Origin of the sequence: Hypnocyclicus thermotrophus, assembly GCF_004365575.1 — a bacterium.
Taxonomy (GTDB): Bacteria; Fusobacteriota; Fusobacteriia; order Fusobacteriales; family Fusobacteriaceae; genus Hypnocyclicus; species Hypnocyclicus thermotrophus.
In genome coordinates this window covers 173,014-230,684 of record NZ_SOBG01000004.1, presented here as the reverse complement: position 1 = coordinate 230,684, position 57,671 = coordinate 173,014, and the positions used below count along the sequence as shown (strand labels likewise).

General features: G+C 25.2%; 56 protein-coding genes, 3 tRNA genes and 1 pseudogene (2 of these 60 only partly in view). 55 read left to right on the top strand and 5 right to left on the bottom strand.

Translation table 11 applies throughout. The features are described from left to right. The 34 genes from EV215_RS05895 to EV215_RS05735 all read left to right on the top strand — a co-directional run. Positions 1–334 carry the 3' end of a 5'-nucleotidase C-terminal domain-containing protein gene (locus EV215_RS05895; protein ID WP_134113074.1) on the top strand. It extends 3,248 nt beyond the left edge of the window, so 334 of the gene's 3,582 nt are visible here — the last part of the coding sequence; its start codon lies beyond the left edge, outside the window; its stop codon occupies positions 332–334. 467 nt (positions 335–801) lie between these two features. Continuing rightward, positions 802–1,524, top strand: coding sequence for an amino acid ABC transporter permease (locus tag EV215_RS05890; protein ID WP_134113073.1), 723 nt, complete (start codon positions 802–804; stop codon positions 1,522–1,524). Next, positions 1,517–2,248, top strand: coding sequence for an amino acid ABC transporter ATP-binding protein (locus tag EV215_RS05885; protein WP_134113072.1), 732 nt, complete (start codon positions 1,517–1,519; stop codon positions 2,246–2,248). Before EV215_RS05890 ends, EV215_RS05885 begins: the two co-directional genes overlap by 8 nt. Positions 2,249–2,312: 64 nt before the next feature. Next, positions 2,313–3,038, top strand: a complete 726-nt coding sequence (locus tag EV215_RS05880; RefSeq protein ID WP_134113071.1) for a basic amino acid ABC transporter substrate-binding protein — start codon at positions 2,313–2,315, stop codon at positions 3,036–3,038. A 179-nt stretch (positions 3,039–3,217) separates the two neighbouring features. Beyond that, positions 3,218–4,591 carry an argininosuccinate lyase gene (gene argH, locus EV215_RS05875; protein WP_134113070.1) on the top strand — a complete coding sequence of 458 codons (1,374 nt, stop codon included), beginning with the start codon at positions 3,218–3,220 and terminating at the stop codon, positions 4,589–4,591. A 27-nt stretch (positions 4,592–4,618) separates the two neighbouring features. Next, on the top strand, positions 4,619–5,827 hold the full coding sequence (locus EV215_RS05870) for an argininosuccinate synthase (RefSeq protein WP_134113069.1): 1,209 nt from the start codon (positions 4,619–4,621) through the stop codon (positions 5,825–5,827). Between the two features lie 124 nt (positions 5,828–5,951). Continuing rightward, positions 5,952–6,992, top strand: a complete 1,041-nt coding sequence (gene argC / locus EV215_RS05865) for an N-acetyl-gamma-glutamyl-phosphate reductase (protein WP_134113068.1) — start codon at positions 5,952–5,954, stop codon at positions 6,990–6,992. 12 nt (positions 6,993–7,004) lie between these two features. Beyond that, positions 7,005–7,439, top strand: a complete 435-nt coding sequence (locus tag EV215_RS05860; protein ID WP_134113067.1) for a GNAT family N-acetyltransferase — start codon at positions 7,005–7,007, stop codon at positions 7,437–7,439. Positions 7,440–7,455: 16 nt separating this feature from the next. Then, a complete protein-coding gene (argJ, locus tag EV215_RS05855; RefSeq protein ID WP_134113066.1) occupies positions 7,456–8,673 on the top strand; it encodes a bifunctional glutamate N-acetyltransferase/amino-acid acetyltransferase ArgJ in 1,218 nt (405 codons plus the stop codon). Between the two features lie 63 nt (positions 8,674–8,736). Continuing rightward, positions 8,737–9,807 (top strand): glutamine-hydrolyzing carbamoyl-phosphate synthase small subunit, encoded by a 1,071-nt coding sequence (gene carA / locus EV215_RS05850; protein ID WP_243832400.1) that lies wholly within the window; start codon positions 8,737–8,739, stop codon positions 9,805–9,807. A 3-nt stretch (positions 9,808–9,810) separates the two neighbouring features. Then, entirely contained in the window at positions 9,811–12,972 is a 3,162-nt protein-coding gene (gene carB, locus EV215_RS05845) for a carbamoyl-phosphate synthase (glutamine-hydrolyzing) large subunit (protein ID WP_134113064.1), read from the top strand. A gap of 56 nt (positions 12,973–13,028) precedes the next feature. Then, entirely contained in the window at positions 13,029–13,901 is an 873-nt protein-coding gene (gene argB, locus EV215_RS05840; protein ID WP_134113063.1) for an acetylglutamate kinase, read from the top strand. Between the two features lie 99 nt (positions 13,902–14,000). After that, positions 14,001–14,732 (top strand): tRNA pseudouridine(38-40) synthase TruA, encoded by a 732-nt coding sequence (truA, locus tag EV215_RS05835; RefSeq protein WP_134113062.1) that lies wholly within the window; start codon positions 14,001–14,003, stop codon positions 14,730–14,732. A gap of 9 nt (positions 14,733–14,741) precedes the next feature. Further along, the gene (locus tag EV215_RS05830; protein WP_134113061.1) at positions 14,742–15,194 is read left to right on the top strand and encodes a GNAT family N-acetyltransferase; all 453 of its coding nucleotides are present in this window, start codon (positions 14,742–14,744) and stop codon (positions 15,192–15,194) included. Positions 15,195–15,279: 85 nt separating this feature from the next. Next, positions 15,280–17,856, top strand: coding sequence for a protein kinase family protein (locus EV215_RS05825; protein WP_134113060.1), 2,577 nt, complete (start codon positions 15,280–15,282; stop codon positions 17,854–17,856). A 27-nt stretch (positions 17,857–17,883) separates the two neighbouring features. Further along, the gene (locus tag EV215_RS05820; protein ID WP_134113059.1) at positions 17,884–18,993 is read left to right on the top strand and encodes a two-component system sensor histidine kinase NtrB; all 1,110 of its coding nucleotides are present in this window, start codon (positions 17,884–17,886) and stop codon (positions 18,991–18,993) included. 80 nt (positions 18,994–19,073) lie between these two features. Beyond that, positions 19,074–19,493 (top strand): Fur family transcriptional regulator, encoded by a 420-nt coding sequence (locus EV215_RS05815; RefSeq protein WP_134113058.1) that lies wholly within the window; start codon positions 19,074–19,076, stop codon positions 19,491–19,493. Positions 19,494–19,573: 80 nt separating this feature from the next. Next, positions 19,574–19,963 (top strand): desulfoferrodoxin, encoded by a 390-nt coding sequence (locus tag EV215_RS05810; protein ID WP_134113057.1) that lies wholly within the window; start codon positions 19,574–19,576, stop codon positions 19,961–19,963. Between the two features lie 17 nt (positions 19,964–19,980). Further along, the gene (locus EV215_RS05805; protein ID WP_134113056.1) at positions 19,981–20,508 is read left to right on the top strand and encodes a ferritin; all 528 of its coding nucleotides are present in this window, start codon (positions 19,981–19,983) and stop codon (positions 20,506–20,508) included. A 24-nt stretch (positions 20,509–20,532) separates the two neighbouring features. Next, positions 20,533–21,108 carry a rubrerythrin gene (gene rbr / locus EV215_RS05800; protein ID WP_134113055.1) on the top strand — a complete coding sequence of 192 codons (576 nt, stop codon included), beginning with the start codon at positions 20,533–20,535 and terminating at the stop codon, positions 21,106–21,108. Positions 21,109–21,152: 44 nt separating this feature from the next. Continuing rightward, positions 21,153–21,311: a rubredoxin gene (gene rd / locus EV215_RS05795; protein ID WP_134113054.1), complete on the top strand. Its 159-nt coding sequence runs from the start codon at positions 21,153–21,155 to the stop codon at positions 21,309–21,311. A 73-nt stretch (positions 21,312–21,384) separates the two neighbouring features. After that, a complete protein-coding gene (locus tag EV215_RS05790; protein WP_134113053.1) occupies positions 21,385–22,125 on the top strand; it encodes a lytic transglycosylase domain-containing protein in 741 nt (246 codons plus the stop codon). 63 nt (positions 22,126–22,188) lie between these two features. Beyond that, positions 22,189–22,276, top strand: a tRNA-Leu gene (locus EV215_RS05785). Positions 22,277–22,280: 4 nt separating this feature from the next. Continuing rightward, positions 22,281–22,357: transfer RNA gene (locus tag EV215_RS05780), tRNA-Met, on the top strand. A gap of 150 nt (positions 22,358–22,507) precedes the next feature. Next, the gene (locus EV215_RS05775; RefSeq protein WP_134113052.1) at positions 22,508–24,247 is read left to right on the top strand and encodes an ABC transporter ATP-binding protein; all 1,740 of its coding nucleotides are present in this window, start codon (positions 22,508–22,510) and stop codon (positions 24,245–24,247) included. Then, positions 24,247–24,999, top strand: coding sequence for a glycosyltransferase family 2 protein (locus EV215_RS05770; RefSeq protein WP_134113051.1), 753 nt, complete (start codon positions 24,247–24,249; stop codon positions 24,997–24,999). Before EV215_RS05775 ends, EV215_RS05770 begins: the two co-directional genes overlap by 1 nt. Before the next feature lie 2 nt (positions 25,000–25,001). After that, positions 25,002–26,096: a glycosyltransferase gene (locus tag EV215_RS05765; protein WP_134113050.1), complete on the top strand. Its 1,095-nt coding sequence runs from the start codon at positions 25,002–25,004 to the stop codon at positions 26,094–26,096. Between the two features lie 8 nt (positions 26,097–26,104). Next, complete coding sequence (locus tag EV215_RS10680; protein WP_306767452.1) at positions 26,105–26,230, top strand: hypothetical protein; 126 nt, start codon at positions 26,105–26,107, stop codon at positions 26,228–26,230. Between the two features lie 27 nt (positions 26,231–26,257). Continuing rightward, a complete protein-coding gene (locus tag EV215_RS05760) occupies positions 26,258–28,240 on the top strand; it encodes an O-antigen ligase family protein (protein ID WP_134113049.1) in 1,983 nt (660 codons plus the stop codon). A gap of 14 nt (positions 28,241–28,254) precedes the next feature. Then, a complete protein-coding gene (locus EV215_RS05755) occupies positions 28,255–29,211 on the top strand; it encodes a glycosyltransferase family protein (RefSeq protein ID WP_134113048.1) in 957 nt (318 codons plus the stop codon). A gap of 13 nt (positions 29,212–29,224) precedes the next feature. Continuing rightward, positions 29,225–29,926 carry a protein kinase family protein gene (locus tag EV215_RS05750; protein ID WP_134113047.1) on the top strand — a complete coding sequence of 234 codons (702 nt, stop codon included), beginning with the start codon at positions 29,225–29,227 and terminating at the stop codon, positions 29,924–29,926. Between the two features lie 10 nt (positions 29,927–29,936). After that, positions 29,937–30,722 carry a phosphatase PAP2 family protein gene (locus tag EV215_RS05745; RefSeq protein ID WP_134113046.1) on the top strand — a complete coding sequence of 262 codons (786 nt, stop codon included), beginning with the start codon at positions 29,937–29,939 and terminating at the stop codon, positions 30,720–30,722. Between the two features lie 84 nt (positions 30,723–30,806). After that, positions 30,807–31,826 (top strand): lipopolysaccharide heptosyltransferase II, encoded by a 1,020-nt coding sequence (gene waaF / locus EV215_RS05740; RefSeq protein ID WP_134113045.1) that lies wholly within the window; start codon positions 30,807–30,809, stop codon positions 31,824–31,826. Beyond that, positions 31,816–32,829 (top strand): glycosyltransferase family 9 protein, encoded by a 1,014-nt coding sequence (locus tag EV215_RS05735; RefSeq protein WP_134113120.1) that lies wholly within the window; start codon positions 31,816–31,818, stop codon positions 32,827–32,829. The genes waaF and EV215_RS05735 overlap by 11 nt, the downstream gene beginning before the upstream one ends. Positions 32,830–32,874: 45 nt before the next feature. Here the strand turns inward: EV215_RS05735 and galE are convergent, their stop codons facing one another. Both galE and rpmB read right to left on the bottom strand, forming a co-directional pair. Beyond that, the gene (galE, locus tag EV215_RS05730) at positions 32,875–33,885 is read right to left on the bottom strand and encodes a UDP-glucose 4-epimerase GalE (protein ID WP_134113044.1); all 1,011 of its coding nucleotides are present in this window, start codon (positions 33,883–33,885) and stop codon (positions 32,875–32,877) included. Between the two features lie 170 nt (positions 33,886–34,055). Then, positions 34,056–34,310 (bottom strand): 50S ribosomal protein L28, encoded by a 255-nt coding sequence (gene rpmB / locus EV215_RS05725; protein WP_134113043.1) that lies wholly within the window; start codon positions 34,308–34,310, stop codon positions 34,056–34,058. A 191-nt stretch (positions 34,311–34,501) separates the two neighbouring features. On the opposite strand from rpmB, the gene EV215_RS05720 reads away from it, so the two are divergent. The 15 genes and pseudogenes from EV215_RS05720 (at position 34,502) to nifU (ending at position 50,463) form a co-directional block, all read left to right on the top strand. Then, complete coding sequence (locus EV215_RS05720; RefSeq protein WP_134113042.1) at positions 34,502–36,844, top strand: endonuclease MutS2; 2,343 nt, start codon at positions 34,502–34,504, stop codon at positions 36,842–36,844. A 16-nt stretch (positions 36,845–36,860) separates the two neighbouring features. Continuing rightward, positions 36,861–38,975 (top strand): cell division protein FtsA, encoded by a 2,115-nt coding sequence (locus EV215_RS05715; RefSeq protein WP_134113041.1) that lies wholly within the window; start codon positions 36,861–36,863, stop codon positions 38,973–38,975. Positions 38,976–39,154: 179 nt separating this feature from the next. Continuing rightward, complete coding sequence (locus EV215_RS05710) at positions 39,155–39,934, top strand: PIN/TRAM domain-containing protein (protein ID WP_134113040.1); 780 nt, start codon at positions 39,155–39,157, stop codon at positions 39,932–39,934. After that, positions 39,931–40,608, top strand: coding sequence for a 2-C-methyl-D-erythritol 4-phosphate cytidylyltransferase (gene ispD / locus EV215_RS05705; RefSeq protein ID WP_134113039.1), 678 nt, complete (start codon positions 39,931–39,933; stop codon positions 40,606–40,608). Before EV215_RS05710 ends, ispD begins: the two co-directional genes overlap by 4 nt. An 8-nt stretch (positions 40,609–40,616) precedes the next feature. Next, positions 40,617–42,194, top strand: coding sequence for a citramalate synthase (gene cimA / locus EV215_RS05700; RefSeq protein ID WP_134113038.1), 1,578 nt, complete (start codon positions 40,617–40,619; stop codon positions 42,192–42,194). A gap of 12 nt (positions 42,195–42,206) precedes the next feature. After that, positions 42,207–43,055, top strand: coding sequence for a nitrilase-related carbon-nitrogen hydrolase (locus EV215_RS05695; RefSeq protein ID WP_134113037.1), 849 nt, complete (start codon positions 42,207–42,209; stop codon positions 43,053–43,055). A 10-nt stretch (positions 43,056–43,065) separates the two neighbouring features. Further along, positions 43,066–43,557, top strand: a pseudogene (cysE, locus tag EV215_RS05690) (serine O-acetyltransferase); the annotation flags it as partial. Positions 43,558–43,744: 187 nt separating this feature from the next. Further along, positions 43,745–45,175, top strand: coding sequence for a cysteine--tRNA ligase (gene cysS / locus EV215_RS05685; protein WP_134113035.1), 1,431 nt, complete (start codon positions 43,745–43,747; stop codon positions 45,173–45,175). Then, positions 45,157–45,555 (top strand): ribonuclease III domain-containing protein, encoded by a 399-nt coding sequence (locus EV215_RS05680; RefSeq protein ID WP_134113034.1) that lies wholly within the window; start codon positions 45,157–45,159, stop codon positions 45,553–45,555. Before cysS ends, EV215_RS05680 begins: the two co-directional genes overlap by 19 nt. After that, positions 45,542–46,585 (top strand): rod shape-determining protein, encoded by a 1,044-nt coding sequence (locus tag EV215_RS05675; protein ID WP_306767449.1) that lies wholly within the window; start codon positions 45,542–45,544, stop codon positions 46,583–46,585. Before EV215_RS05680 ends, EV215_RS05675 begins: the two co-directional genes overlap by 14 nt. After that, positions 46,585–47,508, top strand: coding sequence for a DNA polymerase III subunit (locus tag EV215_RS05670; protein WP_134113032.1), 924 nt, complete (start codon positions 46,585–46,587; stop codon positions 47,506–47,508). Before EV215_RS05675 ends, EV215_RS05670 begins: the two co-directional genes overlap by 1 nt. Before the next feature lie 76 nt (positions 47,509–47,584). Beyond that, entirely contained in the window at positions 47,585–48,214 is a 630-nt protein-coding gene (gene nth / locus EV215_RS05665) for an endonuclease III (protein ID WP_134113031.1), read from the top strand. 86 nt (positions 48,215–48,300) lie between these two features. Continuing rightward, a complete protein-coding gene (locus EV215_RS05660; protein ID WP_134113030.1) occupies positions 48,301–48,798 on the top strand; it encodes a YaaR family protein in 498 nt (165 codons plus the stop codon). Between the two features lie 104 nt (positions 48,799–48,902). Then, positions 48,903–50,072 (top strand): cysteine desulfurase family protein, encoded by a 1,170-nt coding sequence (locus tag EV215_RS05655; protein ID WP_134113029.1) that lies wholly within the window; start codon positions 48,903–48,905, stop codon positions 50,070–50,072. Positions 50,073–50,088: 16 nt separating this feature from the next. Further along, entirely contained in the window at positions 50,089–50,463 is a 375-nt protein-coding gene (gene nifU, locus EV215_RS05650; RefSeq protein ID WP_134113028.1) for a Fe-S cluster assembly scaffold protein NifU, read from the top strand. A gap of 36 nt (positions 50,464–50,499) precedes the next feature. Here the strand turns inward: nifU and EV215_RS05645 are convergent, their stop codons facing one another. From EV215_RS05645 to EV215_RS05635, 3 genes are all read right to left on the bottom strand, one after another. Continuing rightward, the gene (locus EV215_RS05645) at positions 50,500–51,216 is read right to left on the bottom strand and encodes an ABC transporter ATP-binding protein (RefSeq protein ID WP_134113027.1); all 717 of its coding nucleotides are present in this window, start codon (positions 51,214–51,216) and stop codon (positions 50,500–50,502) included. Position 51,217: 1 nt separating this feature from the next. After that, complete coding sequence (locus EV215_RS05640; RefSeq protein WP_166667362.1) at positions 51,218–52,633, bottom strand: ABC transporter permease; 1,416 nt, start codon at positions 52,631–52,633, stop codon at positions 51,218–51,220. A 158-nt stretch (positions 52,634–52,791) separates the two neighbouring features. Then, positions 52,792–53,802 (bottom strand): Fe(3+) ABC transporter substrate-binding protein, encoded by a 1,011-nt coding sequence (locus EV215_RS05635; protein ID WP_166667361.1) that lies wholly within the window; start codon positions 53,800–53,802, stop codon positions 52,792–52,794. Positions 53,803–54,064: 262 nt separating this feature from the next. Here EV215_RS05635 and EV215_RS05630 point away from each other — a divergent pair. The 6 genes from EV215_RS05630 to acpS form a co-directional block, all read left to right on the top strand. Further along, positions 54,065–54,151: transfer RNA gene (locus EV215_RS05630), tRNA-Leu, on the top strand. A 50-nt stretch (positions 54,152–54,201) separates the two neighbouring features. Further along, positions 54,202–55,098: an Hsp33 family molecular chaperone HslO gene (hslO, locus tag EV215_RS05625; protein WP_134113024.1), complete on the top strand. Its 897-nt coding sequence runs from the start codon at positions 54,202–54,204 to the stop codon at positions 55,096–55,098. A gap of 113 nt (positions 55,099–55,211) precedes the next feature. Next, positions 55,212–55,712, top strand: a complete 501-nt coding sequence (locus tag EV215_RS05620; protein ID WP_134113023.1) for an STAS domain-containing protein — start codon at positions 55,212–55,214, stop codon at positions 55,710–55,712. A gap of 124 nt (positions 55,713–55,836) precedes the next feature. Next, positions 55,837–56,601, top strand: a complete 765-nt coding sequence (locus EV215_RS05615) for a TatD family hydrolase (RefSeq protein ID WP_134113022.1) — start codon at positions 55,837–55,839, stop codon at positions 56,599–56,601. A 1-nt stretch (position 56,602) separates the two neighbouring features. Then, entirely contained in the window at positions 56,603–57,424 is an 822-nt protein-coding gene (locus tag EV215_RS05610) for a putative RNA methyltransferase (protein WP_134113021.1), read from the top strand. After that, positions 57,421–57,671, top strand: the 5' portion of a protein-coding gene (gene acpS, locus EV215_RS05605) for a holo-ACP synthase (RefSeq protein WP_134113020.1). Its footprint extends 118 nt past the window's final position; the window shows 251 of its 369 coding nt (coding positions 1–251); the start codon lies at positions 57,421–57,423; its stop codon lies off the right edge, out of view. Before EV215_RS05610 ends, acpS begins: the two co-directional genes overlap by 4 nt.

Genomic DNA, 57,671 nt, shown 5'->3' with positions numbered 1-57,671 from the left:
AAATGATTTTATATTAGGTGGAGGAGATAAATACAACTTTAAAGGAGCAAAAGAAGTAGTAGATACATATGTTCAAATAAGAGATGTATTAGAAGAAGCAATAGAAAAAGAAAAAGAGGTAAAAGTACCAAATATAGAAGGAATAATGATACCAGTAACAGAATATAAAGCAGAACCAGGAGATTGTTTATGGAATATAATTAAAGCTGCAGACAATACTTTAAGTGATAAAGAAATTTTGAGTATTGTAAAAGATTTAGCGCTAATAAACAGATTAGAAAATCCTGATTTAATTTACATTGATCAAACATTAAGATTACCATTAGATAATTAATTAAAAAAAAGCATATATAGAATTTCTATATATGCTTTTTTATTAATAAAAACAGTTATTTATATAAAATATATATTCAAAACATAAAAAATATATAAAAAATTATTGACAATCTTTTGATTGTTTGTTACAATTAGCTAAATTAAAATTGTGCAAAGATCAGGAGAAAGAATTTCTCTTGTGAGTATAACTTACCCTTGGTAGTATACCTTTATGGGGAGAAAATAATAAATATAACTTTCTCCAATAAAGGGGTATTAACAGGGGTATTTTTTATTTATAAATTATTCGAGGTGAATTAAAATGAAAAATTTAAGGAATTTTAGGAATGAAAAAAATATTATAAAACTAAATAAAATTTATTAATAGGAATAGTCTATAGATTTTGTATAATTTTAAATCTCTATAGCCTATTATAGGCTTTTTTTATTACAAAAAAATATTTATATATAAATACAGGAGGTAGAATGAGTTATTTAGAAACATTAAAAAATATCTTTATTAATGATGGAAGATATATGTATATTATAAAAGGATTGGGTTTTTCAGTAGGAGTTACGATTTTTGCAGCTTTTATTGGACTTGTAGTAGGTATAATACTTGCATTATTTAGACTTTCTCGTTTTTATCCTTTAAAAAAATTTGAACATTTAAATGAAGAAATAAAAAAATTTAATCCTTTAGAATTGTTTGCATTACTTTATGTAGATTTAGTTAGAGGAACTCCAGCAGTCGTACAATTGATGATATTAGCTAATATTGTATTTGTAGGAGCGCTTAGAGATACACCTGTTTTTATAGTAGCTGGTCTTGCTTTTGGACTTAATAGTGCAGCTTATGTAGCTGAAATAATAAGAGCAGGAATTCAAGGATTAGATAAAGGGCAAATGGAAGCAGCAAAAGCTTTAGGTATGCCTTATAGATTAGCAATGAAAGAAATTATCATTCCGCAAGCAATAAAAAAAATATTACCAACACTTGTAAGTGAATTTATAACACTTCTTAAAGAAACATCTATAGTAGGATTTATTGGAGGAGTTGATTTACTTAGATCGGCTAATATTATTACAAGTCAAACTTATAGAGGGGTAGAGCCATTATTAGCAGTTGGATTTATATATTTGGTACTTACTAGTTTATTTACTAAATTTATGAGAGTTGTAGAGAAGGGAATGAGAAAAAGTGATTAAAATTGTTGATTTACATAAATATTATGGAGAATTAGAAGTATTAAAAGGAATAAATAAAGAAATAAAAAAGGGAGAAGTTGTAGCAATAATTGGACCTTCTGGAAGTGGGAAATCAACATTTTTAAGATGCTTAAATCTTTTAGAAGAACCAACAAATGGTCATATTTATATTGATGGAATAGATATTTTAGATAAAAAGACAGATATAAATAAAGTAAGAGAAGAAAAAATAGGAATGGTTTTTCAACATTTTAATTTGTTTCCGCATAAAACAGTGCTTGAAAATCTTACATTAGGGCCTATAAAAATTAAAAATTTTACACAAAAAGAAGCAGAAATAATAGCATTTGAACTTCTTGAAAAAGTAGGATTAAAAGAAAAAGCGTATGTTTATCCTAATAGTTTATCAGGGGGGCAAAAACAAAGGATAGCTATAGCTAGAGCACTTGCAATGAAACCAAGTATATTATTATTTGATGAACCTACAAGCGCACTTGATCCTGAAGTAGTAAATGAAGTACTTGAAGTAATGAAAACTTTAGTAAAAGAGGGAATGACAATGCTAGTTGTGACTCATGAAATGGGATTTGCTAAAAATGTAGCTAGTAGAGTATTTTTTATGGATAGAGGGAATATACTAGAAGATGATGAACCTAAAAAAATATTTGAAAATCCTAGTCACGAAAGAACAAAAGAGTTTTTATCAAAAGTTTTAAACCATTAGAAAATTAATGAATATAAAAAATATTAATATTTTAAAATAAATAAAAAATAAGGAGGAATATTTTATGAAGAAAATTTTAACTTTAGTAATATTAGCAACAATATTTTTAGTGGGATGTGGAGGAAATAAAGAAAAAACTTATGTAGTAGGAACGAATGCGGAATTTCCACCATTTGAATATCGAGAAGGAGATAAAATAATTGGATTTGATATAGAACTAATTGAATTATTAACAAAAGAAGCAGGAATTAAATATGAAGTAAAAGATATGAGTTTCGATGGATTATTACCAGCATTACAAACCAAAAAAATAGATTTAGTAGTATCTGGAATGACAGCTACAGAAGAAAGAAAAAAATCTGTAAATTTTACAAAAAGTTATTATTCTACAAGTCAAGTAATAATAGTTAGAGAAAATCAAAATAATATAAAATCATTTGATGATTTAGTAGGTAAAAAAGTAGGAGCAATGATTGGAACTACAGGAGATTTAATAGTAAGTGATATAAAAGATGTAAATGTAAAAAAATATAATGCTTCTTATGCTGCTATACTAGATTTAAAAGCGGATAAAATAGATGCTGTAGTACTTGATTCAGAACCAGCAAAAAATTATGTGAAACAAAATAAAGGGATAAAAGTAATTGAAGGAGTATCTGTAACAGAAGAATATGCAATAGCTTTAAGAAAAGAAGATAAAGAATTATTAGAAAAATTAAATAAAGCATTTGAAACAATAAAAGCAAATGGAGAATATAAAAAACTTTATGATAAATATTTTAGTAAATAATTAAAATGTTTTGAAAGGAAAAAAGATGAGGTCTAGGTATAATTTAAAAGAAGGAAAAAATAAATAGACTTTGAAAATAAAAAATAGTGACAAAAAATATGCACTGTTTTTTACAGTGTATATTTTTAAGCCAAACAAAAAAGTCCTATAATAAAAAAGGAAAACTGAAAGGGGAAAATATGAAGCTTTGGGGAGGAAGATTTAATAAAGAAAGTTCAAAATTACTAGAAAAATTTAATGCATCAATAACTTTTGATATAAGAATGTATAAAGAAGATATTATGGGAAGCATAGCGCATTCAAAAATGCTTGCTAAGCAAAATATTATATCTAAAGAAGAGCAAGAAAAAATAGAAAAAGCATTAAAAGAAATAGAGTTAGAAATAGATAATGATGAATTAGAATTTTCATTAGCTGATGAAGATATACATATGGCAATAGAAAAAAGACTTATACAAAAAATAGGTGATACAGGGAAAAAATTGCATACAGCTAGAAGTAGAAATGATCAAGTTGCTCTTGATATAAGACTTTATTTAAAAAAAGAAATAAAAAATATAAAAGAAATAATAATTGATTTATTAAAAGTAATAAAAGAAGTTGCAAAAAATAATAAAGAAGTTATATTACCTGGATATACCCATCTTCAAAGAGCACAACCTATACTTTTTGCACATCATTTATTAGCATATTTTGAAATGTTAAAAAGAGATTATGATAGATTAAACGATCTTTATAAAAGAGTAGATGTAATGCCACTTGGAGCATCGGCACTTGCAGGAACTACATATAATATAGATAGACATTTTGTTGCAAAAGAGCTTGGATTTGGTAAAGTAACAAATAATAGTTTAGACAGTGTAAGTGATAGAGATTTTATTGCAGAAACAAATTTTGTAATAGCTATGATAGCTATGCATATGTCAAGATTTTCAGAAGAAATTATACTTTGGGCTACTAGTGAATTTGGATTTATAAATCTTGATGATGCGTATTCTACAGGTTCATCTATTATGCCACAAAAGAAAAATCCAGATATAGCTGAACTTGTAAGAGGAAAAACAGGTAGAATTTATGGAAATCTTATCTCTATACTTACTGTAATGAAAGGATTGCCATTAGCATATAATAAAGATACACAAGAAGATAAAGAAGGAGTATTTGATTCAATAGATAATATAAAAATATCATTAGAAATTTTTAAAGAGATGCTTGCAACAATAAAAGTAAATAAAGAAAATATGATAAAAGATATTTATAAAGGATTTATAAATGCAACAGATATAGCTGATTATTTAGCAAAAAAAGGAATACCTTTTAGAGAGGCGCATGAAGTTGTAGGAAAACTTGTAGCTTACTGTGAAGAAAATAATAAATACTTGAACGAACTTACTTTTGATGAATATAAAAAATTTAATGAAAAATTTGAAGAAGATATTATAGAAAAAGCAAAAATAGAAACTTGTATAAAAGATAGAAATTCTTATGGTGGTACATCGTATAGTGAAGTCGAAAGACAATTAAAAGAGGCAGAAAAATTTTTAAAAAATTAAAATAAAGATTTATAGGAGGGATTATTTATGAAGAAAGATAAAGTTGTATTAGCATATTCAGGAGGATTAGATACATCGATTACTATACCATGGTTAAAAGAAAACTACGATTTAGAGGTAATTGCTTGTTGTGTAGATGTAGGACAAGATGATGATATGGAACAAGTAAAAATAAAAGCAATAGAATCTGGTGCATCAAAAGTATATGTAGAAGACTGTAAAGAGGAATTTTTAACAGAATATGCATTTAAAGCTTTAAAAGCCGGAGCTGTATATGAGCATAAATATTTATTAGGAACGTCTCATGCAAGACCATTAATAGCAAAAAAACTTGTAGAAGTAGCTCATAAAGAGGGAGCAAAATATATATGTCATGGGTGTACAGGAAAAGGAAATGACCAAGTTAGATTTGAAACTGGGATAGCGGCTATTGACCAAAGTATTAAAATAATTGCACCTTGGAGAATATGGGATATAAAATCAAGAGAAGATGCAATAGATTATGCTAATGCTCATGGAATAAAATTAACTGTAACAAAAGAAAAAATATATTCAAGAGACCAAAATTTATGGCATATAAGTCATGAGGGAGGAGATATTGAATTTTTAGAAAATGAACATAAAGATGAAATATATATGATGGTAAAACCTTTAGAACAAGCAAAAGATACAGCAGAATATGTAGAAATTGAGTTTAAAAAGGGAGTTCCAGTAGCTGTAAATAATGAAAAATTAGATGCAGTATCTTTAGTTACAAAATTAAATAAAATAGCTGGAGAACACGGAATTGGAGTTATTGATATTATTGAAAATAGAATTGTAGGAATGAAATCAAGAGGAATATATGAAACACCAGGAGGAACATTGCTTTATGCAGCTCTTCAAGAATTAGAATCAATTTGTCTTGATAAAGATACAATGTCATTCAAAAAAACAGTAGCTCAAAAATATGGTGATTTAACTTATAGTGGATTATGGTTTACTCCATTAAAAGATGGATTAGATGCTTTTATTGATAGCATAATGGAAAATGTAAGTGGAAAAGTAAAATTAAAATTATATAAAGGAAATATAAAACCAGCAGCAAGAATATCTAAATATGCATTATATGACGAAGGAATATCATCATTTGGAGCTAGTGATATGTATGATCATAAAGATGCAGAAGGATTTATAAAATTATTTTCATTACCAACAAAAGTACAGAGTTTAATTAAAAGTAAAAATTCAAAATAAACAAATTAGAAAGTATGGGAAAATATTTTTAAGGGAACCGTGGAATTAATAAAAAATTTAATGTGTATTCTGTGGTTTCAAAATAAATCTAAAAAGTATTTTAAAAAATTAATAAGGGGGAAAAATGATAAAAGCAGGAGTAATAGGAGCAACTGGATATGCAGGACAACAACTTGTCTATCTATTAAAATATCATAAAGAAGTAGAGATAATATTTTTAAGTTCGAATTCATATAGTGGTAAAAAATATTCTGATGTATATACTAATTATTATGGAATAATAGATAACGTTTTAGTGTCTACTGAAGAAGCATTAGAAAAATATGATGAAATAGATGTATTATTTTTAGCATTACCACATGGTAAATCAATAGAACTCGTAAAAAAAGCAGTTGATAAAGGGGTTAAAGTAATAGATCTTGGAGCTGATTATAGACTTGATAGCAAAGAAGAATTTGAGAAGTGGTATCAAATAGAGCATCCATATGAATCCCTTTTAAAAGAATCTGAATATGCATTAGTAGAATTAAAAGATAAAGAAAGTATAAAAAATAGTAAAGTAATAGCAAATCCTGGATGTTATCCAACAGCTACACTATTAGGAATAGCTCCACTTTTAAAAAAGAAATTTATTGATACAAAAAATATAATAGTAGATGCAAAATCTGGAATATCTGGAGCGGGTAGAGGAATTGACATTTATAAGCTTTACTGTGAAGCAACAGAAAATGTAAAAGCTTATAAAGTAGCTTCTCATAGACATACTGCAGAAATAGAACAAGAAATGTCGAAATTAGCAAATAAAGATATAAAAATTACATTTACTCCAACACTTATTCCAATGAGTAGAGGAATTCTTTCGACTATTTATGCAAATTTAAAGATTAATAAAACTAAACAAGAGTTACTAGAGATATATAAAGAGTTTTATAAAGAAAATAAATTTGTTAGAATAAGAGAAATAGATGTGCAAACAAAAGATGTTAAAAGAACAAATTATTGTGATATAACTATAAATATAGATAATAGAACAAATAGAGTGATTATTACTTCAGTAATAGATAATATAGTTAAAGGTGCAGCAGGACAAGCAATACAAAATATGAATGTATTATTTGATTTAGAAGAGAATATGGGGATTGAAAATATATCTATATATATTTAATGGAGGATAAATATGCAAAAGTACTATGAAGTAAAGAAAGATAATTTTTTAGTAACAACAGATCCAAATAAAATAAATATTCAATCAGTGTATGATCATCTTTCGAATGCACACTGGGCAAATAAAAGAAGTAAAGAGTTAATAGAAAAATCATTTAAAAATTCTTTATGTTTTTCTTTGTTAGATAACGATAAACATATTGGAATAGCTAGAGTTGTGACAGACTATGCTACTTTTGCATATTTATGTGATGTATATATAGATGAAGCTTATAGAGGACAAAAATTAGGTGAATTTTTAATAAAATCAGTAGTAGAATATAAAGAATTAAAAAATCTGAGAAGATTTTTATTATATACAACTAATGCGAAAGAATTTTATAAAAAATTTGGTTTTCATGAGCTCATAAATAAAAATAATTTTTTAGAAATATTTAATGATGTCTAAAAATTGGGGGAATATCATGATAAAAAAAGATATAACAATAAATGATGTAGAAGGTTTTAAATCTATTGGAATAGATGCTAAACTTCGAAAAGAGAAAAGAGAAAATTTAGCTTTAATATATGCTAAAAATGGTGCAATAGCTTCTGGAGTTTTTACACAAAATGTTATAAAAGCTGCTCCTGTTATATATAATATGAAAAATATAGAAAATGAAAATATAAAAGCTGTTATAATAAATAGTGGAAATGCAAATGCATGCACAGGAGAAGTTGGCTATCAAAATACAGAAATTATAGCTAAAAATATAGCAAAACATTTAGAGATAGAAAGTGAAGAAGTGCTTGTGAATTCGACGGGGATAATAGGAGTACAACTTCCTATGGATAAAATATTAAGTGGAATTGAAAAAATATGTACTGAAGTTCAAAATCATAATGATAAACATAGTATAGCAAGAGCTATAATGACAACAGATACAAAGCCTAAAGAAATAGGTGTAGAATTAGAATTAGATGGTAAAAAAGTAAAAATAGCTGGAATAGCTAAAGGCTCTGGAATGATACATCCAAATATGGCTACAATGCTTGGATTTATAGTTACAGATATAAATATAACAAAAGATATGTTAGAAAAAGCATTTAAGCCTACAATAGATAAATCTTTTAATATGATATCTGTTGACGGAGATACAAGTACAAATGATACTTGTATAATTTTGTCAAGTAGAAAAGCTAAGAATAAACTTATTGATAAAGAAGATAAAAATTTTAATAAATTTAAAGAAGCTCTTGAATATGTAAATATAGAGCTTGCTAAAATGATAGCTGCAGATGGTGAAGGTGCAACTAAATTATTAGAAGTGAATGTAGTAAATTATAAAAATGAAGAAGAAGCCAAAATTTTAGCTAAAAGTATAATTACTTCTAATTTAACAAAAGCAGCATTTTTTGGAGCAGATGCAAATTGGGGAAGAATATTATGTGCTATGGGATACTCAGGAGTACAATTTACTCCCAATACTTTAGATTTGTATTTCAAATCAGGAAAAGGTGAAATAAAAGTATTTGAAAATGGATTGCCTATTATTTTTAATGAAGACAAAGTAAAAGAGATACTTTTAGAAAAAGAAGTAATAGTAATAGCTGATTTTAAAACTGGAGAGCATTCAGCAACTGCTTGGGGATGTGATCTTACTTATGATTATGTAAAAATAAATGGCTCTTATAGAAGTTAAAAATCATAATGATTTAAAACTTTTTTAAAATATAGTTTAAAGACTATAATGGGGGGAAGAATATTGAAAAAAGGATATTTATATCTATCAGACGGTAGTTATTATGAAGGAAATTTGTACGGTGAAGAAAATATAAAATATGGAGAGTTAGTTTTTAATACATCTATGACAGGCTATCAAGAAATTTTAACAGATCCGTCATATGCAAAACAAATAGTTATACTTACCTATCCATTTATTGGAAATTATGGAACAAATGATATGTATAATGAATCACAAGATGTTTATGCTTCTGGTCTAATAGTAAAAAATTTAGAAAAAACACCTAGCAATTTTATGAACAAAGATTCTTTAGAAGAGTTTGCAAAACAGAAAAATCTTACAATTTTAGGTAATATTGATACTAGGTCACTTACAATAAAAATAAGAGATATAGGAGTTATGAATTCAATTATTTCTCCGAAAAAATTAGATGAAAAAGAGTTAAAAGAATTATTTTCTAAACCTTTAAATATAGAAAGTAGTATGACAGAAGTAGGAGTAAAAGAGATAATAGAAATAAAAGGAAATAAAGAGACAATAGGAGTACTTGATTTAGGATTAAAAAATAATATTTTAGATAATTTAAAGAAAAGAGATATTAATATAAAGATTTTTCCATATGGAACAAAAGCAGAAGAAATTTTAGCACATAAAGTAGATGGACTATTAGTTAGTAATGGACCAGGAGATCCCAAATATGCTATAAAAGCAATAGCGTGCATTAAAAATTTATTTGATAAACTTCCAATTTTTGGGATTTGTATGGGAAACCAAATAATATCTTTAGCTGCTGGAGCAGATACATATAAAATGAAATTTGGACATCGTGGTGGAAATCACGGTGTAATTGATTATAAAAAAAATAGATCTTTTATAACTTCTCAAAACCATGGATATGCAGTAGATGAAAAAAGTTTAGAAAATACTGGATTTGAAGTAGCTTTTAGAAATCTTAATGATGATACAGTAGAAGGAATTCGTCATAAAGATTATCCAATATTTTCTGTTCAATTTCATCCAGAGGCATGTCCTGGACCTCATGATACAGAATATTTATTTGATGAATTTTTAACATTAGTGAGAGGGGAGTAAGTTATGATAAAAAAAGTAATATTAATTGGTTCTGGGCCTATTATAATAGGACAAGCAGCAGAATTTGATTATTCTGGGACGCAAGCATGTAAAGCAATAAAAGAAGAAGGGATAGAAGTAATACTTATAAATAGTAATCCTGCAACAATAATGACAGATGAAAATATAGCAGATAAAGTATATATAGAACCATTAACGACAGATGTAATAGAGAAAATAATAATAAAAGAAAAACCAGATGGTATTTTAGCTGGTTTTGGAGGGCAAACAGCTCTTACGTTAGCAATGAAATTATATGACAAAGGAATACTTGATAAATATGGAGTAGAATTATTAGGAATAAATATAGAAGCTATAAAAAAAGCAGAAGATAGAGAAGAATTTAAAGAGCTTTTAGAAAAAATAGGAGAACCTATAGCTAAAAGTAAAATTATCCATAAGCTTGAGGAAGGAATAAAATTCACAAAAGAAATAGGATACCCAATAATACTTCGTCCTGCTTATACACTTGGCGGAACAGGTGGAGGAATAGCAAGTAATGAAAAAGAATTTATAGAAATATGCGAAAGAGCATTAAAGCTAAGTCCTATTCATCAAGTACTTGTGGAACAAAGTGTAGCTGGCTGGAAAGAGATAGAATACGAAGTAATGAGAGATAAAAAAGGGAACTGTATAACTGTATGTAATATGGAAAATTTAGATCCAGTGGGAATACATACAGGTGATAGTATAGTTGTGGCACCTTCTCAAACTTTATCAAATAAAGAATATCAAATGCTTAGAGAATCATCATTTAAAATAGTATCGGCATTAGATATAGAAGGAGGATGTAATGTACAGTTTGCATTAAATCCAAATTCTTATGAATATATTGTAATAGAAGTAAATCCGCGAGTAAGCCGTTCTTCTGCACTTGCATCAAAAGCTACAGGATATCCAATAGCCAAAATAGCTGCCAAAATAGCTCTCGGATATAGCTTGGATGAATTAAAAAATAGTGTCACTAAAAAATCAAGTGCATTTTTTGAACCAGCTATTGATTATATAGTTTTAAAGTTACCTAAATGGCCTTTTGATAAATTTAAAACAGCAAGTAAATCGCTTTCTACTCAAATGAAAGCTACAGGAGAAGTTATGGCAATAGATAGAACCTTTGAAGGGGCTCTTATGAAAGCTATAAGTAGTATAGAAGGTGGTTATACAGGACTTAATTATAGCGGATTAAAAGAAAAAAGCGATAAAAAACTTATAAATGAATTAGTTACAAATAATAGTGATAGAATATTTGCTATTGCAGAACTTTTCAGAAGAAAATATAAAATAGAAGATATTTTTAACTACACTAAAATTGATAGATGGTTTTTAAAAGGAATTCATAATATAATAGATTTAGAAAAAAAATTAGAAGAAAATCCTAAAAATATAAAATATATAAAAAAAGCAGAGAAAATAGGATTTGTAGATGATGAAATAATCAGACTATCTAAAATAACAAAAAAAGAATTAGATAATATAAGAAAAGAATCAAATTTATATCCAACCTATAAAATGGTTGATACGTGTAGTGGAGAATTTGAAGCAGTAACTCCTTATTATTATTCTTGTTATGAAAGTACAGATGAAAATATAATTACGAATAATAAAAAAATAATAATAATAGGTTCTGGACCAATAAGAATAGGGCAAGGAATAGAGTTTGATTATTGCTCTGTACATGCTATATGGGCAGCCAAAGAAAGAGGATATGAAGCAATAATTATAAACAATAATCCTGAAACAGTAAGTACAGATTTTGATACATCTGACAAACTATATTTTGAATCATTATATATAGATGATGTAATTAATATAGTAAGAGAAGAAAATCCAGAAGGTGTAATTGTACAATTTGGAGGACAAACTTCAATAAATCTTACAGAACGACTTGAAAAATCAGGAATAAAAATACTTGGTAGTGATTTTAACTCAATAGATTTAGCAGAAGATAGAGAAAAATTTAGAGAATTTTTAGAAAATCTTAAGATAAAAAGCCCTATTGGAGATGCGGTATCTACAATAGATGAAGCAAGAAAACTGATAGAAAAAATAGGGTATCCAGTAATAGTTAGGCCATCTTATGTAATAGGTGGTAGAGCTATGAAGGTTATAAATACTGATAAGGAGTTAGTAGAATATTTTGAAGATGCTAAAAAATTAGATGCAGTATCTATACTTGTAGATAAATATTTATATGGAACAGAAATTGAAGTAGATGCTATATCTGACGGTGAAGATGTTCTTATACCTGGAATTATGGAACATATAGAAAAAACAGGTATACATTCAGGAGATAGTATATCAGCATATCCCCCAATTACTTTATCAAATGAATTGAAAGATAAATTAGTAGAAACTACTAGAAAAATAGCTATAAATTTAAAAACCAAAGGATTGATAAATATACAATATGTATATTATGAAAATGAGTTATACATAATAGAAGTAAATCCTAGAGCAAGTAGAACAGTACCAATATTAAGTAAAGTTACTGGAATTCCTATGGTAAAAATAGCTGTAGATATTATGCTTGGAGATAAATTAAAAAATATGAAATACGGAACAGGGCTTGCCAAAGAAAAAGAGTTTTATTCTTTAAAATTTCCGGTGTTTTCTACAGAAAAATTAGCAGATGTAGATATTTTTTTAGGACCAGAAATGAAATCTACAGGTGAGATATTAGCAATTGATAAAAAACTAGAAAACGCTATATATAAAGGTTTTAAAGCATGTGGAGTAGGAAAAATAGAAAATAAAAAAGTATATGTATCATTTAGTGATATTAGTAAAGAAAAAGGAAAAGAAATTGTAAAAAAATACATAAATAAAGGTTTTAAAATATATAGTAGTGGAAATACATATAAATATCTTAAAGAATTTTATGATATAATAGAGCTTGACAAAGAAGATATTTCAAATAAATTAAAAGAAAAAAAGATAGAATTAATAATAAATATACCTACATTTGGAAACAATACTAAGACATTTGGATTTAAATTACGTAGAAAAGCTGCAGAAAATAAAATAGCTTTATTTACCGCAATAGAAACAGCAGAACTTTACTTAAAAGTATATGAAGCAACAGAAAATAAAAATTATTATACTGTAAAAGAATACTTGGAAATGTAAGATAAATCAAATTAAATAAAGTGTATAAAAATTAATAAAATATATTGGGGGAATATATGGAAAAAATAATAGAAAAAGCTAATATTTTATTAGAGGCTATGCCATATATAAAAGAGTTTTCAGGAAAAACTATTGTAATAAAATATGGTGGTAGTGCAATGACAGATGAAAAATTAAAACAAGATTTTATTAGAGATATAGTTTTAATGAAATATGTAGGAATGAATCCGGTAGTAGTTCATGGAGGAGGACCTGCAATAAATGAGATATTAAAAAAAGTAAATAAGAAAGTAGAATTCATTGAAGGAAATAGAGTAACAGATATTGAAACAGTCGAATTAGTAGAAATGGTTTTAGCTGGAAAAGTAAATAAAGATATTGTAGCAATAATAAATAAAAATGGTGGGAAAGCAATAGGTCTTAGTGGAAAAGATAGTAATCTTATATTAGCTGAAAAAAAATATATAGAAAAAAATGGAGAAAAAATTGATATAGGATATGTAGGAAAGGTAAAGAAAATAAATATTGATATAGTAAATACTTTAATAGAAAAAGGATATATTCCTGTAGTATGTCCAGTTGGATCTGATGAAGAAGGGACTACGTATAATATAAACGCTGACTATGTGGCAGGTGAAGTCGCAGGAGCATTAAAAGCAGATAAATTTATATTTGTAACTGATGTAATGGGAATAATGAGAGATATAGATGATAAAGGTTCTTTAATAAATAAAGTAACTGAAGAAGAAGTAGAAAAATTAATAAATAATAAAATAATAGTAGGTGGAATGTTGCCAAAAATATCTGCTTGTTTAAATGCACTTGATAAAGGTGCCGGTAAAGTACATATAATCAATGGTAAAATAGAACATTCTCTTTTATTAGAAATATTTACAAAAGAAGGAATAGGAACAATGATAGTTAAGTAAAAAACAAGAGGATTTACCTCTTGTTTTTTTAAGGTCTTTTTTATTTTAATTATATTTGATATAATAAAGAAATAGATAAATTTTAAGTAGGAGAAAATAATGAGGAATATTAAAATAACATATCAATATAATGGTAGTAACTTTTATGGTATGCAAAGACAAAATGAATTTAGGACAGTACAAGGAGAAATAGAAAAAGCTTTAAATAAATTATTTAGAGAAAAAATAACAATAAAAACATCTGGTAGGACAGATAGAGGTGTTCATGCACTTTTTCAAGTTTCAAATTTTTTAACTAATAATAAAACTATACCAGTAGAAAAACTTACATATATTTTAAATAGAGGACTTCCAAAAGATATTCATATATTAGATACGAAAGAAGTTGAATTAGAGTTTAATTCTAGGTTTTCAGCTAAAGATAGAGCGTATATTTACAAAATGTGTTCTCAAAAAAATCCTTTTGATTATGATAAAGTGATGAATGTAAAAGAGGAAATAAATGAAGAAAAATTAAAAAAAATATTAACTCCTTTATTAGGTGAACATAATTTTGATAGTTTTAGAAAATCAGATTGTGAAGCAAAAAATAATTTTAGAGAAATAAAAGAAATAAAATGTTATAGAGAGAATAACTATACAATAGTTTATTTAAAAGCAAATGCATTTTTAAAGTCTATGGTTAGAATTATAATAGGAAGTGCTTTAGCAGTATATTTTGGAGAAAGAGACGAAAATTATATTATAAACAAATTAAAAGATCCAAATATTAATGATGAAAAAATATTAGCAGAGCCACAAGGATTATATCTTTGTGAAATAAATTATTAGGGTGAGTATATGAAGTTTATAGAAATTTTATCAAATGAAAAAGAATATATAGAACAAATAATAAAAATTGAAGAAAGAATTTTTGGAAAAAATGGCGGTGTTGATTATTGGATATTAAAACCAATAATAAGATATGGAAAAGTTTTAGCCATTGAAGAAAATAATAAAATATTAGCAGTAGCAGAACTAATAAATAATTGGGATAATAATACTATATATATATATGGATTTTGTGTAGATATAAAATATCAATCTAAAGGAATAGGAAAAGTTTTTTTAGAAAAACTAAAAGAGTATATTATTAAAAATAAAAAAACAATAAAAAATATAGTATTAACAGTAGATAAAGAAAATATAAAAGCAATAAAACTATATGAAAAGTTGGGATTTGAGATAGAAAAAGAGTTAAAAGATGAATATGGAAAAGGTATAGATAGATTATATATGATGTTTAAAATTTAAGAAATATATATCTTTGCTTATTGAATATGTGACTAAAAAGTGTTAATATAATAATGAATAAAACTAAAATATGGAGGGTATCTAGTTGAGTAAAAATATTAAAGTAAATGAATCAGAAAAGAAAGAGTATAAACTTTATATTGATGAAAAATGGTATATTCCTATTGATAAAAATGGATATACTAAAGGAACATGTTATGAGGGAGCACTTGGTGTAGTAATACAGTTGAAAAATGATAGAGGCGGAGTTTATGCGTTAAAAATTCCGAGACTTTTAGCTGATACTTTAAAAGAAAATGCATATATATGTGAACTTTTAAATGAAGAAGAGAAAAATGTAACAGAAATTTTTACTACTCAAGATGATATAGGGAGAGATGGATTATTAAGAGGTTCTTTACTTTCAGAAAAAATTATTCAAAAACCAATACAAAGCATTAATTCAACTAGCGAAGAAGCAAGAAAACAAAATGGACAAATTATTGCAGTGCAATATAACAAAGGAAAAATGCCAAGATTTTGTGGGATAAAAGTTGATGAAGAAGGAGAAATAAAACTTTTTCCAGAAGGTGTTAAATTAGAAGAATTACCATTAGAAAATAAGAAAGATTTTGAAAAATTAAAGAAAAATGCAATGGATGGAAATAGTCCATGGCAAAAAACCATAGTTTTGTATGAACCAATAGAAAATAGAAGAGTAATAAGCTATCTAGATGTATTAGAGTTTTTAAAAGAAGAAAATGAATATAATAAACTTTGGTATGTAGGACTTCCTTCTATTGTATATGAATGGGGAAATAGTACGCTATCAGAGGTAATAATAAATAGAAAAAATAAAGAATGGGATTTAATTAATTATCTGGAATTAAATAGAACATTATTAGATGGTCTTAATTCATTGCACCATAGAAATATTATTCATTCAGATATTAGACCAGCAAATATTATGTATATGGGGAATTATACTAATCCTAAAAATTATAAACTTATTGATTATGGTAGTTTTAATAAACATGATGTAGGGATAATTGATGGAAATAAAGTATCTGATGAACATTTTAGTAGAATATTAGGGCCTACTCTTAGTAAAGAAAGAACATCACCTTTTTATGCACCTGAAAGAAAAAGTGATATAGAAAGAGAAAACGCTGATACAGCTGTATTTGTAAATAATGAAGATGATACAGTAAGAATACTTCTTGGATGGCGAGGAGAACTTCTTGAAGAAGATATTGTAAAAGAAGAAGTTATAGAAAATATAAAAGAATTTAAATATCCGAAAGAAATAGAAGAAAATCCTAAATATGATTCATCTCTTTTAATTCCAGGGGATAAAATTCAAATTAGAGAATATATATTTCAAATAGAAGATGTAGGAATAACGGAAAATGGTAATAAAATATTATTATGTAGTAAAAATTATTGGAAAATTTTTCATGGAAAAATAATTATTGCTTCTAAAGAAATTATTGAAACAGGAGCATGGATGTCTATTCCAAGAACCACAGAACTTAGACAATGGTCATTTGCTACTGATATTTATGGAGTAGGAGCTATATTCTTATATACATTATTTTTTGGTGGACTAGAAAAAGATGAGCTTCAAACTGCAGAAAATCAATTTGCAGAAATGTTAAGCGAACTTGATAGTATACCATTTTTTAAAAATATGTGGGTGGATTTAGCACCACTTTGTGCTCAAATTGAAAAATTCTATGAAGAGGATACAGACAAAAGTAAAATAGAAAATTTTATTTTTAATCCAGAAGATTATCTTGATTTTGCAAAAGATATGGAAAAAGATAATATTCAAAAGAAAAGCTTCTTAGAATATGCAAAATACATTACATTTTTAATTACTTATTCAGTAAAAGAAACAAGAAAAATATTAAAATTATTAAATTATAATTATATATATTTTATTTATGCTATGCATTATGCATTAAACTGTTTACATAGAAGAGTATCATTATTAAATGAAGATGAAAAAGAAGAAAATTTTATCAAAAGTAGTGAAAAAGTAGTATATCCTTTCTGTAAAAGCAGAATAAATAATAGAGATGATAAGAATCAAGCAGTATTAAAAGCAATAGATTATTTAGATAGATTTATAAAAATATTAAATAGTAAAAAGTTTGATAGTTTTATATTAGGTGAAGAGGAAAAAGAAAGAAATAATCCTCAACATATACCAGCAACAGAACTTAGAAGAAGGTTTGTGGAATTAAATGACAAACATAATAATTTAGAAATAAAAATGGAAAAAATGAAAGAATTAAATAGTAGATTAGAAGAAGAAAAAAATGAAAATGAAAAAAGAATAAAAGAACTAGAACAAATAAGAAAAGCACTTGAACTTCAAAAAGAAAAAATAAATAATGATTTTAAAGAAAAATTAGAACGAGAAAAAGAATTAGAAAAAATAGTAGAAGAAAAAAAAGAGTATATAAAAAATTTAGAATACACTTTAGCCCAAGAAAAAACAAAAATTGAAGAAATAGAAAATAATTATAAATATGTAGTAAATGATAATGAAAAAATTAAATCAACAGTATATGAAATAGTAGCAAGTGCAAAGAAAAAACTAGGATTTGGATATTCTGATGAAGTAATAGATGAACTTCTTTTACAAATTAATAAGTTAAAAAGCGAAAAACAATAGTTAGTTGTAAAAATTGGAGGGGTTAAAATGAGTATTGTTACAGAATTGGAAAAAGAATTTGAAAAAGCACCTATTTTTAGAGCTATATTAGATTCTTTGCCAGAAATGATATTTATTTTTGATAATAAAGGAAGACTTACAAAAGTAAATGCAAAAGTGCAGATTTTTTTAAAACAAAATAAAGAAATAATTTTTTCTGATGAATCTGGTAAAGAAGTAGAGTGTAAACTAGATGTAGAAATAGAAGATGATAATCCTTTAATTAGAGATTGCTTTATTAGAAATATAGTAAAAGAAGTAAGACAAACTAAAAAAGCTATCTATAATAGACAAGGATATCTAAATATATTTTTAACTAATAAAACTAAAAAAATAAAGATTTTATTAAACGCCCTTCCATTTAGATTTGAAAATAGCGACTATGTTATAGTAACAATTAGAGATGTACAAAATATAAAAAAATATGAAGAACAGCATATAAAAGATATGCATAAATTTTCTGTAATAGGTGAATCAGTATCTACTATTGTACATGATTTAAAAAATCCACTTACAGGTCTTGCAGGATATTTAGAACTTTTAAAAATGACAGATTCAAAAGAGAAAAAAGAATTATTTTATGAAAAAATGGAACAAGGAATAGATAGATTAAAAACAATGCTTCAAGATATATTAAATATTGCTGCAGGAATTAATGATATGATATTAGATAAGACTTATATTAATGTAAAAGAGTTGTTTTTAGATGTAATAAATTTATTAAATATAGAACATTTAGTAAAATTAAAAATAGATGAAAATATATATGTATATGGAGATAGGGATAAATTACATAATGTTTTTTGGAATATTTTAAAAAATGCAGAAGAAGCTCTTCCACATGGAGAGGGAGAAATAAAGGTAGAAGTTATTGAATATGATAAAACCTTAAAAATTATAATATCTGACACAGGAAAAGGAATACCAGAAGAGATAAAAGATGAATTATTTACATTAGGAGCAACTTTTGGAAAAAGTAAAGGAACAGGTTTTGGATTAGCGAGTGTAAAAAAAATAATAGATGCACATAATGGTAGAATAAGATTTGAATCACTTACTAATAAAGGAACAACATTTTATATTCGACTTCCTAAATAAAGTATTGACAAACTTCATTTTTTATAGTATTATCATAATTGAAATGATTACAAATTTAAAAAACGAAAGAGGCGGTAATCATGGGAATAGTTATTGAAAATATTAGTGAATATTTAAAAAGTCACGGTATTAAACCATCATATCAAAGAATTAAGATTTTTGAGTATTTAGTAAAGAATAAAAATCATCCTACAGTAGATATGATATATAAAGCTATTATTGAGGAAATACCGACATTATCAAAAACCACAGTATATAATACTTTAAATCTATTTATTGAAAAAAAGATTGCTATAATGATAGTAATAGAGGAAAACGAAACTAGATATGATGCAGATGTAGATTTACATGCACATTTTAAATGTGAGAATTGTGGAGAAGTAAAAGATATTGAAATTTCTCCAGAAAAAGCTGATATTCTAGAATTAAATGGTTATCAAGTAAATGAACACCATATATATTTTAAAGGAATATGCAGTGAATGCTTAAAAAAAAGATAAAATTTTTTTATCTTTTTTTAAAGGAAAATTATTTTTTTATGGTATATAAGAAATAGAAATTTTATTTAGGAGGTAAAAGAATGGCAAAATTATTAGGTATTTATAAATGTAATCTTTGTGGAAATATAGTAGAAGTATTAAAAGCAGGTCAAGGAGATCTTGTTTGTTGTGGACAAGAAATGGAGTTTTTAGAAGAAAAAACGGCTGATTCATCTACAGAAAAACATGTACCATTTATAGAAGAAATAGAAGATGGATATGTAGTAAGAGTAGGTGAAAATACAGCGCATCCAATGACGGAAGAACACTATATAACAATGATTGAACTTGTTGTAGATGGAAAAGTTTATAGAAAAAATTTAACGCCAAATGATAAACCAGAAGCAAAATTCATAGTAGAAAAATCTAATGAAGTATTATATGCGAGAGAATATTGTAATCTACATGGGTTATGGAAAGGATTAAAATAACTATTAGGGGGCAGTAAATGTTAAAAGAAAAAGTTTTAAATGCTTTAAATGAAGAATTAAATAAAGAATTTTATTCTGCATATCTTTATTTAGGAATGTCATCTTATTTTGAAGCTCGTGATTTACCAGGATTTGCTAATTTTATGAGAGTTCAATGGGAAGAAGAGATGTCTCATGCTATGAGAATTTATACTTATATAAATGAAGTAGGTGGGAAAGTAAGATTAAAAACTATAAACGCTGTAGAAAAAGAATGGAATGATGTAATAGAGGTGTTTGAAGATATTTATAAACATGAATGTTTTATTACTGAAAGTATAAACGAAGTTCTTTTTTTAGCGCAACAAGAAAAAGATTATGCTACAATGAATATGTTACAATGGTTTATAAGTGAACAAGTTGAAGAAGAAGCAAATATGCTTAAAATTTTGAATCAATTAAAATTAATTAATGGAGAAGGAACAGGATTATTTATGATTGATAGAGAACTTGGTCAAAGAGTAGCTCAAGTACCATTGAATTCATCTACAATTCAAAATAATTAATAGAAATAAGGGGGGACAGGTAGTATGTCAATTAAAGGAACTAAAACAGAAAAGAATTTATTAAAAGCTTTTGCTGGAGAATCACAAGCAAGAAATAGATATACTTATTTTGCAAGTGTGGCAAAAAAAGAAGGTTATGAACAAATATCAGCTATATTTCAAGAAACTGCTGAAAATGAAAAAGAACATGCTAAAAGATTTTTTAAATTTTTAGAATCTGGAGAAGGTGTAGAAATTACAGCTATGTATCCAGCAGGTAAAATAGGAACAACTGTTGAAAATTTAAAAGCAGCAGCAGCAGGTGAAAACGAAGAATGGACAGAATTATATCCAGCATTCGCTGATGAAGCAGAGGCAGAAGGATTTAAAGATGTAGCAACTGCATTTAGAATGATAGCAAAAGTAGAAAAAGAACATGAAGAAAGATATAGAAAATTAGCTGAAAATATAGAAAATGACGAAGTGTTTAAAAAATCAGAAGTAACAAGATGGAAATGTAGAAATTGTGGATATGTACACGAAGGTGAATTTGCACCTGAAAAATGTCCAGCATGTTTACATCCAAAATCATATTTTGAAATAAAAGAAAAAAATTATTAATTTTATATAAAAAACAATATAATAATAACTAGGAGGAGATAATTATGAAAAAATACGTTTGTGTAGTTTGTGGATATGTATATGATCCTGAAATTGGAGATGCTGATGCAGGAATAGAACCAGGAACTTCATTTGAAGCTTTACCAGAAGATTGGGTATGCCCAGTGTGTGCTGTAGGTAAAGATCAATTTGAAGAAGCTTAAATAGATTTTAAACCCGGTATTGTATCCGGGTTTTTACTTTTTAAATAAACCACTAAGTGTGGGGGGATAAAATATGAAATTTGTTAAAAAAAATGAAAAAAATATAGTATTTGAAATAGGTTTTAGTAAATTTTCTTTTATTACACTTGTTCTAATTATTGTATTGGGAGTATTTTTAGTTATTTCTGAAATTGCACAAAGAAATAGAGAAATAGAAAAACATAGAAAAAATATAGAAAAATTACAAAATGAAATAATAGAAAAATTAGAAATTATAGAAGAGAAAAATAGAATAATAAATAAAAAAGATGAAGAAATAGAAGATCTGAAAGAATATAAGAATATTTTAGATGCTGTAAAAGAACTTAGTTATAATAAACTTGATAAAAAAGAACAATTAAAATTGTCTAGAGCAATATATGATACAAGTCAAAAATATAGATATGATTGGAGGATTCCAGTAGCATTTATAATGACAGAAAGTAGTTTTAGGGCAAATATTATATCTGGAGATCCTTCATATGGACTTATGCAAATAAAATACACTACTGCAAAAGCTATCGCAAAAAAAATGGGTGAAGATGTAAAAAATAAAAAAGAACTTTTTGATGTAGAAAAAAATGTAGAAATAGGAACTACCTATCTTTTAGAGCAGATAATGTATTTTAAAGATATAAAAAAAGCTATAATTGCATATAATTTAGGACCAACTAAAACAAAAAGATTAGAAAAAAAATATGGTGATTTTGAAACAGAATATTTAAAAAAAATATATAAAAATTATAATTACTTAAAAAATAAATATAAAACTTAAAAAAAGTATTGACATATTAATTAGTTTAATATATAATTAATCTTGTCTTTTGAGAAATGAGACGCCTGGGTGGCGGAATAGGTAGACGCACAGGACTTAAAATCCTGTGGACATTTTGTCCGTGCGGGTTCGATTCCCGCCCTAGGCACCATTTTGCCGATGTAGCTCAGTTGGCTAGAGCATACGGTTCATACCCGTAGTGTCGGAGGTTCGACTCCTCTCGTCGGCACCAATTTAACAATATCCATATAGTACTTATACCCCCTTTTTAAGGCTATATGATAAATTTTTTATGCCAAGCATTTGCTTGGCATTTTTTATTTATTGAAAAAAGATATTAACTTTGTTATAATTATATGTAATTTAAAAATAGAGGTGAAAAATGAAAAATAGAATATCAAAACTAATTTCTTATGCAAAACCGTTTATACTTTCAATAATAGCTACAATAATATTATCTATTTTAGTTTCTATAACTAATGCATATCCTGTAAAAATAATGAAAAATATTACAGATGATGTACTTATTGCAAAAGATTTGAAAAAACTTCAATTTGTAGTAATAGGAATAATTTTATTAATGCTTGCAAAAGGAGTTTTTAATTATTATAGAATATATTTACAAAACTATATTTCTGGTAAAATGGTAAGAAATATGAGAAACGAACTTTATGAAAAAGTAATCTATATGTCACATGATTTTTTTAATAAATCAAAAATAGGTGACCTTATAACTAGGTTTATATCAGATCTTACAATGGTTCAAAATGTAGTTACGTTATCATTTGAGTTAGTTGTACAATTACTAACTATAATTATTCTTTTAGGAAATGTTTTTTTGTTAAATTGGAAATTAAGTATTATATGTCTTGTATTAATTCCTGCAAGTAGTGGTATAGTAAGAAAATATAGTAAAAAATTACAAAACACTGGTAAAGGAATGCAAGAAAGTTTTTCGAAACTTAATAGTTTACTGCAAGAAATATTAAATGGTATAAATATTATAAAAAGTTTTGCTACAGAAGTATATGAAATAGATAGATTTAGAGAAAAAAATGATGAAAATTATAGATTAACATTAAAAAATGTAAAAGTTAATGCAAGAGTAAGACCACTTGTAGAGTTTACAAGTACTTTAGGAGTAGCAATAATAGCATATTATGGTGGATTATTAGTAATAAATGGTGAAATGACACCAGGAGAACTTATGTCATTTTTAACATCTTTAGGTTTAATTAGTGAACCATTAAAAAGTGTTGCTGATAAAATAAGTGCTATTCAAACAAGACGTCATTCTATAAATAGAGTATTTGAAGTACTTGAAAGCAATGAATTTATTAAAGAACAAAAACATGCTAAAAAATTAAAAAAAGTAAAAGGAAAAGTAAGTATAAAAGAATTATGGTTTAAATATAATGAAAAAGAAGATTATGTTTTAAAAAATATTAATTTAGACGTTAATCCAGGTGAGATGATAGCTTTAGTAGGAAAAAGTGGCAGCGGGAAAACAACATTAGTAAATTTACTTCCTAGATTTTATGATATAAAAAAAGGTGAGATATTAATAGATGATGTTAGTATTAAAGATATTAAAATTGAATCACTTAGAAAAAATATAGGAATTGTACCACAAGAAACTTTTTTATTTTCAGGAACGATTTATGATAATATTTCATATGGTAGTATCCATAAGACAACTAAAAAAGATATAATAAAAGCAGCTAAAATGGCAAATGCATATAATTTTATAATGGAGTTTCCAAATGGATTTGATACTGAAATAGGAGAAAAAGGAGTTAGATTAAGTGGAGGACAAAAACAAAGAATAGCTATAGCAAGAGCATTGCTTGAAAATCCACCAATATTAATACTTGATGAAGCGACAAGTGCATTAGATACTGAATCTGAAAAAATAGTACAAGATGCATTAGATAAACTTATGGAAAATAGAACAAGCTTTGTAATAGCTCATAGGTTATCTACTATTTTAAGTGCAGATAAAATAGTTGTAATGGAAAATGGGGAAGTTAAAGAAGTGGGAAAAAAAGATGAATTACTTGCTAAAAATGGTATATTTAAAAAACTATATGACACTCAATTTAAAGAAGTTAAGGAGAAATAATGGGATTATCTGTAGGAATTATTACATTTAATGAAGAAAAGAAAATAGAAAAAACCTTGAAGGCTATAAAAAGTATAGCAGATGAAATAATTATAGTTGATAGTTATAGTATAGATAAAACTGTAGAAATAGCTAAAAAATATAATGCGAAAGTTTTTATTGAAAAGTGGAAAGGGTTTGGAAAACAAAAAAATAGTGTAATAGAAAAATGTAATAATGAGTGGATTTTGATTATTGATGCAGATGAAGTAGTTTCAGAAGAACTAGCAAATAAAATAAAAACAATAATTTTTAATAAAAATAATGAATATGACGTATATAAAATAAATAGATGTAGTATTTGCTTTGGAAAAGAGATAAAATACGGTGGATGGAGTAATGATTATGTAGTTAGATTATTTAAAAAAGGGAAAGCTAAGCTTGATGATGCCATTATACATGAAAGTTTTTTAACAGAAGAAAAAATCGGAAAAATCAAAGAAAAATTATATCACTATACTTATTTAAGTTTAGAAGAATATTTTAATAAATTTAATAGTTATACTACTAAAGGTGCAATAAAAAGAAAAGAAAAAGGTAAAAAAGCTTCAATTTCTACAATAATATTTAATCCTTTTTTTAAATTTTTTAAAATGTATATATTAAAATTAGGTTTTTTAGATGGTTTTTATGGTTTTATATTAGCTATGTTAGCTTATATATATAATTTTGTAATACAAGTAAAATTATACATGTTAAAGGATGATAAATAATAATGAGTAAAAATATATGTTTTGTAAACAGTAATAAAATTTGGGGTGGAGGAGAAAAATGGCATTTTGAAACTTCTAGCTATTTATCACAAAATGAAAAATATAATATATTTTTTATATGTAATCCAAAAGGAATATTAAAAAAAAAATTATTAAATTTCAATATAAATCTATTTGAAATAAATATAAAAAATCTTAGTTTTTTAAATATTTTTAAGGTTTTATTGATATATTATTTTTTAAAAAAAAATAATATTGAAATAGTAATAATTAATCAATCAAATGATCTAAAATTAGTCGCTACTGCAGCAAGATTAGCAAATGTAAATAAAATAATATATAGAAGAGGAAGTGCTATTCCTTTAAAAAATAGTTTTTTAAATAGATATATATTTAAAAATTTAGTTGATATAGTTATAGCAAATTCAATTGAAACTAAAAAAACATTAAATAAAAATCAAAATATTGTAAGTGAAAATAAAATAAAAGTAATATATAATGGAATAAAAATAGATAATATTTTAAAATTAGATTCAAAATTAGATTTGCGAAAAGAATACAATATTGATAAAAATAAAATAGTGATTGCAAATATAGGAAGATTAACAAAACAAAAAGGACACAAATATTTATTTGAATCTATAAAAAAATTAAAAAATAAAAATTTAGATTTTATAGTTTTAATTATTGGGGATGGAGAATTAAAAGAGGAATTAGAACTTCTTACAAAAAAATTAAATATAGAAAATTATATAAAATTTGTTGGATTTAAAGAAGACATATATGAAATATTAAAACAAGTTGATTTTTTAGTGCATACAGCACTTTGGGAAGGATTTGGTTATGTATTAGTTGAAAGTTTTGCATGTGGAAAACCGGTAGTAGCTACAAATATAAGCAATATCCCAGAAATTGTAATAACTGAAAAATACGGATATTTAGCAGAATCAGAAAACATAAATGATATTACAAATAAAATCATAAAAATGATAGAAACTTATAAGAAATTTGATAAGGAATTACTTATAGAAAAAGCTAGAGAATTTGACTTTTATAAACAAATAAAAGAATTAGAAAGAATACTTGATTTAAGTTAGAAGTTAAAATGCAAATAAAGGCTTATATTATTCATGTACAAGGTAATAAGGAAAGAGAAGAATATATTTTAGACGGGAATATTGAAGAGTTAAATTATGAATTTTATACAAAATTTATATATTTATTTAGATAACTAAATATAAAAATAAAGAGGTGCATTATGAAAAATTTAGAATTAAATAAGAGTTTTTCGAATAGTTTAATAAAAATAGGAACAATAATATTATATGTATTTATTTTATCAATTTTTTCATCAAAAGCATTATCAAATATAACAGCAAGTTTATTGCTGATCACTACAATTATATATATATTAATAAATAAATTTAATATAAAAATAATATCAATAGCAAAGTTTGGAATAATTTTATACTTATTAGGATTTGTTATTAATATATTTAATCAAGGTGGATATCCAAATTATTTAGGAAAATATTATTATTTTTTAGTTCCTTTTGTAGTTTATTTATATATAGATATAAAAAATATAAAAAAAATTATTTATTTTTTAGAAATTGGATTGTTAATAAATTTAATATATGGTTTTTTTACATTTAAAAATATAAATCAGAGATTTATGGGTTTTTTTGGACCTGGAAGAGAAGGAGATATATTAGTATTTGTATTAATTTTTAACTTTTCTTTAATTATATTTAAAACATATAACCATATAAAAACATTAAATTATTTGATTTTTATAAATACTATATTAAGTTTTATAGGATTATTATTAACAAAATCAAGAGGTTCTTGGATAGGTTTTTTTGTAGCAATAATAATTTTTATTTTATTATCAAAAAATAAAAAAGTATTATTAATATTTATATTAAGTTTAAGTTTAGTAGTTATAGGAGATTATACTTTAAATAATCAAAGAATAGTAAGTAGAATAAAAAGTATATCTAATACAAAAACAGATATATCAAATATATCAAGACTTCAAATGTGGAATATAGCAAAAGGTGTTATTGCTGAAGATTTATTTATTGGAGCAGGTAGAAAAAATATACCTATTAAAATGAAAGAATATTATTATAGGCAAAATAAAGAGTTTCAAGAGGAAAACAAATATGGAATAAAATTTGGAACAAATGTACACAATAATTTTTTACAGATATTAATAGATTTGGGTCTAATCTTTTTTATTTTATTTATTATATTCATTCTTTATATAACTAATAGTATTTTTAATAGAATAAAAAGTGAAAATATAGAACAAAAATCTATAGAAATAGGTATTTTATCTGGAATTGTAGGATTTTATTTTACTCAAATATTTCATACTGAGTTTTTTACACATGGTGCTTATCTCTTTTATTTTTTTATAACGTTGGCTTATATTTTTAAAGAAGAGGAAAAAATTAAAGTTTCTTTAGTAGTAAGTGTTTATAAAAATATTGATTATTTAGATTTAATATTTATGTCTTTAGAAAAACAGGTTTATAAAAATTTTGAGGTAATTGTAGCTGAAGATAACGATTCTCAAGAGATGAAAGATTTTATTAAAAAATCTCAAGAGAAATATAATTTTGAAATTAAACATGTCAACCAAGAAGATAAAGGATTTAGAAAAAATAAAATTTTAAATAAAGCTATAAAAAAAGCCGAAGGTAGTTATGTAATTTTTATTGATGGTGATTGTGTTTTACATAATAAATTTATTTATCAATATGTAAAAAATATAAAAGAAAATTATGTATTATTCGGAAGAAGAACACATATTAGTGAAAAATTAACGAAAAAAGTAGTGAAAACAAAAAATATTTCTCTTTTATCTTTACCGGTAATATTATTTACTGATTGTAAAAGAAAAGAAGAAGCATTTTATATCCCATTTATTACTTCAAGAAGAAAAAGTGGAGTTTATGGATGTAATTTTATGGTGAGTAAAAAAGACTTATATGAAGTAAATGGATTTGATGAAGAATATGAAGGGCCATATTATGGTGAGGATAAAGATCTCGAAACTAGGCTTCGATTAAAAGGAGTAAAATTTAATTGTATAAAAAGAAAAGTAATACAATATCATTTATATCATGAAAAAGTTGATAGAGAAGAAAAATATAAAAAAAATAAAAAGATATATGAAAGAAAAATTAAAGAAGAAAAATATTATTGTGATCTAGGAATTAAAAAAAATTAAAAGGAGATAAGTATATGTTAATTAGTGGTTTTAGTATGATAAAAAATGCCTCGAAACTTTATTATCCAATAAAAGAGGCAGTTATGTCAATTTTACCTATTGTAGATGAATTTGTAATTGCAATTGGTGATTGTGATGAAGGTGATAATACTAGAGAATTAATTGAAAGCATTGGCTCTGATAAAATCAAAATAATTGATACTGTTTGGGATTTAGAAAAATATCCAAATGGAATGGAAAATGCACATCAAACAGATATAGCTAAAAAAGCTTGTAGTGGAGAATGGCTTTTTTATTTACAAGCAGATGAAGTAGTACACGAAAAGTATTTAGATACAATAGTTAATGCATGTAAAAAATATAAAGATGATAAAAATATTGAAGGTTTTTTATTTAAATATAAGCATTTTTGGGGAGACTATGACCATTATCATATTTCTCATGGATGGTATCCTAAAGAAATAAGAATAATAAGAAATAATCCTGAAATACATTCTTGGGAATCTGCTCAATCTTTTAGAAGAATTCCTAATTTTGATGAAATAAATTATAGACAACAGGAAGGAACTTATAAACTAAAAGTTATAGAAATTGATGCATATATTTATCACTATGGATGGGTAAGACCACCACAATATATGCAAGCTAAAAAACAAGCTTTAGATACTGTACATAAAGGATCTAAAAAAGTAGCAGAAATTTATAAAAATGCTCCTAAAGAATTTGATTATGGACCTTTAAATAAATTAGCTGTATTTAAAGAAAGTCATCCAAAAGTAATGAAAAAATGGATAGAAAAGTTTGATTGGAAAGATAAATTACAATATTCAGGGAAACCAAATCCTTATAGAAAAAAACATAAACATGAAAAATTAAAATATAAAATATTAACTTTTGTAGAACAAAAAATATTAGGTGGAAAACAATTAGGAGGATTTAGAAACTATATTCTTTTAAAAAAAGAGAAATAGGAGTTTTATTTAGATGGAAAATTATAAAATAAAAATATATAATTTTACAGAAAAAAAATATACGATTGAAGAATTAGAAAAAATATATAATATAAAAGGTAAAGTTTTAAAAGATTCAACAAGAAGTATTGTAAAATTATTAACGTATGATAATAAAAATCTGATATTAAAGATACCAGTAGAAAAAAATAAAAGGAAATGGATTAGATTTTTAACATTATTTAGAAAAAGTGAAGTTTTAAAAAATCTTAAAAGTATGGAAATTTTACTTGAAAATGGAATAAAAACTAATATACCTATAGCTTGTGTAGAATATAAAAAATTTGGTATGGTATTTAACTCATATATGATATATGAATTTATGGAAGGTGAAGTTGTAGGAAAAGAAGATGCAAAAGAGGTAATAGAATTATTAAAAAAAATCCATAGTTTAGGATATTTACATAATGATACTCAAAAAAGAAATTTTTTAAAAAATAAAAAAGAAATAATTACTATAGATACGAGTTTGAAAAAAAAGAATATATTTATTTCTAAAATTTTAGAAAACATAGAATATATAAAATTTTCTGTAGATATTTCAGAAGCATATAATTATATTGAAACAGATAAAATTTCTTTTAAATTAGCTAAATTTTTTTATGAAGTTTTTAAGTTAAAAAGAAAAATTAGTAAAATAATAAAAAAAACGATAAATAAATTAATAAATAAATAGGAGTTTAAATATGAAAAATAAAGAGAATCAATTTATGTTAATTGTTTTTCCGATAATATTAGCAATCTTACTTACTATACCCTTTTACATGACCAATTTAGATATATTATGGCAAAAATTATTTTATAAAGAGGGTAAATGGTATTTAGATAATTTAAAAATTGTAAAATTTTTTTACAACTATGGACCTATTCCAGGAATATTATCAGCTTTAATAGGATTATTTGTTTATATTCTTAGTTTTTTAATATATTCATTTAGGGATTATAGAAAAATATCTTTATTTGTATTTTTATATATGTTATTGGGCTCTGGTATAATTGTAAATATGATATTTAAAGAGTATTGGGGGAGACCTAGACCACGTCAAATAGTAGAATTTGGTGGTGAAGCTAAATATATACCGCCTGTAAAAAAAGGAAAACTTGTATTTACTGAAAAAACTGAAAAAATGTTAGAAACAAAACAAGGTGCTATTGGATGGGATAAATTTAGAGATTTATATAAAATAAAAGGAAAATATAATTCTTTTCCAGCAGGTCATGCATCAGTAGGATTTTTTATGATGTTTCCATTTTTTTATATAAAAAAGAGAAAAACTAGATTATTTTGGTTATATTTTGGTATTATTTATGGATTTATTATGGGGATAGGAAGAAATATACAAGGGGGACATTTTTTAAGTGATGTAATTTGGGCTGGATTTATAATGTATTTTACAGGAATAGTACTCTATTATATATTTGGGTTTAATAAATCAGTATTATATAATAAGAAAAATAAAATTAGATTATAGAGATAAGTTTTATATTTATAGATTTAAATAATATTATATTTTTTTATGTATACTAAATAAAAATATAAAAAATGAGGTAATTAGATGAAAAAAATACTTATTTTTCATACAGCATTTATTGGAGATATTGTTTTATCAACTCCTTTAATAAAAAAAATAAAAAGTTTATATAATTGTAAAATAGATTATGTAACAACAAAAGCAGGGAGTTTAATTTTACAAAATAATCCTTATTTAGATAACATTTTTATATATGATAAAAAAGGAAAAGATAAAGGAATAAAAGGGGCTTTTAATTTAGTAAAAAAATTGAGAAAAGAAAACTATGATATAGCTTTTGTACCTCATAGATATTTAAGAAGTTCTTTGATAGTTTTTTTTAGTAAAATACCTGTAAGAATAGGTTATAAAAATAGTGAAGGGAAAATATTTTTAAATAAACTAATAGAATATAGAAAAGATTTGCATGAAGTAGATAGGTTATTACAATTAGTTCAAGGAATAAATGCTGATATATTAGAAAAAAAAATAGAACTTTTTCCAAATAAAAATAATCAAAAAAAAATAGATGAAATTTTTGAAAAAAACAACATAAAAAATCAAAAAATAATAGTGATTGCACCTGGAAGCAAATGGTATACTAAGATGTGGCCTACAGAATATTTTAATGAAGTTATAAAAAGATTAGAAAATATAGAAAATTTAAAAGTTATATTAATTGGTGGAAAAGATGAAGAGAAATTAAAATTGATACAAACAAAAAATAGTGTCAATTTAATTGGAAAAACATCTTTATTAGATCTTGCAGAAATAATGAAAAGAGCTGATATAGTGCTTACGAATGATAGTTCACCTATACATATAGCTAGTGCTTTTGAAAAGCCATATATATTTGCAATATTTGGAGCAACAGTAAAAGAACTTGGATTTTATCCGTATAGTAAAACTTCTGAAATTATTGAAAATAAAGGATTGTATTGTAGACCTTGTGGACTTCATGGGGGAAATAATTGTCCAGAAGGACATTTTAAATGTATGAAACAGATAAAACCAGACTATGTATATGAAAAAATTGTAAAGAAACTTGGAGAAAATAATGGATAGAAAAAAAGTATTAATTATTAGATTTAGTTCAATAGGAGATGTGATACTTACAACTCCAATTTTAACTGAGATAAAAAAAAAATACCCGAATTGGGATATTGATTTTATTGTAATGGATAAATTTAAAGATGCAATTACTTATAATTCAAATATTAATAAATTAATAATATTTGAAAAAGATAAATATAAAGGAAAAAATGGAATACAAAAGTTTATAAAAGAGAAATTAAAAGGTGAATATGATCTAATAATAGATTTACACAATAAATTTCGTTCAATATATATATCAAAACTTTTAAAAGCTAGAGATAAATGCGAAGTACTAACTTATAAAAAACGAAAATGGTGGAAATCATTATTAGTTAAAATGAGATTAATAAAATATAAAGTTGATAATACAATTATAAAAAATTACTTTAAACCTTTAGAAAAATATCAAATTTATTATAATGGTGAAAATATAGAATTTAATTTTTTAAAAGAACATTTAGAAAAAATAAAAAAATTGAAGATAGAAAATTTTGTAGTTTTTGCTCCAGGAGCATCAAAAGAAACTAAAAAATGGCCAAAAGAAAATTTTGCAAGTCTAGCAAAATTAATAAAAAAAGAATATAATTACAATATTATATTAATAGGAAGTAAAGCAGAAGAAAAAGACTTATCTAAAATAAATAAATTAAGTGGTAATATTTGTATAAATTTAGCAGGAAAATTGAATTTAAAAGAGAGTGGTGCTATTATTAGTAAAGCTTATTTTGTAGTTACAAATGATAGTGGTCCTTTTCATATTGCAAGAGGAGTAAAAACAAAAACATTTGTAATATTTGGGCCGACAAGCCCAGGAATGTTTGAATATGATAAAAATTCTATACTTTTATATGAAAATGAAGAATGTTCTCCATGTTCGTTGCATGGAGATAAAAAATGTCCTAAAAAACATTTTAAATGTATGAAAAATTTAACAGCAGATAAAGTATTTAAAATAATAAAAAAATCCTCTTAAATTATTATGAGGATTTTTTTATTAAAATATTTATTTTATATTAAATTAATTATATCCATTTGGGTTATTTTTTTGCCAATTCCAAGTATCTCTACACATATCATCTATATTATAATGTGCTTCCCAATTGAGATCTATTTTAGCTTTTGTAGGATCAGCATAACAGCTAGCAATATCTCCAGGACGTCTATTAACAATTTCATAATCAATTTTTATACCACTAGCTTTTTCAAATGATTTTATCATTTCAAGAACACTAGTACCATTACCAGTTCCTAAATTATATGTAACTAAACCAGGATTAGTAATTAATTTTTCAATAGCTTTTATATGACCTAGAGCTAAATCGACAACATGTATATAATCTCTAACACCTGTACCGTCTATAGTATCGTAATCATTTCCAAAAACTCTTAATTTTTTTAATTTTCCTATGGCAACTTGAGAAATATATGGCAGCAAATTATTAGGAATGCCGTTAGGATCTTCGCCAATTTTTCCACTTTTATGAGCACCAATAGGATTGAAATATCTAAGTAAAGCGACATTAAAATCTTTATTAGCTAAAGAAAAATCTCTAAGAATATCTTCTATCATAAGTTTTGTTCTTCCATATGGATTTGTTGCATTTAAATTTGCTGTTTCAGGAATAGGGACTATTTCAGGGTCGCCATAAACCGTAGCAGAAGAACTAAAAACTAAATTATTTACATTATATTTTTTCATGAATTCAATAAGATTTAATGTAGAAATTAAATTATTTTGATAATATTTTAATGGAATAGTTACAGATTCCCCAACTGCTTTAAGCCCAGCAAAATGGATTACTCCATCAATTTTTTCATTAATAAATATTTTTTCAAAATTTTTATAATCACACATATCAATGTTATATATTTTAAAATCTTTATTAGTAATTTCTTTAACTCTATTTAAAGCTTCCATTTTACTATTGATAAAATTATCAACAACAATAATTTCGTATCCTTTATTAAGTAACTCAATACATGTATGACTACCTATATAACCAGCACCACCAGTAACTAAAATTCTCATAAAAATCCCCTTTCATTATAAATTCTTTTATAATTATATCATTATTAAAAAGAAAATTCTATAATAAAAAAAATATTATTTATAAAAAAAGAATAGTATTTTTTGTTGTTTTGAAATTTTCAAAAAATAAAAAAAAGACAGTTATGCACCGACTGTCTTTTTTTATTAAATTATTTAACTAATTCAGCTAATCTTGGAGATAAAGTTTTTTTATTTTGTTTTAAATATTTTACAGTTTCAGCATCATTTAAAGTTTTTAAAGTTTTTAAAACTTTAGTTGAAACTTTAACTTTTAAAGTAACTCCATTGATAGATAATTTAGTAGTTTGTAAATTTGGTTTCCAAATTCTTTTTGTAACTCTATGTGAGTGAGAAATTTGGTTTCCTGTAACAGTTCCTTTTCCTGTAACTTCGCATACTCTCATTAATTTCACCTCCTAAAGAAATTCCGAATAATATTTTATCATAACTCTAAAAAAAAAGCAAGAAAAATAAACTGTAAAAAATAAAAAAATATTGAAAAATATAAAAAAGAATAGAGTTTTAATAATAGAAAAATTAGATTTTATATGATATAATTAAAAGAAATTATTTATTTTATTATGTGGGAGGCAAGATGAATACTCATACATTTAATGTACTTGAATATGACAAACTGAAAAAGGAAATTATAAAATATTCTATATTAGATACAACAAAATTGAAAATAGAAGAACTTACACCATTTAAAGATATTAATGTTATAAAAAAAGAACTTTTATATGTATCAGAAGTAGTAGAAATAGAAAAATATGATGAAGGTATTGATTTATCTGGAATAAATGATATTGAAAAATACATAAAAAGAATAGAATTAATAGGAACGTATTTAATACCAGAAGAATTTGTATCTATTAAAAAGACTCTTAGAGCATTTAGAAGAGTAAAAACTAAATTAGAAAATTTAGAATCAAAATATAGAAACCTTTATATGAAATTTAGAGATGTTCCTGTATATAAAGGATTAGAGGATATTATAGAAAAAGCAATTGATGATAGTTGCGAGGTGAAAGATGACGCTTCTTTAGAACTTAGAAATATTAGAGAGCAAAAGAAAAATATATCACTTAATATAAAAAATAAATTTGATGATATAATATCTAATCCACTTAATGCAAAGGCTATACAAGAAAAAATTATTACAGAAAGAGAAGGAAGAATGGTTATTCCAATAAAAGCTGATTTTAAAGGGCAGATAAAGGGAATAGAACATGATAGGTCAGCTAGTGGACAAACAGTATTTATTGAACCATTATCAGTTGTTTCATTAAATAATAAAATGAGAGAATTACAGGTAAGAGAAAGAGAAGAGATAAAAAAAATCTTACTTAGAACAACAGATATGCTTAGAATGAACAAAGAAGGAATTTTAAAAATTTCTGATGCAATAGTAGATATTGATTTTATCTATTCAAAAGCAAGGTATGCATTGGAAATAAATGCTATAATGCCAAAAATTATCGAAAAAGAGTATTTAAAACTTATAGAGGCAAGACATCCATTCATTGAAAAAGATAAAGTTGTTCCTCTTACTTTTGAAATAGGAAAAAATTATAATACATTGCTTATTACAGGACCAAATACAGGTGGAAAAACAGTAGCATTAAAGACCGCAGGTCTTCATACACTTATGGCACTTAGTGGAATATTGATACCAGTAAATGAAAAAACTGAAATTGGAATGTTTACAGGAGTATATGCTGATATAGGAGATGAACAAAGTATAGAACAAAGTTTATCATCATTTTCAGCACATTTGAAAAATGTACATGATATTTTAGAAAATATTAATAAATCTAGTTTAGTATTATTAGATGAACTAGGTTCTGGAACAGATCCAATTGAAGGTTCAGCTTTTGCAATGGCAGTAATAGATTATTTAAAGTCTAAAAAAGTGAAATCATTTATAACGACACACTATAGTGAAGTAAAAGCTTATGCATTTAATGAAGAAAATGTAGAAACAGCTTCTATGGAATTTGATGCAAATACATTATCACCTACTTATAGACTATTACTTGGAATACCCGGTGAAAGTAATGCACTAAAAATCGCGACTAGACTAGGATTACCAACAGAAATAATAGAAAGGGCAGAAAAATATATTAGTGAAGAAGATAAAAAAGTAGAAAATATGATAGCTAATATAAAAGAAAAAACAGAAGAAATAGAAAACGCAAAAGTAGAGATAGAAGAGTTAAAAAAAGAGTCGGAAAAATTAAAAAAAGAATATGAAGAAAAAGTGATAGAACTAGAAAAAGAAAAAAATAGTATTTTAAAAGAAGCTTATGAAAATGCTGATAAAATGATAAAAGAAGCTCAAAATAAAGCAAAAGCATTAATTGATAAAATAAAAAAAGATGAATTGAAAAAAGAAGAATTAAAAGCAACGGAAAAAAGTTTAAACATGCTTCGTCAAAATATAAGAGAAGAGAAAACTAAAAATGTAAAAATAGAAAAGAAAATTAAAATAAATCTTGATTTAAAAATAGGAGAAAAAGTATTTATAAAAAGTTTAAATCAAGATGGAATAGTACTCAAAGATTATCCAAATAAAGAAAAAGCTCAAATACAAGCTGGAATTCTAAAACTTATGGTTAATTATGATGATATAAAAAAATCAGAGCAAATAGATAAGCAAAAATATATTAGAGTAAATAATGTAAAAAAATCCAATGTTAAATCCGAAGTAGATCTTCGAGGTAAAATGTTAGAAGATGCTATATATGATCTTGAGAAATATTTAGATGATGCAATACTAAATGGATATAAAGAAGTGTATGTAATACATGGAAAAGGGACAGGAGTATTAAGAAAAGGAGTACATGAATATTTAAGGACAGCTAGTTTTGTAGAAAGTTTTAAAATAGCAGACCAAAATCAAGGTGGTTATGGATGTACAGTTGTGACACTAAAATAAAAAGGGGTGTTAGATTTTGAAAAAAGTTTATGCACTGGATGTAGGTACTAGAAATGTAGTACTTTTACTTGCAGAATACACAGAAGAGGATAAAATAAAAATAATAGATATGGTTTCTAAAGAGCATGAAAGTAGGGCGATGCTTGATGGACAAATACATGATATATCAAAAGTAGCTAAAACAGTAAAAATATTAAAAGATACTATGGAAGATAAAACAAAAGAAAAAATAGAAGAAGTAGCAGTAGCAGTAGCGGGACGTAATCTTATTACATTTAGAGGAAAAGCTAAAAAATCTTTTGATTCAAGTGAAGAACTATCCGAAGATGATATATTGACAGTAGAATTATTAGCTATCCAAAATACAATAAAATCATTAGGAAATGAAAATAATAAAGAGTATTATTGTGTAGGTTATAGTGTGATAGAATATAAGTTAGATGGAGTAGAAATAAAAAATCCATTATATCAAAAAGGTGAAGAATTAGAAATAGAACTTTTAGCTACATTTTTACCAAAAGTAGTAGTGGATAGTATGTATACAATGTTAAATAAAGTAGATTTAGGAATAGAAAATCTTACATTAGAGCCTATTGCCGCAATTAATGTAGTAGTACCTGAAGATATGAGAAAACTCAATATAGCGCTTGTAGATATTGGAGCAGGTACATCGGATATAGCCATAACAAAATCTGGGAAAGTGGTAGGTTATGGAATGGTACCTATGGCTGGAGATGAAATTACAGAAAAAATAGAAGAAGATTATTTATTAGATTTTGAGGAAGCAGAAAGAATAAAAAAATCTTTAAAAGATAATGAAATAGTTAAATATCAAGATATATTAGGTATAGAATATGAAATAACAACAAAAGAAATTTTTGAAAAAATAGATCCTATCCTTGAAAAATTAAGTTTAAAAATATCAGAGAAAATTTTAGAATTAAATGAAGGAGCCCCTCAAGCAATAATTTTGATAGGAGGAGGTTCTCTTATACCAAAACTTAGAGAAAAAATAGCTGAAAAAGTTTCACTTGTAGCTGGAAGAGTAGCAGTAAGAGGAACTGAAGCAATTAAGTCTCTTGTAAATAGTGAAAATATGTTAAGTACAGCAGAATATGTAACCCCTATTGGTATAGCAAATATGGCTTTTCAAGGAAAAGAATTTAATATTTTAACTATTTCTATAAATAAAGTATCTCATAGAGTATTTTCTTTTACAAAACATATGTCTTTAATGGAAGTATTATTATCAATAGGATATGATACAAAATTACTTTATAGTAAGCCAGGAAATGCAATAACAGTTACAATAAATGGGAAATTAGAGATATTTAAAGGTGAGATGGGAAAAAGAGCTGTAATAAAAGTAAATAATAAATTTGCTAGTCTTGATAAAGAGATAAAAGATGGTGATACTATAGAGATAAAGCCAATTCGTGATGGTAGAGATGCAGTGGTTTCTATAAAAGACTTAAAAAAGAAATATGATAAAATAAAATTTAAACTTAATGATAAAACAAAAGAAATAGATATAAAAATATTAAAAGATGGCAAAAGTTTAGATGATAAATATCTTATTCAAGATAGAGATGAGTTAGAAATACTAAATAAAATAATGGTAAAAGATGTTATTTCTGAAAGTTTAGAGAAAACAATAAAAATTATATTAAATGGTAAAGAATTAGAAATGATAATTCCTGGTTTAAAAATATATAAAGATGAAGAAGAAATAACACCAAATTATATTATTCAAAACGGAGATAATATAAGAATAGAAAAAAATGAATTAGGAAATATGAAAATAAAAGATATTTTAGAGGAAACAGATAACAAATTTAAAGTCATTGTAAATGAAAAAGAGATAATTTTTGATGAATTGAAAAAATCTATTATTTTAAATGGAAAAGTAGTGTCAAGTGATAGAGAAATAAAAGATGGAGATAAAATAGATTTTGATATTCCAGAAGAAAATCTACCTCTTGTATCAGATGTATTTAAATATTATGATCCTAAAACATTATTAAATGATCATGAAAGTGGAAAATTATTAAAAATTATTGTAAACTCTAAAGAAGCAGAATTTACAACTAAGATTAAAAATGGTGATGTTATAAATTTTTATTATAAATAGAAAAAGAATTAAAATTAAATAGTGATTTTATTTTGTTAAAAGTTATGTGCTTTGTGTAATTTATTAATTATATTATTCTATATTAAATAGAATTATTATAAAAAAAGAGTTAGGAAAAATAAAAATTATGAAAGAGAGGTGAAAGTCCATTAAACGAAAAAAGTTTAGGGGCTAGGATTATGAATTTAAAAGCTTTTTTTATTACTATTATTAGCTATATTATTTTTATCTATGTTTTATTTGGTTTTTCAAATAGCAAAGAAGGAATAATATTATTAGGAGTACTTTCTATTGTATTAAGTTATTTAATAGTTCATTTTGTTGAATATATTAAAAAAATTTTAGAAGAAAGAAAAATAGAAAAAGGAGCAAAAGCTAAAATATTAGACAGTAGTATAATAATTGATGGTAGAATATTAGATATTATGAATTCTGGATTTTTAGAAGGAGATATTGTTATACCTAAATTCGTTTTAGAAGAATTACAAACTTTATCTGATTCTAGTGATAATATGAAAAGAGCTAGAGGAAGAAGAGGTCTAGATCTTGTAAAACAACTACAAGAAATAAAAGAATATAATATTGTAATAGAAGAAAAAGATTATCCAGAAAAAGAAGTAGATGCAAAACTTGTAAAATTGGCAAAAGATATTGAAGGAGATGTATTAACTACTGATTTTAATTTAAATAAAGTAGCTACAATACAAGGAGTAAAAGTATTAAATATAAATCAATTAGCAAATTCATTAAAACTCGTAGTTCTTCCAAATGAAGAATTAACTATAGAGCTTATAAAAAAAGGTGATAGAGATGGTCAAGCTGTCGGGTACTTACAAGATGGAACTATGGTAGTAGCTGAAGATGGTGGAGATCATGTAGGAGAAATAGTTACATTGATAATAACAAGTGTATATCCTACAGCTGCAGGTAGAATGATATTTGGGAGAATAAAAAAATGAAATATTATTATATAGTGGCAGCTGCTGGAATTGGAAAAAGAATGCAGCTTGATTATCCAAAACAGTTTTTAGAATATAATAAAAAACCTATTTTTATAAAAACTTTGGAAACTATATCAAAAAATAAATTAGTAACAGATATAATTATAGTAACAAATAGAGAATATATAGAGAAAGTAAAAGACTATGTAAAAGAATTTAATATAGAAAAAGTAAAAAATGTAATACAAGGTGGAAAAGAAAGACAAGATTCTGTATATAATGCATTAAAAATAATAGAAGATGAAGATGCAATAGTAGCAGTACAAGATGGAGTACGTCCATTTATAAAAGAAGAATATATAGAGAAAGCATATAAAGAATTAGAAAAAAATATGGATATAAGTGGTGTAGTAATAGGAGTAATGGTAAAAGATACTATTAAGGTTGTCGATGAAAATGGAATTATAATTCATACGCCAAATAGAAATAGCTTAGTAGCTGCACAGACTCCACAAGTATTTAGAATAAAAACTCTAAAAAAAGCATATAAAAAAGCAAAAGATGAAGGATATTTAGGAACTGATGATTCTTCACTTGTAGAAAAAATAGATGAAAAAGTAAAAATACTTGAAGGAGACTATGATAATATAAAAATTACTACTAAAGAAGATCTTATCTATTTGGCAAAATAGGAGGATTTATGAAGAAAATAGAAATATTCGACACTACTTTAAGAGATGGAAGTCAAATGATAGGAGTGAATTTTTCACTTGAAGATAAAATAAAAATAGCGAAAAAAATGGATGATGTAGGTATAGATTTTTTAGAATGTGGATGGCCTAGTTCAAATCCAAAAGATTATCAATTTTTCAAAGAAATAAAAAATCATAAGTTAAAACATTCAAAAATTGTAGCTTTTGGAAGTACGGCATATTATAAAAATAAAATAGAAGATGATAAAAATTTAAATACGATAATAGAAATAGAACCAGATGTAGCTAATATATTTGGTAAATCATGGGATTTACATGTAACAGATATATTTGGAATTACACTTGAAAAAAACCTAGAAATAGTATATGAGTCAGTAAAATACTTAAAAGAAAAAATAAAAGAGGTATTTTTTACAGCAGAGCATTTTTTTGATGGTTATAAAAAGAATAAAGGGTATGCTTTAAGTGTATTAAAAGAAGCTGAAAAAGCAGGGGCTACGAGAATAATACTAGCTGATACTAATGGAGGACAACATTACTTAGAAATAAGAGATATAATTAAAGATGTAAAAGAAAATATTTCTACAGAAATAGGTGTACATTTTCATAATGATTCTGGTATGGCAACAATAAATAGTATAGAATCAATACTTGCAGGAGCTATGCAAATACATGGAACAATAAATGGATACGGAGAAAGATGTGGAAATGCAAATCTTTGTGAGATAATACCTATTTTACAACTTAAAATGAACTATGATATTTTAGGAGATAATATAACGAAACTTACACAATTATCAAAATATGTAAGTGAATTATCGAATTTTGCTCATGAAATAAGAATGCCATTTGTAGGGACAAATGCATTTGCTCATAAAGGTGGAGTACATGTAAGTGCTATAATGAAAAATAGCCAAAGTTATGAGCATATGAGCCCTGAAAATGTTGGAAATAAAAGGGTTGTATCAATTTCTGATCTTTCTGGAAAAAGTAATATAAAATATAAATTAAAAGAGTTTGATTTAGATATAATTTTAGATGATAATGAAATTACAAAAGTAATAAAAGCTGTAAAATCAAAAGTAAATAAAGGGTATGAATATGAAGGTGCAGAAGCTTCATTTGAATTATTAGTTCAAAGAGAATTAAATAAAAAAGTAGACTTTATTAATGTAAAAAGTTTTAGAATAATAAGTGAAGAAAATTATGAACTTCGAGAAGTATCTGAAGGAACAGTAAAATTAGAAATAGAAGGAAATGAATACTATACAGTTGCTGAAGGAAATGGACCTGTTGATGCTCTTACAAAAGCATTAAAGAAAGCATTATTACATGAATATCCAGAACTTGAAAAAGTAACACTTAGTGACTATAAAGTAAGAATATTAAATAGTGAAGCAACACAATCATTAGTAAGAGTACTTGTAGAATCTAAAAATAGTGAAACAGGAGAAGAATGGAGTACAGTAGGTGTATCTACAAATATAATAAAAGCAAGTTGGGAAGCGCTTGTAGATATGTTTAATTATTATTTATATAATAAATATGAGAAACATAAAAAATAGAGAGGAAGAAAAATGAAATTAAAAGTAGCATTAGCACAAATAAAACCATACTTAGGAGATGTAGAAAAAAATCTTGAAATATTACAAGAAAATATAGAGAAAGCCATATCAAAAAAAGCAGATATTATAGTGTTTCCTGAGCTTTCACTTACAGGATATTTTTTAAAAGACATGGTACCAGTAGTAGCGAAATGGGTAGAAGATGGAGAAATACCTAAAATTTTATTAGAGTATAGTAAAAAAATATCTATAATATTTGGTGGAGTAGAAGAAACTAAAGAGCATAATTTTTATAATTCTGCATTTTATTTAGAAGATGGTAAACTTATACATACTCATAGAAAAGTATATTTACCAACATATGGAATGTTTGATGAATATAGATATTTTTCTAGAGGTGATAAAATAAGAGCATTTGACACAAAATTTGGAAGAATAGGTATGCTTATATGTGAAGATGCATGGCATGGCTCTACTATGTATATATTAAATCAAGATAAAGCAGACTATATATTTGTATTAGCAAATAGTCCATCAAGAGAATATCAAAATGAACAACCAGCAAATATATTAACATGGGAAAATATGCTGAAAACATATGCTGATATGTTTAATAGTTATGTAGTATTTTCTCATAGAGTAGGATATGAAGATGGTATTAATTTTGCTGGAAATTCTATGGTGATTGACCCATTTGGAAAAGTTGAAAATAAATTAAATGATTTTGAAATTGATTTTAAAGTAATCGAATTAGAAAAAGAAAAAATAAGAAGAGCTAGAATTTATACACCAACTCAAAAAGATGAAGATATTCACCTAACTATTAGAGAATTAAATAGAATAACACAAGAAAGAAAATAGGAGGTAAAATATGTTTGAAACAATAAAATCAATAAAAGATAGAGATCCAGCAGCTACTAATTGTGTATGTATTTTACTTCTTTATCCAGGAGTACATGCTATATTTTGGCATAAAATTGCACATTTTTTATATAAAAGAAAATTGAAATTTTTTGCAAATTTAATAGCTATGATGAGTCGATTTTTTACAGGAATAGAAATACATCCAGGAGCAAAAATAGGAAAGAGATTTTTTATAGACCATGGTATGGGCGTGGTAATAGGAGAAACTGCAGAAATAGGTGATGATGTTACTATATATCAAGGAGTTACCCTTGGAGGAACAGGTAAAGAAAAAGGGAAAAGACATCCAACTATTGGAAATAATGTAGTAATTGGAGCAGGAGCAAAAATATTAGGTTCATTTAAAGTAGGAAATAATGTAAATATTGGATCTAATTCTGTGGTACTTAGCGATGTTCCAGATAATTCTACAGTAGTAGGAATACCAGGTAGAATTGTAAGAATAAATGGAGAAAAAGTAAAAGATACAATTACAAATTTAAATCATATGGATTTACCTGATCCAATTTTAGATGAGATGCATGAAGTAGAGAGAAGCTTAAGAGAATTAGCTAAAAGAATAAAATGTGAAACATGTAAAATAAGAAGCACAGAAGAGAGAAATAGTACTGATAATGAGGTGAAAAATGATTAAAATATATAATACATTAACACAAAAATTAGAAGATTTTAAAACAGTAGAGCCTAATAAAGTAAAAATGTATGTATGTGGACCTACAGTTTATAATTATATACACATTGGAAATGCAAGACCAGCAGTATTTTATGATACTGTTAGAAGATATTTAGAATATAAAGGATATGAAGTAACATATGTACAAAATTTTACGGATATAGATGATAAAATGATAAATAGAGCTAACGAAGAAGGAATTGAAGTAAAAGAAGTTGCAAAAAAATACATTACAGCATATTTTGAAGATACAGCAAAAATAAATTTAAAAGAAGAAGGAATGATAAGACCTAAAGCAACAGAGAATATTAAAGAGATGATAAAACTTGTAAAAGATTTAGAAGAAAAAGGTTATGCTTATGCTTCTGAAGGAGATGTATATTTTGATATAGAAAAATATAAAGAGAATTATGGTGAATTATCACATCAAAAAATAGATGAATTAGTAAGTGGAGCTAGAATCGAAGTAAATGATAAGAAAAAAAATCCATTAGATTTTACTTTATGGAAAGCAGCAAAAGAGGGAGAGCCATTCTGGGGTTCACCTTGGGGAAAAGGTAGACCAGGATGGCATCTTGAATGTTCTGTAATGAGTTATAAATTTTTAGGAAAAGATTTTGATATACATGGCGGGGGTCAAGACCTTATATTTCCGCATCATGAAAATGAAATAGCACAATCAAAATGTGGATATGGTGGAAATTTTGCTAGATATTGGATGCATAATGGGTATATAAATATTAAAGGAGAAAAAATGTCAAAATCGAAAAATAATTTTTTTCTTCTAAGAGAAGTACTTGAAAAATATGAAGGTAGAATTCTTAGATTTTTTATACTTAGCTCTCATTATAGAAAGCCAATTGATTTTAGTGATGAAGAATTAAAGATGGCGGAACAAGGTTTAAGAAGAATAGAAAATACTCTTATTAGAATAGATGAAGAACTAGAAAATATAAAAGATATACAAGATGAAAATATAGTAGAATTAGAAAAAACTTATGAAAATAGTATAGCAAAGTTTGAATTATCAATGGATGAAGATTTTAATACTGCAAAAGCTATTGGAGCCATATTTGAACTAGTGAAATCTATAAATATATACCTTGATAATGGAATTACTAAAGAGGGAAAAGAAACTATTATTAATATAAAAAATTATATAAAAAAAGTAATGATAGATGTATTGGGAATAGATATAAAATATGAGAAAAAAATTGATAGTAATTTAACTAAAGATTTGATAGAATTTTTATTAGAGATAAGAATAGATGCTAAGAAAGAAAAAAATTGGGAATTAGCAGATAAGATTAGAGAAAAATTAAATAATCTTGGGGTAGAAATAAAAGACGGGAAGGATAAAACTACATGGAATTTAAAAAATTAAATGAGCTAGGTGTACTTACTGTAGCTTATTTAGGTGATTCTATTTGGGAACTTTATATAAGAGAATATTTTGTAAGAAAAAATATAAATTTAAAAGATTTGAATATAATAGTGAGAAGATATGTAAATGCAAAATTTCAAAGTAAAATATATTTAAAAATTTTAAATGAAGGGGAATATGATTTTTTACAAGAAATAATAGATTATTCTAAAAGAGCTAGAAATTCAAAAATAAAATCTTATCCATCTACTTGTACATTAAAAGAATATAAAAACGCCACTGCATTAGAGGCGTTAATTGGAGCATATTATTTATTAGAGTATAAAGAAGAACTAGAAAATATTATAAAAATTATTTTAGAGGGTGATGATGTTGCTTAAATTTTTTGAAAATGGATTTAATATCAATAAAAGTATAGGTATAGACCTTGGGACTGCTAATACATTGGTATATTATAAACAAAAAAATAAGATAGTATTAAATGAACCATCAGTAGTAGCGGTTGATAGAGATACTAAAAAGGTACTTGCAGTTGGGCATGAAGCAAAAGAGATGATAGGTAAAACTCCAGATAGTATAATAGCGGTAAGACCTCTTAGAGAAGGAGTAATAGCTGATTATGATATTACAGAAGCGATGATAAAATACTTTATAAAAAAAGTATTTGGAAAATTTAATATATTTGCACCTGAGGTAATGATATGTGTACCAATAGAAGTAACGGGAGTAGAAAAAAGAGCTGTACTTGAAGCAGCTATATCAGCTGGAGCAAAAAGAGCTTATCTTATAGAAGAGGCAAGAGCAGCAGCTCTTGGTTCTGGAATAGATATATCAGTAGCAGAAGGTAGTATGATAGTAGATATAGGAGGCGGTTCTACCGATATAGCTGTTATAGCACTTGGTGGAACAGTAGTAAGTAAATCTATAAGAATAGCAGGAAATAACTTTGATGAAGATATAGTAAGATATGTAAAAAAAGTACATAATTTATTAATAGGAGATAGAACTGCTGAGTATATAAAAACTAAAATTGGTTCAGCACTTCCTTTAGAAGAAGAAGAATATATAGACGTAAAAGGGAGAGACCTTATTACAGGGCTGCCAAAAACTATTAGCTTAAGTTCAACAGAAGTACTAGAAGCTATTAATGATTCACTTATGCAAATAGTAAACAATGTAAAATCAGTACTTGAAAAAACTCCACCTGAACTTGCCGCGGATATAGTAGATAAAGGAATAGTTATGACTGGAGGAGGTTCTTTAATAAGAAACTTTACAAAACTTATGTCAAATTACACTCAACTTCCTGTATATCTTGCAGAAAATGCGCTTGAAAGTGTAGTTATAGGAGCTGGAATGGCATTAGATAAAATAGATGTACTTAGACAAATAGAAAAGGAAGAAAGATAATGGGAATTGATTCTATTAAGAATAATGAGTTAGCAAAACAGATAATAAAAAATGAATTAAAAAATAATAAAGAATCAGGGACATATTTAATACATGGAATTAAGGGAGCAAATTTATTTGAATTTGCTCTTAATTTTTCTAAAGGAATATTATGTAATGAGATTGAGCATGACTATTGTGATAGTTGTAGAGTATGTATAAATATTGATAAACAAGTATATTCAGATCTTCATATAATAGAAGGATTAGATAATAGTAATATATCTATATCACAAATAAGAGATATGATAAGTGAAAGTTATGAATCAGCTTATGAAGGAGATAAAAAAGTATTTATAATAAAAAATATACATAAAACAAGAAAAGAAGTAGCAAATGCAATACTTAAAATAATTGAAGAACCACCTAAAAATACATACTTTATACTTACATCTAATAGTTTGAATATATTAAAAACAATACTTTCTAGATGTATTACTATAAAAATAAATACTTTAAATAATGAAGAATTAGAAGTATCTAAAGAAATATTTGATTTTTTTATTGGAGATAATGAAGATATTTTAGAATATAAAAAAGGAAATTATAGCTTAGAAGAAATATATAGCTATAAAGATATAGATGTAGTACTTGATGAATATATAGAGAATGGTAAATTAGAAAACAAGATTAAACTTTTGAAAAGTTTAGATGATTATATTAAAAATAAAGATTTTTTTAGTGAAATAGAAAAAATAGAATTTATAGAAAAGATAAATAGTAAGATAGATAAAAATAGAGATATATTAGAAAATATGTTTTATATTCTTATAATTAAAAATAAAACTTTAAAAAAACTAGAATTTTTGCTAGAAATTAAAAGTTATATTAAAAGTAATGTAAATATAACAAATATTTTGTATAATTTTTTTTTAGAATATTAATATTTTATATAAAATAAAATTATTATAGAAAATATTTAAAATTTTTATGTTAATTAGTAATAATGAAAGGGATATTATGAACAGAAGAGAAAGATTGGAAAATATAATAGCTATATTGAAAAAGGAGTATGGAGAGTCGAAAGTAATGTTAAATTACAATACTCCTTTTGAACTTTTAATAGCTGTAATACTTTCTGCGCAATGTACAGATAAAAGAGTAAATATGGTAACAAAAGAGATGTATAAGATTGTAAATACTCCTGAAGGATTTGCAAATATGGAAGTAGAAGAAATAGAGAAACTTATAAAAAGTACAGGATTTTATAGAAATAAAGCAAAAAATATAAAACAATGTAGTATAGATATAATAGAAAAATATGATGGGAAAGTACCAATGAATATGGATGATTTGATAAATTTGGCTGGGGTAGGAAGAAAAACAGCAAATGTAGTAATGGGAGATATTACTAAAGAACCAGAAGGTATAGTTGTAGATACTCATGTAAAAAGATTATCAAATAGAATAGGATTTGTGAAAACTAACAATCCTATAATAATAGAAAGAGAGCTTATGAAATGGGTGCCTAAGAAATATTGGTTTGATTATCCAAATTTATTAATCAGACATGGGCGAGCTATCTGTAAAGCTAGAAAAGCAGAGTGTAATAAGTGCGGTATAAATGAGTATTGCAAAAAAAATATTTGATTATCAAAGCATTGCCATTAAAATATTTTATTGAAAAATATTTAAAAAAGTTGTATAATAAATTTTACAAGGAGATTTAGATAAGTATGTCAAGAATATCAAGAGCAATTTCAAAATCTAAAGGTTTATTAAGCAGCAGGAAAAAAGATAAAAAAAAGATAAGTGATTCACAAACTACTACTAGAGTAGAAAAAAGAGATTTAGATATAAATCATAGTCCTTTTTTAGATAAATTAAATGAAGTTGAAGTAGATTTGATTAAAGGAGAATTAAGTGATAATTTAGAAGATATAAAAGTTTTAGGAGAAGAGTTGGCTAGAAATCCAAATCTTAAAAATTTAACTAATTATAAAAATAAAGTAAAAGCATTTTTAGTATTAGCTATGAAAAAGATGTATAAAGTTGATAATAAAATGGGGCTAAAAAGAAGTGGAAGAGAGCAAAAAATATTTGTAACAGTAGATAAAATAGATAAAGAATTAGAAGAATTAACCTTAGCTTTTTTAAAGCAACAAGAAGAAGCATTTTTTGTAATGTCAAAAATAGATGGAATACAGGGGTTGTTAGTTAATATATTAGGTTAAATCATTAATAAAAATTCTTGACAAATTTTATAAAAAAATATATTATAAAGTGAATTTTAAAATAAATAAAAAAGAATAAAAAAAATAAAAAGGTGTGGAGAGTTATGAAAGTATATTTAGATAATAATGCAACAACAAAATTGTGTAAAGAAGCATTTGAAGCTATGGTACCATATCTTACAGAGTATTATGGAAACTCACACAGTATGCATAGATTTGGACAAGAGACAGGGAAAGCTCTAAGAGAAGCTAGAGAAACTATAGCAAATTTATTAAAAATTGAAGCAGATGAACTTATTTTTACAGCTTCAGGAACAGAAGCTAATAATATAGGAATACGAGGAGTAGTAAGAGCTTTTGAAAGAAGAGGAAAACATATAATAGTATCAGAGATAGAACATCCATCAGTAAGAAATACAGCTAAAGATTTAGAAAAACTAGGATATGAAGTAACTTTTTTAAAAGTAGATAAAAATGGATTAGTGGATTTAGAACAATTAAAAAAATCTATTAGGAAAGATACTGTGTTGATATCTGTAATGCATGCGAATAATGAAGTTGGGACTATTCAGCCATTAAAAGAAATAGGTCAAATTGCAAAAGGACATAGAATATTATTTCATGTAGATGCTGTACAAACAGTAGGAAAACTCAAGTTTTCGCCAAAAGATTATAATATAGATTTAATGAGTTTTTCAGCTCATAAATTTTATGGACCTAAAGGAGTAGGCGCTCTTTATATAAAAAAAGGAACAAGAATGGCCAAATTTATAACTGGTGGAGGACAAGAAAAAGGACTTAGACCAGGAACATCAAATGTAGCTGCGATAGTAGGAATGGCAAAAGCTTTAGAAGTAGCTTTTAAAAATATAAAGGAAGAATATAAAAAAGAAAAAGAGTTGAGAGATTATTTTGAGGAAAAAATAATAGAAAAAATTCCAGAAATTGTAATTAATTCAAAAGAGGTAGATAGATTACCAGGTACTTCAAGTGTTACTTTTAAATATCTTGAAGGAGAATCTATATTACTTAGTTTAGACTTTAAAGGAATAGCTGTAAGTAGCGGTTCGGCTTGCTCAAGTGAAGATTTACATGCATCTCATGTATTGCTTGGAATGGGAATAGAAGAAGAATTTGCACATGGAACAATAAGATTTAGTATTGGAAGATATAATACTAAAGAAGAGATTGATTATGTAATAAATGAATTACCGCCAATAATTGAAAGACTTAGAATGATGTCACCATTATGGAATGAATTTAAAAATAATTAAAAGGAGTTGAAAATAGATGCAATATTCAGAAAAAGTAATGGATCACTTTATGAATCCAAGAAATGTAGGAGTTATTGAAAATCCAGATGGATATGGTAAAATAGGAAATGCATCATGTGGAGATATGATGGAAATTTTTTTAAGAATAGAAGATGATATAATAAAAGATGTAAAATTTAGAACTTTTGGATGTGCTTCAGCCATAGCAACTTCTTCAATATCTACAGAAATGATATTAGGAAAAAAAGTAAGCGAAGCATTAGAAGTGACAAATAAAGCTGTAGCAGAAGCTCTAGATGGACTTCCACCTCAAAAAATGCATTGTTCTGTACTTGCAGAAGATGCAATAAAAGCTGCAATAGAAGATTATTTAAAGAAAAAAAATAATTAAAAAAACTCTAAAATCAATTTTGATTTTAGAGTTTTTTTAATAATGAAATAGATGTTTTACATATGAAGATTTTGGATTGGAAATAATATTTTCTGGAGTATCGATCTGTATAATTTTACCATCTTTTATAATCACTACTCTATCAGCTATTTCAAGAGCATCTTCTTTATTATGAGTGACAAAAATTGTAGTAGTCTTTTCTATATCAATAATTGATTTTATTTCTTTTCTTATACTACTTTGTAGATTAGCATCTAAATTTGAAAAAGGCTCATCTAATAAAAGTAATTTTGGATTAGTAGCTAATGTACGAGCAATAGCTATTCTTTGTTGTTGACCACCACTAAGTTCATGAGGATATTTTTTACTATGTTCTTCTAATTTTACTAGTTTTAGCATTTTATTTAAAATTATTTTTTTTGTTTTTTTGTTAAAATGAGAAATACCAAAAGTTATATTTTTTTCTATGTTTAAATGAGGGAAAAGAGCATAATCTTGAAAAACCATACCTAAATTTCTTTTTTCGGGAGGGAAATTTATATTTTTATTAAAAATAATATGATTATCAATAGTAATTTTACCTGTTTTAGGAGTTTCAAGACCGGAAATAATTCTTAGAATAGTAGATTTTCCACTTCCACTTTCTCCTAAAATTGCTAAAACTTCTCCTTTTTTTATAGAAAAAGATATATTGTCTAGAATAATTTTTTTGCCATATTTAAAACTTATATTTTCTAATTTTATATATTCCATTTTAATTTCTCCTGTTTTTATTTAATATATTAAAGTAAATTATTCCTAAAAAACATATAAATACTATAATTAATGAAGGAATACCAGAATGATAAATCATTTCGTCTTCTACATATTTTTTTGTTATTGTTGACAAAGTATCAAAATTAAAGGGCCTTAAAATTAATGTAAGAGGTAATTCTTTGATTATTTCAATAAAAATAAGTATGTATGCAGAAAAAATAGAAGATTTTATCATAGGAAAATCTATTTTAAAAAAAGTATATATTTTAGATTTACCGAGTGTTCTAGCAGATTCATGAAACTTTAATCCGATTTTTAAAAAACTTGTATTAATAGTATTATATCCAACACCTAAAAATCTAATAATATAAGCTAGAATAAGCACAATAAAACTCATACTAAAATATGTATCAAAAAAATTATCTATAGTAATAAATAGCATAAGTACACCTATAGCTATAACAGCTCCAGGAATAGAATAACCAATACTTGAAATTCTAGCTAAAATTCCAGAAAATTTATTTTTAGATAATCGAGCATTATTTGATATTATCAAAGCTATTATTAGAGTAATTAAAGAAGAAATTGCAGTTAATATAAAGGTTTTAAATATTAACAAAAAAGTTTCATAATTAAGCATCATTTTATAAGTAAGCATACTAAAATATACAAGTTGAATAATAGGAAAGATAAATCCAATAATTATATATAGTAAAGAAAATATGGTTATGATAAATTCATGTGATTTTGATAGTTTTTTTCTTTTAATAGATTTTATTTTAGAATTTATATAAGAATAATTTTTATGTTTTCTAAAATTTTTCTCTAAACTTAAGACTATAAAAGTAGTAAACATAAGAAATGCAGCTAGTTTTATAGCACTATTACTGTCTCCAAGAGAAAACCAAGTTCTAAATATACCAATGCTAAATGTATTTATTCCAAAATATTTTACAACACCATAAGCATTTATAATCTCTAAGGTTACTAAACTAACACTAGAAACTAAAGCTATTCTAGACATAGGTAGTAATACGTTAAGAAATATGTGTAAATCATTTTTCCCTAAAATTTTTGCATTTTCTATTATATTTGAAGATATTTTTGATAAATAAGATTTTGAAATAATATATACATAAGGAGCTAAAAATATTGAAAATATAAATATTCCTCCATATATATTCATAATATCAATTTTTCCTTTGAACAATCCTGTAAAAGAAAAAAGTTCTCCATATACATATCCTGCAATATAAGTAGGAATCGCAAGTGGTAATATAAATAGTATATCAAATAATTTTCTGTATCTAAAATCATAAAAAACAGTAAAATATGCAAGAGTATATCCAATAATAGCTGAAAAAAGACTACTAAAAAGGCTTAAAATAAAGGTGTTTTTTATGTAGTCAAACAACAAATTATTTATTATATGATAAAAATTGTTACTAGTTTTGGTAAAAATATTAACAACTATATATAATAAAGGTAAAATAATTATAAAAGTTGAGATAATAGTAAGGAAATTCCAGAAATCAAAAGTTTGATTTCTGGAGAATTTATTAAAACTTTTCATTATTTCCACCCAGCACGATCAGCTATTTTAACAGCATTTTCGTTTAATTCACCAAGAATTGATAAATTTAATGTATCTGCTTTAAAACTACCCCAAGATTTTACAAGTTTAGAAGCTTCAACATTTGGATTTACAGGATATTCATAATTAGCTTCTGCAAAATCTTTTTGAGCTGCTTCGCTTGTTAAAAATTCAATAAATTTAATAGCATTTTCTTTATTTTTGGAATATTTAGTTACACCGATACCACTTACGTTAATATGTGCACCTCTTCCATTTTGATTTGGGAAAAATATTTTTAAAGTTCTAGCTACTTTTCTTTCTAATTCATTTGATGAATTATACATTTTTCCTATATAATAAGTATTCATTATAGCTAATTCACCTTCATTAGCTAAAACAGCTTTAGCTTGATCTCTATCATTTCCTTTAGGAGTTCTTGCAAAATTATTAACTATTCCTTTTGCCCATTCAAAAGTCTTTTCTTCGCCGTTATGAGCTATTATAGAAGCTATTAAAGATTGATTATAAGCATTTGAAGAAGATCTAGTTAAGATTTTACCCTTCCATTTTGGATTAGCTAAATCTTCATAAGTGGACAAATCATTTATATTTGTTTTATTAGGATCATATACAATAACTCTAGCTCTATAAGTAAGACCATACCAATAAGAATCTTTATCTCTTAAATGTGAAGGAACGTTTTTTATTAGAGATTCACTTATAACGGGCTGTAACAAATTTTTTGATTTTGCTCTATGCAATCTAGCAGCATCTACTGTAATTAATATGTCTGCAGGAGTTCTTTTTCCTTCTAATTCTAATTTTTTAATAAGCTCATCAGCACTTGCATTAACAACATTGACTTTTATACCAGTCTCTTTTTCAAATTTTTGAAATAAAGATTGATCAGAGTCATAATGTCTATGAGTATAGACATTCACTTCATTTTTAGCAAAAATAATACTTGATATTACAAAAGTTAAAACAAACAATATTTTTTCATTCAAATACCTCCACACACTTTTAATTTGATAATCAAAGTTTAATGAGATAATATTAACATTAAATATTTAAATTGTCAATATTTTTTTGGATTAATAAATAAATTTAAGTTAATAAGAGTGTTTGTTATAAATGTTTAATTATTTTTCAAAAAAAATGAAAAAATATTGTATTATTTAAAATTGTTGTTAATGTATATAATTTCTAAAGTAACTATATTGACAAAAGAAGATTAGTGTGCTAAAATAATTTTTGCATATGATAGATGCCGGGATGGCGAAATTGGTAGACGCATCAGACTCAAAATCTGACGGAGCTTGCTCCTTGTGGGTTCAAGTCCCACTCTCGGTACCATTTAAAATTAAAAACACCTATTGGTGTTTTATTTTTTTTAGGAGGAAAAAATGGGAAAACTAATTAGAGGAATTAGTAAAAATGCAAGATTTATGGTAATAGATTCTACAGATGTAGTTCAAAAATCAGTTAAAATACATAATAGTTCACCAACTGCTACAGCAGCACTTGGGAGAGTATTAACAGCCGCTCTTATGATGGGGCAAGAAATAAAAGTATCTAATGGAAGTGTTACATTAAGAATAGATAGTGATGGTCCAGCAAAACAATTAATTGCAACAGCGGATAACAAGGGAAATGTAAAAGGATATATAGCAAATGATAAAGAAGTAATAAAAAGAAAAACTAATGGAAAACTTGATGTAGGTGGATATATAGGAAAAGGATTTTTAAAAGTAATAAAAGATATAGGTGGGAAAGAACCATATATAGGTGTTTCACCAATTCAAACAGGAGAAATAGCAGAAGATATTGCTTATTATTATTTTACATCAGAACAAATACCTTCAGTAGTAGCACTTGGAGTGTTTGTAGATAAAGATATGAGTATAAAACATGCAGGAGGATATATAATCCAGCTTTTACCAGGAGCAGAAGAGGGGTTTATTACAAAATTAGAAGAAAAAATTAAAGCAATAAAAAGTGTAACAGAACTTATGAATGGTGGAATGGATCCAGAAAGAATAGCAAAACTTCTTTATGAAGATATGAATAGTGAAAATCCAAATGACTTAGTTGAAGAATATAAAATATTAGATACAATAGAAGTAAATTATACTTGTGATTGTAATAAAGAAAAATTTTTTAGAGGAATAGTATCACTTGGAAAAGATGAAATAAAAAAATTATTAGAATCACAGGAAGATATAGAAGTAGAATGCCATTTTTGTAAAACAAAATATAGTTATACAAAAGAAGATTTTGAATTAATATTAAAAAATAATTAAAAATTGAAACTATCGATAAAATTCGATAGTTTTTTATTAAAATTATTTTACTTATCCAAAAAAAGTATGTTATAATAAATTAAGAATAAAATTAAATGGTGGGAGGTTGGATTATGAGTACTGATATAAAAGAAAATAAATATTTAATTGGAGAGTATAATAATGAAATTTTTATAAAATTTGTGGGAAATGCAACTATGAAAAATAGTAAAACCTTAGAAGAGGTATTTAATAATATATTTACTGGAGAAAAAAAAGAGATAGTTTTAGATTTTGAAGAATGTAATTATATGGATAGTACAATGTTAGGACTTATTGCTAAAACAGCTATTAGATTGAAAAAAGAATGGAATCAATTTTTATATGAAATAAATTCATCAAATATGGTTAAAACAAGTTTAAAATCAACAGGTGTATACAATTTAATGAAACATCTTGATGATATAAAACAAGAAGTCGAATTAAAAGAGCTTGAAAATAAAGATTTTGATGATAAATCAGAAAAAGCAAAACATATATTAGAAGCACATAAAACACTAATGGGTTTATCTGATGAAAATAAAAAAATTTTTAAAAATGTAGTAGAAATGCTAGAAAAAGATTTAGATAAATAATCTAAGATAAAACCTAAAAATTGCAAGTCCTTTAAAATTAAAGGACTTATTTTTAATTTATATTATTAAAAAATTTTTAGAAATATTAATAATTTAAGAATAAAATTAAATATGGAGGTATAAATTGAAATTAGTAGATACACATTGTCATATATATGGTGAAAAATATAAAAATGATATAGAAGAAGTATTAGCAGAGGCAAAAAAAGAACTAGAATTTATAGTGAATATAGGATATGATTTAGAAAGTTCTAAAATAAGTGTAGATATAGCAAATAAATATGATTTTGTTTATGCAACAGTAGGATTTCATCCTACAGATATTTCAAAAATGAATGAAGAATCATTAAAACAAATATATGAAATAGCTAAAAAAAATAATAAAGTATTAGCTATTGGAGAAATAGGACTTGATTATTACTGGATGAAAGATGAAGTAGAAAAACAAAAGATAGCTTTTTTAAAACAACTAGAATTAGCAGAAGAAATTAATAAGCCAGTAGTTATACACACAAGAGAAGCTATGAAAGATACTATAGATATTTTAAAATCTAAAAAGAACATAACAGGAATAATTCATTGTTATCCAGGAAGTTATGAAACAGCAAAAAGTGTTATAGATAGGTTTTATTTTGGGATAAATGGAGTTGTAACATTTAAAAATAACAAGAAAACACAAGAAGTAGTAAAAAAAATACCACTTGAAAGATTAGTAATAGAAACAGATGCACCATATCTTACTCCGACACCTTTTAGAGGAAAAAGAAATAAACCAACTTATGTAAAATATGTTGCTGAAAAAATAGCAGAATTAAAAAATATAAGCATAGATGAAGTAATAAAAGTAACAACTAATAATGCAAAAAAAATATATAGAATAGAGGATTAAAATGTTTATTTGTCCAATATGTAATCAAAAAATAGATAAAATAGATAAAAGCTATAAATGTAAAAATAATCATACATTTGATATGGCAAAATCAGGGTATTTAAACTTGCTTATTTCAAATAAAAAAAGAAGTAAAACTCCTGGTGATGACAAAGAAATGGTAATAGCGAGAAGGAATTTTTTAAATACAGATATTTATGAAGAGATTTCAAAAAGTGTTAATGAAATAATATTAAAGTTAACAAATAATAAAAAAATGAAAATAATAGATATTGGTTGTGGTGAAGGATATTATACTAGTAAAATCAAAGAAAAAATACCTAATAGTGAAATTTGTGGTATAGATATATCAAAAGAAGCTATAAATTTAGCAGCGAAGACATATAAAAATATTAATTGGGTGGTAGCAAGCGCCTTAAATTTGCCTTTTTTAGATAATAGTATAGATATTTCATTAGTTATGTTTAGTAGATTTATTCCAGAAGAAAATTTTAGACTCTTATCAAAAAATGGTTATCTTATAGTTGTATCAACAGATGATATGCACTTAATCGAATTAAAAAAAGTGTTATATGACAAAGTAAAAATAGAAAGTGTTGATATAGTTGATGAGGCAAAAGATTATTTTATACATAAAGAAACTAAAAAAGTAAATTATAATAAGAAATTGACTAGTAATCAAGAAATAATGAATTTATTTAATATGACACCATATAAGTGGAAAACTAAAAAAGAGGCAGTAAAAAGATTAGAAAAAATAAATGAACTAGAGATAACAATAGATGTAAAAATAGATATATTTCAGAAAATGGAGAAAAAATGAAAATATTAGGAATTGGAAATGATATAATAGAGATAGAAAGAGTAGAAAAAGCAATAAAAAGGACTAAAAAATTTAAAGAAAAAGTTTTTTCAGAAAAAGAAATAGAAATAGTAGAAAAAAAATCATCGCCTTTTGCATCATATGCAGGTAGATTTGCAGCAAAAGAATCAGTAGCAAAAGCATTTGGTACCGGAATAAAATTTTCATTAACAGATATAGAGATATTAAATGACAAATTAGGTAAACC

What these genes read in the sequence shown, in the direction of transcription:
- rd (WP_134113054.1), top strand. Translation starts at nt 21,153, where the DNA reads ATGAAAAAATACGTTTGTGTAGTTTGTGGATATGTATATGATCCTGAA.
- EV215_RS05810 (WP_134113057.1), top strand. Translation starts at nt 19,574, where the DNA reads ATGGCAAAATTATTAGGTATTTATAAATGTAATCTTTGTGGAAATATA.
- carB (WP_134113064.1), top strand. Translation starts at nt 9,811, where the DNA reads ATGATAAAAAAAGTAATATTAATTGGTTCTGGGCCTATTATAATAGGA.
- EV215_RS05860 (WP_134113067.1), top strand. Translation starts at nt 7,005, where the DNA reads ATGCAAAAGTACTATGAAGTAAAGAAAGATAATTTTTTAGTAACAACA.
- argJ (WP_134113066.1), top strand. Translation starts at nt 7,456, where the DNA reads ATGATAAAAAAAGATATAACAATAAATGATGTAGAAGGTTTTAAATCT.
- EV215_RS05695 (WP_134113037.1), top strand. Translation starts at nt 42,207, where the DNA reads ATGAAATTAAAAGTAGCATTAGCACAAATAAAACCATACTTAGGAGAT.
- rpmB (WP_134113043.1), bottom strand. Translation starts at nt 34,310, where the DNA reads ATGAGAGTATGCGAAGTTACAGGAAAAGGAACTGTTACAGGAAACCAA.
- galE (WP_134113044.1), bottom strand. Translation starts at nt 33,885, where the DNA reads ATGAGAATTTTAGTTACTGGTGGTGCTGGTTATATAGGTAGTCATACA.
- ispD (WP_134113039.1), top strand. Translation starts at nt 39,931, where the DNA reads ATGAAATATTATTATATAGTGGCAGCTGCTGGAATTGGAAAAAGAATG.
- waaF (WP_134113045.1), top strand. Translation starts at nt 30,807, where the DNA reads ATGAAAAAAATACTTATTTTTCATACAGCATTTATTGGAGATATTGTT.
- EV215_RS05770 (WP_134113051.1), top strand. Translation starts at nt 24,247, where the DNA reads ATGGGATTATCTGTAGGAATTATTACATTTAATGAAGAAAAGAAAATA.
- EV215_RS05880 (WP_134113071.1), top strand. Translation starts at nt 2,313, where the DNA reads ATGAAGAAAATTTTAACTTTAGTAATATTAGCAACAATATTTTTAGTG.
- EV215_RS05720 (WP_134113042.1), top strand. Translation starts at nt 34,502, where the DNA reads ATGAATACTCATACATTTAATGTACTTGAATATGACAAACTGAAAAAG.
- rbr (WP_134113055.1), top strand. Translation starts at nt 20,533, where the DNA reads ATGTCAATTAAAGGAACTAAAACAGAAAAGAATTTATTAAAAGCTTTT.
- argC (WP_134113068.1), top strand. Translation starts at nt 5,952, where the DNA reads ATGATAAAAGCAGGAGTAATAGGAGCAACTGGATATGCAGGACAACAA.
- nifU (WP_134113028.1), top strand. Translation starts at nt 50,089, where the DNA reads ATGCAATATTCAGAAAAAGTAATGGATCACTTTATGAATCCAAGAAAT.
- EV215_RS05745 (WP_134113046.1), top strand. Translation starts at nt 29,937, where the DNA reads ATGAAAAATAAAGAGAATCAATTTATGTTAATTGTTTTTCCGATAATA.
- nth (WP_134113031.1), top strand. Translation starts at nt 47,585, where the DNA reads ATGAACAGAAGAGAAAGATTGGAAAATATAATAGCTATATTGAAAAAG.
- EV215_RS05790 (WP_134113053.1), top strand. Translation starts at nt 21,385, where the DNA reads ATGAAATTTGTTAAAAAAAATGAAAAAAATATAGTATTTGAAATAGGT.
- cimA (WP_134113038.1), top strand. Translation starts at nt 40,617, where the DNA reads ATGAAGAAAATAGAAATATTCGACACTACTTTAAGAGATGGAAGTCAA.
- EV215_RS05765 (WP_134113050.1), top strand. Translation starts at nt 25,002, where the DNA reads ATGAGTAAAAATATATGTTTTGTAAACAGTAATAAAATTTGGGGTGGA.
- EV215_RS05830 (WP_134113061.1), top strand. Translation starts at nt 14,742, where the DNA reads ATGAAGTTTATAGAAATTTTATCAAATGAAAAAGAATATATAGAACAA.
- EV215_RS05645 (WP_134113027.1), bottom strand. Translation starts at nt 51,216, where the DNA reads ATGGAATATATAAAATTAGAAAATATAAGTTTTAAATATGGCAAAAAA.
- EV215_RS05655 (WP_134113029.1), top strand. Translation starts at nt 48,903, where the DNA reads ATGAAAGTATATTTAGATAATAATGCAACAACAAAATTGTGTAAAGAA.
- EV215_RS05680 (WP_134113034.1), top strand. Translation starts at nt 45,157, where the DNA reads ATGGAATTTAAAAAATTAAATGAGCTAGGTGTACTTACTGTAGCTTAT.
- EV215_RS05870 (WP_134113069.1), top strand. Translation starts at nt 4,619, where the DNA reads ATGAAGAAAGATAAAGTTGTATTAGCATATTCAGGAGGATTAGATACA.
- EV215_RS05775 (WP_134113052.1), top strand. Translation starts at nt 22,508, where the DNA reads ATGAAAAATAGAATATCAAAACTAATTTCTTATGCAAAACCGTTTATA.
- truA (WP_134113062.1), top strand. Translation starts at nt 14,001, where the DNA reads ATGAGGAATATTAAAATAACATATCAATATAATGGTAGTAACTTTTAT.
- EV215_RS05610 (WP_134113021.1), top strand. Translation starts at nt 56,603, where the DNA reads ATGTTTATTTGTCCAATATGTAATCAAAAAATAGATAAAATAGATAAA.
- EV215_RS05710 (WP_134113040.1), top strand. Translation starts at nt 39,155, where the DNA reads ATGAATTTAAAAGCTTTTTTTATTACTATTATTAGCTATATTATTTTT.
- EV215_RS05755 (WP_134113048.1), top strand. Translation starts at nt 28,255, where the DNA reads ATGTTAATTAGTGGTTTTAGTATGATAAAAAATGCCTCGAAACTTTAT.
- EV215_RS05675 (WP_306767449.1), top strand. Translation starts at nt 45,542, where the DNA reads ATGATGTTGCTTAAATTTTTTGAAAATGGATTTAATATCAATAAAAGT.
- hslO (WP_134113024.1), top strand. Translation starts at nt 54,202, where the DNA reads ATGGGAAAACTAATTAGAGGAATTAGTAAAAATGCAAGATTTATGGTA.
- argH (WP_134113070.1), top strand. Translation starts at nt 3,218, where the DNA reads ATGAAGCTTTGGGGAGGAAGATTTAATAAAGAAAGTTCAAAATTACTA.
- EV215_RS10680 (WP_306767452.1), top strand. Translation starts at nt 26,105, where the DNA reads ATGCAAATAAAGGCTTATATTATTCATGTACAAGGTAATAAGGAAAGA.
- EV215_RS05670 (WP_134113032.1), top strand. Translation starts at nt 46,585, where the DNA reads ATGGGAATTGATTCTATTAAGAATAATGAGTTAGCAAAACAGATAATA.
- cysS (WP_134113035.1), top strand. Translation starts at nt 43,745, where the DNA reads ATGATTAAAATATATAATACATTAACACAAAAATTAGAAGATTTTAAA.
- argB (WP_134113063.1), top strand. Translation starts at nt 13,029, where the DNA reads ATGGAAAAAATAATAGAAAAAGCTAATATTTTATTAGAGGCTATGCCA.
- EV215_RS05660 (WP_134113030.1), top strand. Translation starts at nt 48,301, where the DNA reads ATGTCAAGAATATCAAGAGCAATTTCAAAATCTAAAGGTTTATTAAGC.
- EV215_RS05890 (WP_134113073.1), top strand. Translation starts at nt 802, where the DNA reads ATGAGTTATTTAGAAACATTAAAAAATATCTTTATTAATGATGGAAGA.
- EV215_RS05805 (WP_134113056.1), top strand. Translation starts at nt 19,981, where the DNA reads ATGTTAAAAGAAAAAGTTTTAAATGCTTTAAATGAAGAATTAAATAAA.
- EV215_RS05750 (WP_134113047.1), top strand. Translation starts at nt 29,225, where the DNA reads ATGGAAAATTATAAAATAAAAATATATAATTTTACAGAAAAAAAATAT.
- EV215_RS05620 (WP_134113023.1), top strand. Translation starts at nt 55,212, where the DNA reads ATGAGTACTGATATAAAAGAAAATAAATATTTAATTGGAGAGTATAAT.
- EV215_RS05760 (WP_134113049.1), top strand. Translation starts at nt 26,258, where the DNA reads ATGAAAAATTTAGAATTAAATAAGAGTTTTTCGAATAGTTTAATAAAA.
- EV215_RS05820 (WP_134113059.1), top strand. Translation starts at nt 17,884, where the DNA reads ATGAGTATTGTTACAGAATTGGAAAAAGAATTTGAAAAAGCACCTATT.
- EV215_RS05815 (WP_134113058.1), top strand. Translation starts at nt 19,074, where the DNA reads ATGGGAATAGTTATTGAAAATATTAGTGAATATTTAAAAAGTCACGGT.